Here is a 52,114-nt window from a genome sequence, read left to right as displayed (position 1 = left end):
ATTGTTTGTCTTTACCAAAGCAGGTGATTGATGAATGTGCCCAGCATGATAACAAATCCACATTTCTGATGCTGCTTGACCCAAGGAATGCGAATGAGGTGAGTGCCGATTTGCTACCCGCCCATGACAAGCCCGCTGCACACGGCAAACAGCATATAACTTCCCTTGGACATGACTCGCTTCCCATCAGAGCAGAGCTTGTTGATCCAGAATATATACCTGATACAGTCAACACTGATAGCGGGATTCCAACCCAGAATGCATGGAAAAACCTCTTTCCATCAATCACCTTGCTTGCTTGTTTTCTCCATATGTTTATTGGTATTCATAATCGGTCCAAAAAAAATTTACAGATATCTTTCAAGATGTTGCTACTAAATTTTGTGATTATTATGAGGGTGCATTTCGGGCTATTTTTTTCACAAAGAGTTCATGAATGGTGCATCAATACCAAAGCGCCCCCAATTATTTTAGAAAAAATCAAAAAAATTAGAGGAAATTTAGCGCAATTCACAGTAGCTTATAATTTTCCAGGGTCTCATCATACCAGCAATATGATTGACTGTCTGATGCAACGAATGGATCGACATCTTTTCAGTACTCAGTATTTTCATGGTACTTTTGATTCTGCAACCCTTAGTATACGAACTTGGGCTTTGATACAAAATTTTGCTCCTTTCAACCCTCAAACGATAAAAAAACCTGTGTTGCTGGGGGGAAGATTAAAAGCATAGAAACAACTTGAATCATGCACAGAAAAATTTAAGGAGGCAAGCATGGAGACTGGATTAAAAACTGCCCAGCGCCAAGAGCGGATCAATTTAATAGAAATCTTGACCAGAATTCATCGAACGTTGACGGCGTTATCTTCCATTGTCAATAAATCCACCGGGGTATTCCACGAAAATATTCGCCCGAAGTTTGAGGAATTAATGGATGCCGTGGAAGAGCAGTTCTAAGCGCTTAAAACCTATGCAAAAACAGGGGAAATCTTAACAACCAGGCAGAAAATTTAACACCACCTTCAATACCTTTATGGTTTTTCTCGGGAAAATGCGTTCCCAGGGGGAATTTGAAAATTTTATTTTGGTTCTTCCGAAAATCCCGTACTTTTGATCCTAAGGCGAATTTGGAGTTCTTTGAAAATTAAATTTTTTCTTGAAATATAGGTGTGGACATGCTCATCTTCCATATTTTTTGTATTGGCCATACAATTAGGGGAGAATTGAAGCATGTCCACAAGCTTTGTTTATCACGCGTTAGGGGTTTCTGACCAGCAATATAAAAGTACTGGCTATAAAAATGGGGAAATTATATTTGAGATCACGCCAAAGCCCAAGGCTCTAAGATGCTCGCTATGTAATGCAAAGTCCGTTATCAAAAGAGGGGTGGTTATCCGAGATATAAGAACCGTCCCAATTGGTTCCAAAACAATTGGGCTTCGTTCACATATTCAGCGAGTCTGGTGTCCTTTCTGTCAGGTTACCCGACAAATAAAGCTTTCCTTTGCAGACAGGGGAAAAAGATATACCCGTGCATTTGAAAAATATGTTCTTTCTCTTTCACCGATGATGACAATTAAAAATATTGCCAATCATCTGAAAATAAGCTGGGATACTGTAAAAGAGATACAGAAAAATCATTTAACAAGGCGTTATAAAAAACTTAATTACAAAAAGCTGAAAAAAATTGCCATTGATGAGATATCCATTGGAAAAGGCCATCAATATATAACCATTGTCATGGATTTAGATTCAGGTAGAATTTTTCATGTCGGCAAAGGCAAGGGGGCTGACGCATTAACAGACTTTTGGGTTAAATTGAAACGAGCAAGAGCTAAGATCAAGGCGGTAGGTATTGATATGTCTCCTGCTTACATCAGCACTGTAGTAAATAATTTGCCCGGGGCAGACATAGTTTTTGATCGATTTCATGTGGTGAAATTGTTTAATGAAAAGCTCTCAGATTTCAGGCGAAGCCTGTTTAATCATCTTGCAGGTAAGCCAGAAGAGCAAGAATTAATCAAAGGAACCAGGTGGTTATTGCTAAAAAACCCTGAAAACCTTCAAAAAGGCAGAGATGAAGACAAACGGTTAAAAGAGGCCCTTGAGCTCAATCAACCATTAGCTACTGCATATTATTTAAAGGAGGAGTTGAGACAAATTTGGAATCAGCAGGATAAAGAGACTGGAAATAAAATAATACAAAATTGGATAGAGCTTGCCAATGCATCCAAAATTCCAATGCTCATGAAATTTACAAAAACCCTTGGTTCACATAAAAGTGGAATCCTTTCATATTATGATCATCGAATTTCATCTGGGCCGCTGGAAGGGACCAACAACAAAATCAAAACAATGAAACGTCAAGCTTATGGGTACCGCGACCAGGAATTCTTTAAACTCAAGCTTTTCGATCTTCACACTAAAAAGTACGCGTTAATCGGATGAACCAAAATTTACCCTGGACAGCCGTAATAACACATCCGCTTTTATCCCCCATATCAATCGACTTGCGGTTGAATTGACACGGGCCGGAGAAGGCGTTAAAGCGCTAAAGAAAGCAGATTAAAAACAGTATTGTTTTTTATCCTCCCCGCAGAGATGGAAAGGGCACATGGCCAGGCCCCGTTGCTCCACCACTTGTAACAGTTCACCACTCTTGCGATCAAGCCCTTAATTTTTAAATCAATTTACTTCTGATTATTTCATGGTATAATCCTCCTTTTTTTATGCCTGCCCTGCATGGGCAAAAAGAACAGGAGTATGATACCATTTTCTTCCAATCAAGCCCCGCGATCCCCTTGTCTAAACACCCAATAACACCCCATCCCATGAAAAGAAAGATGGAACTGCTGGCACCCGGAGGAGACTTGGATTCAATCAAGGCAGCCATAACCGCAGGGGCGGATGCCGTATACTGTGGGCTGAATAAATTCAATGCCCGGGATCGTGCCACCAATATTGATTTTGAAGATTTGAACGGGATATTAAATTTTGCCCATCGAAATACCTGCAAGGTGTTTCTCACCCTTAATATTATGGTGGTGGGAAGTGAAATCCCCCTTCTCATCAGTTTACTGAACAAACTTGTAAACACCTCAATAGATGGGATCATTGTCCAGGATCTGGGATTATTTTATCTTTTATCTACATATTTTAAAACCCTTGAAATCCATGCCTCCACCCAGTTGACAACCCACAATGAAGGTCAGATCCTTTTTTTAAGCAGGCTGGCTGCAACCCGGGTAAATCTGTCCAGGGAATTAAGTTTGGAGGAAATCAAGGCACTTACCACCAAGGCCCATGCGCACAATATCCAGACCGAAGTCTTTGTCCATGGTTCCCAGTGCATCTCCTTTTCCGGCATCTGTTATATGAGCTCTGTGATGGGTGGCAACTCGGGGAATCGCGGCAGGTGCAGTCAACCTTGCAGAGATCGATATATAACCACCCCCCAGGGTAAAAATTTCCCCCTTAATCTCAAAGACAATTGTGCATACCAGGATTTAAGGCAGATATACGATGCAGGGGTTACCTCATTAAAAATTGAGGGACGGATAAAAAAGTCTGACTATGTATACACGGTGGTCAACACCTGGAGAAAACAGCTTCGGGAATTTTACACCAAAGATACCTTAAGCCATGACACACGCGATCTTTATAATGTGTTTAACCGTGATTTCTCAGACGGGTATTTGAAAGGAGATATCACCCCGTCCATGTTCATTGATAATCCCCGGGACAACTCCATCAAGCATCTTATTGAAATCAACGCGCTTTCCAGGGACAGAAAACGGGTAAAAGGCCAGAAAGATATTTTTGAAGAAAAAGCAGAAATAAAAACCGTTGTGAACAATAAAATTGCATCGGTAACCATCTCAAAACAACCTTTAACCCTGACGGTTTCAGGAAGGCGGGGCACCCCTTTAAACATATCTGTCAGAACACCAGAAACTGCCTTTGAGATAATTTCAAAAACCCCTCTGGTCAATGCAGTCAATACCGCCCCAGGCACTCCCCACTGCCACCCGGCCCATGAAACTGCTGTTCCGACCAGACACCACAAAAAAAAGAAAAGCGCCTTTAACACCCTGGATCACGATGATTTATTTGTCCGGCTGAGCGCCATAAACGATACGGAATATTACATTGAAGCGCTGAACACCGCCGAGCTGGAAAGGGATCTGTTCATATCTTTTAATGAGTTCTCCGCAATAAAGAAAAAAATTCTATTTCGCCTGAATGGATCAAGGCAGACAATTGAGCCCATTGAGGTGCCCTTCTTAAAGAAACAACCAAAGGGGAAAGACAAGCCTGGCCTTTCTGTACTGATTTCGTCCCGGGAAGATGCGTATCTTGCCGATGAGACCTCGGCCGACATCTACTTTCAACTGCCCAATGGTTTCAAAAGACAGCAGGCAACATGCACGGCGCTTTTCCTGAAAAACAGAAAATTAATTCCCTGGTTTCCTTCCATTTTAATCGGAGAGGACTACAGGGCTGCGGTGTCGTTTCTTGAAGAGCTGCACCCCCGGACGATTGTAACGAACAACACCGGCATCGCCCATGAGGCCTGGAAAAAGGCAATTCCCTGGATAGCAGGACCCCATCTTAATATTGCAAATTCTTTCAGCCTTTTGTGTTTAAAAGAGGCGTTCAACTGCCATGGGTCTTTTATCTCCAATGAGCTGAGCAAATTTCAGATAAAACGCATGATTCAACCTGAAAATTTCACGCTTTACTATAGTATCTATCACCCGATTTTGCTTATGACCAGCAGACAATGCCTGACGCACCAGGTCACCGGATGTGAAAAAGCGTGTATAGATGAAGACTGCATTCAAAATTGTAATAGATCTTCAACCCTGACAAATTTAAAGAACGATCTCCTTTTTATTAAAAAGACAAAGGGAAATTATCATTCCATCTATCACCGGAACAATTTCCTGAACACAGATATCCTCACGGATGTACCTGGAATTTTTTCTAGTTTTTTCATAGACTTAAGAGATATAAAGACAGAAACGAAAATTGAGATAGACAAAGCCGGACTGATTGATCTTTTTGAAAATTTTATAGGGGGTTTTCCGGATGCAGAAGAGCGGCTGAAACAGACCCTTCATCCAACGACTTGCACCCAATATAAAAAAGGGGTCTGAGGCGATTTATATGAAAAAATATATCGGATGGATCATAGTTGGCACCCTTGTCTTGTATCTCTTAAGCGTTCCTTTTCCCTTTATGCGGGCAGTGCCCACACTGTTTGCATGGCTTGTGCCCATGATCATGTGGGACACCCTTGGCAAGAGCGCACGCAACCAGACCTTATCACTCATGGCCATCGGCGTCATGCTCCTGATTTTTTCGGCCTGGCGGGGTGTCTTCCCCGGTTGGCAGCAGATTTTGGCACCCAATCTGCCAGTACTTGGCATGTTCGTTGCCGTTTCTTTTCTTGGCCTGACAAACACAGGTATGGAGGACAATACCCTGCCCAGGGGGAAAAGATCTGTTATCATAACAGCCTTTGGCACCCATCTGCTGGCAGCCGTGATAAATTTATCTGTGCTGTTTGTGTTTGGCGATCGACTCCAGAAGAGCCGCACCCTGACCCGAAGCCAACTGATTATTCTTGCCCGCTCGTTCTGCGCCGCTGCATGGTGGTCACCCTTTTTTGTGGCCACCGGTGTTGCTCTTACCTATGCGCCGGGCATGCTGTGGCAAGAGACATTGATCCCGGGCATTTTAATGAGTATGATTGCCATTGGCTACTCCATTGTTGATGTAATTTTTTTCAGAAAAGAAGAATTTTCAGGTTATCCCATCAAGGTGGAAAGCCTGACCATTCCGGCATTTTTTGCCTTTGCCGTTATTGTTGCCCATTACTTCCGGCCAGATATCAGTATTTTGAATCTCATCTGCCTGCTTTCTCCCCTGGGCGCAATTGTCTTTATGAAATCAAAACCACGCCTGCCAGCCCTGCGCAGTTTTATAAATAGCCGTCTGACATCGGTGACCAGTCAGTTTGCCCTGTTTCTTGCCGCTGGGGTTTTTTCCACCGGTATCAAGGCCATCACCCATGTGTATCCCGCCATTTTCAGCCTGGAAGGCACTGCCTTTACCGGCACCCTGTTTTCTGTGATTCTGGGCGTGATGATTTTCATTGGCATCATGGGGGTCCACCCCATTGTCAGCATATCCGTGGTCAGTCCCTTGCTTTTGCCCCTTCATCCGGGCAATTCACAGTTGGGGTTTTTATTTCTCAGCACCTGGGCCATATCAACGGGCAGCAGTCCGTTATCCGGGGTCGGACTGGCTCTGGTGAGCCGATACCAGGCGTCGGCCCGGGGAATAATCCAGAACAACTGGCATTATGCCCTTGTGATGTGGGCCATTACCTGTGTGGCGAACCTTATCTTTTTTTAACAACCGGCCCTAACCCTGGATTACCCCCAGCCGGGTATTCCAGGCACCGACGTTGAATAAGCCAGCAGATATATGTTTCAAGACTTGATTGTGCACTAAAAAGGCTTTAGGATATCAAAAATCTACAGCCAGAAAAAATTCTGGCTATCAACAATGATATTAGGGTTAGTCACAACAATTATAAGGAGGAGTCATGAAACCACGAAATGTTATCAACTGTTTTATTCTTGGTCTATTTTTGTTTGCCTTTTTTGGCGGTTGCGCCGGAACTCATCATCTGGAAAGCACAGGCGAATATGTTGATGATGCTGTTATAACCACCAAGGTAAAGACAAAAATTTTTGATGATCCTACACTCAAGGTACTCCAGATCAATGTAGAAACCTTCAAAGGAACCGTGCAGTTAAGCGGTTTTGTGAATTCTGCCAAGGCTTCTGCCAGAGCGGAGAAGGTTGCGGGATCGGTTAAGGGAGTCAAATCCGTTAAAAACAGTCTTATCATCAAAAATTAGCTAAATGAAAAACAGTCCATAGAAATCAGTTCCTGAACCGGGATATATCCATATTCAGGCGTTTGATAATTTTTTGGAGGAGGCCCGTTCGAGCCCAGCTAACCGTGAGCTTTCAAAAATATTGCTATGAATTTTCATTAAAAGCTGGGCCAGGGCTGACGGGAAAGAAATCCCCGGGCAGTCGCACACAATTTTTTAAATATTTTATTTCAGGAGAAACGATGACACCTGACAAAATAATGGATGGCATTTCAAAGCAGATAATGACATCTCTAAACGAGATGGAAAAGGCAAGCACAACCGACGAAAAACTAAAGCACAGCAAAATCATCAAAAATCTATGCAACTCCCTTGATGTCTTTTTTGATTTAATGAACGACATGGCACCATATGAAGAGAATGGAGATGACGATATACCATTTTAACAAAATACCTGAATTGGCCATCACGCCGGCCATCACGGCATGGGCTCAGGCGGCCTTTCCAACAGAGGCCCCCCCGTCATCCACAGGAATAATGATGGGAAAGCCGTTGTGATTTATAATATCCACCTGAACGCCATACACATCTGCCACCATTTCCGGGGTGATATCCCGTATATTTCCGGCGGAATAGATGGTGGCATCCTTTAAAAAAATATAGTTGTCCGCATATCTCATGGCCGCATTGAGATCATGCATGGTCATCACCGCCGCCATGTGATGATCTTTGATGATGTGCCGGATCAGCCCCAATATATGGGTCTGGTTTTTCAAATCCAGGCTGGCCGTGGGCTCGTCCAGAAGCAACAGATCTGTCTGCTGCACCAGTGCCCTTGCAATGCAGACCTTCTGCAACTCACCACCGCTCATCTCATTGAGGTATTTAAGCCTTAAATCAGAAAGATTCAAATGTCGAATCACGGCATCCACCTTCTTTAAGTCATCCTTTGACACCCGATAATGAATATGGGGCCTTCGGCCCATCAAGATGGCATCAAATACGGTTATCCGGGCGGATTCACTCTGCTGGGCCACGTAGGAAATCTGTCTGGCAATCTCCTTGATGTGCATACCTCTGATGTTTTCACCCTTGACAAGGATCTCACCTTTCTGGGGAGACAAGATGCCGTTGAGGCATTTTAACAGGGTGGTTTTACCCACCCCGTTGGGCCCCAGAATCACGGTGAGTTCCCCCTGTTTTATAGAAAATTGGATATGTTTCAGGGTATTTTTGCTTTTATAGGTAAAGGACACATCGTTTACATTAAGAATCATTTTCGCCTTCCTTTGTGAATATGATGAGGCTTTGTTCTGTAAATGTTTAACCAGTGCTCCATATTCGCCTGTTTGGGACTGCGTAGCATACTAATGCTATGTGAGCAGGCCCAAACAGGCGAATATGGGGTACTGGTCGAATATTTACTTTCCTTTTATGATGAGATAAATAAATACAGGGGCTCCCAGAAAGGAGGTAAATATGGACACGGGCAACACATGGGGCAGCAAGACCAGCCGGGCCGCAATATCGGCTGCCAGAAGAATCAAGGCCCCGGCAAGGATGGATGCCGGCATGAGAAACCGGTGATCATCCCCGATGACCCGCCGGACAATGTGGGGGGCCACAAGGCCGATAAAACCAATTATCCCGGCAAAGGAGATAATGACAGACGTCACCAGGGAGGCCGCCATCATGCCGGACAACCTCACCCGTTCCACCCGCACCCCAAGCCCCCGGGCGGTTTCATCACCGATGTCCATGGCATTGTAATTCCAGGAATTGAACAAAAAATAACAAAGCGCCAGGATCGTTATGACGGATAGAAAGGCAAGATCCTGCCAGTCGGTGCGGGCCACATCCCCAAAGGTCCAGAACACCATGGCAGCCAACTGTACATCATCGGCAAAGAACTGCAGCATCATGGTCCCCGCCGTGAACAACGCCCCCAATGCCACCCCGGTGAGCACCATGACCTCGGGGGATGATCCCCTTATCTTTGCAATGTAGGTGATGATACAGGCCGTTCCCATGGAAAAGATAAACGCGGACATCAGGGTCATCATGGGATGGGAGATGGTGATGGCATCCCCCAGGCTGCTGGCCATGACACCTGATCCCAGGATCATGACGGAAAAGGCGGCCCCGAATGCAGCGGCATGTGCAATACCCAGGGTAAATGGCGAGGCCAGGGGATTTCTTAACACCGACTGCATCACCGTTCCTGCACCGGCAAGGCCAGCGCCTGCCACCACCGCCGTCAGGGTCTGGGGCAGACGGATGTTCCAGATAATAAGATCCAGCTGGCGGATCACATCTGTTTTCAACAGGGTTTTAAATACATCCATGAACCGGATGTGGACTGCCCCCGATGAAATACTTGCCACAATGGTGAAAACAAGCGAAACCACAATAAGCCCGATAAACAAAGACTTTCCCAGGGTATAACGCGCATAATCCTTTGGCACCACCCCGTCTTCAAAATGCATACGACCTCCCCGATTGATGCACCACTTAATTGTAAATATTCGAGCGGTACCCCATCTTCACCTATTTTGGCCTGCTCACATAGCATTCGTACAATACCGAATATGAGGCACTGGTCAAAAAGCTACTGTAGCAACCCGAATATGTATTACCCTTAGTTCACGTTTATGCGCTTAAACGTCATGTGTTTAAACGCCTCGTCCATCAGCTGAAACAGGGGTTTTGACAAAAGGAACCCATAGATTTCATCTGCTTTTTCTTCAGGCACCATGTCTGCAAACTGCTCGGGATAGAGAATTTTTCCCATAAACCAGGCATCGGCAAGGATGGATCCGAAATTCTGAGTGTACCAGTTGTAGGGTAACACACCAAAGACTTCCCCATTTTTAACGGCGGAGAGGTTCTGGTACACCGGGTCATGTTTAAGTTCATACAGACCGCCCTGATCCTCGCCCATCTGAAGGGTGGAAAGATCCAGAAAAAGGGCCTGGGGGTCCATGGTGAGGATTTTCTCCTTGGAAAAATTGCTTTGCCGGACTTTTGTTTCATTGCTGCCGGGCCGGGCGATGTTTTTTGCATTGATGAATTCAAAGGGCGGGTACCCGGGTTCCGTGGAGCTGAACCCATGGGGCCCCTTGAAGGCGATGCCCCCCACAAAACAACTTTTCTTCCGGTCATCGGGGATATCTCTTGTTCTGCGTTGCAACTCGCTAATCTCCTGCTCAAAAAACGAAATCAATTCCCCGGCCCTTTTCTGGCGATCCAGCACCTGCCCCATGAGGGTAAGGGCATTGTAAAAGTCCTGGCGGTTATGAAGGAGATCTCCATATTCCAGGCTGATGACGGGAATTCCGGTTTTTTGGGAAAGTTTTACGGGATCATAGCCTGTAGAGCCATTGGTTTTAAATATCACCTGGGGAAGCGTGGGCAGACTGATTATTTTTTCAGGAATATCCCGGCCCCGGAACCCACCAAAAATCGGAAGTTGCTTAAACTGCGGATTTGCAAAGGCATAGGGTCGGGCATCAAATTGATTGTTTCGTTTCTCAATGTCATCCACCCCCACCACAAGATCCTGGGCACCGAGATAGGTGGCAAGCCGGAGACATCCGGAGCCGGAGCAGATGATATGTTTCACCTTGTCCGGTATATCAATGGTTCTGCCTGCGGCATCTGTTATCTGTCTCATATCCTGGGCAAATGCAGCGCTGCTAAAAATAAGGAACAGCAGACAAAGCCATATCCCTGATGTAAATCGATTCATTTTCCCTCCATACAAAAAAGCCACAAAGGTACTTGTTTCCCCAGAAACAAGGAAATACAAGGCCTTCGTGGCTCTATAATTAATTAAATAAATATCTGTGTTGTCATCTTTTTCTGCCTTCAGGCAGAGGTTGTTTATACCTAATCCATTATCCTTATGCTGTCAAGAGAATTAGAGGGATTTGTGACAAAGTAAAACAGTGGTGCAGCATATCTAAAAATAGTGTGCCAGTCCCGGAGTAAAGCGTTCAAAGGCACCCACGTCACCCGGCAAATCACAGGAAAGAGACTCCTTGCTTTCCAGGGAGAAACCCGGCTCAACCAGGATAAATCTATTGCCGAATTCATGGATTTGATCCCCCTCAAGAAACACCCCGGGTTGTTTCACATATCTTTCCATGACCACGTTTTTCTTCCTGCCAAGAGACAGTTCTTTAAAGGCATGACGATAGGAAACTTTGGATTTCAGAGTTGTTGTGCTGTAGGCCACATTAAGTTTGACATTGGAGAAATCAAGATACGACCACAGTTTTCCACTAAAGAAAAGCACATTACCGGCCTTTGAAATTTTCCACAAGCAGGGCTCCAGCTGAGATGAAAGAAGATGTTCATGAATGGCATTGATCTCTTTGTGCCCACCGCACAGGCTCATGGTCCGGATATGTCCGGTGGCCGTGACATCTTCATGGGAGGCTTTCATCAGAGGCGCAGTTCTTTTCCTTGCACCGGCTGCCTGGAACTGGTTACGGTATGTGAACGAACAATAGTTGATGGGCAGACGAATATCTTCCTCCAGTGCAAACAAAATCAGCTTTAATGCAGTCAGTTCGGTTTCAAGGATCGTCACCCCGGGGCCATGGACAAAGGTGTACCCCCTTTCCATAAAGGCTTTTTTGTTAAACGGCGTACACCGCAGCTGATGAAGATTTAAATAATTGATGCCCAGCCCATGGAGTCTCCGGATCACCTGTTTTGTGGTTTCCAGATCTTCGGGGATGGCAGGAATCTCCACGGTGACATGGGGAATAATACCCACGGTTTTTGTTACAGCATCCAACTGATATCGGTTGGCACTGAGGTCAAACCGGATTTCATCAAGCCCACCGTCCCTTAACCGCATCAGCTTTTCTTCGGTGACCAGCAATCCGTTGGTATACATCCATATATAGAGCGGATGCGTCACCTTTTCCCGCAGGGTCTTCAAAAAGACAAGCACCCTGTCAAAGGTCATGAAAGGCTCTCCTCCGCTGAAACTGACGGCCTTGATATTAAAGGCATTGATATAGTTGGCATATTCATTGGGATTGGGAAATTCCACCGAACTTGTCATGGGCTGCCCCTTCTCCTTTTGTGAAGCGGGGCAGTAAAAGCACTTTGCATTGCAGATGCCGTTAATGAAAAGACAGGACCAGTCGCCTTTACCACACATGTCGCATCCGGGAGAGATATCATGGGTAAACAGTTTTGTTTCGGAAAACCGCCATCCCGGACCGGTACCTTTATGGGTAAAAATAGCGTTAATAAGTGCTTCACGCGTATGGGCCGCCGCCGTTGCCTTGTCCGGGGTAAGCCAGTTCATGGCCTCATAGGAGTCTGAATATGTCTGCTGATTCTGACGGATAAACCCAATGGTGTCATCTGTTGACATGAATGTGTCCTGTTTTTAAAATGGATAAATTTTTAAGTGCAAAAGGGCACCGACGGTCCGAGGCCGGATCGGGTGCCCATTGGGGGGCGGCATATTGCCGTTTACCAAAAAATAGGGTCAGGAAATTCGATGCCATATATGAGAATGGTCAGAAACACAATGGAAAAATGAAAAGGGCTGTGGAGGGCATGTCTGCCCGGCTTATACAGACAAGACTTTTTTAAGATCTATGCCATATTTCTTCATGCGATTCCAAACTGTTACCCTATTGATACCAAGGAGTTGAGCCGCCTTAGTCTGATTGCCCCCTGTCTGCTGAAGAGCCTTGATCAACTGGTCTCTTTCACTGGAAAAAGGTATCTCTTCCATGATTTTCTCCTGCGTCGTTCCCACCCCGGTGCGGGGAGAATTTATTTTTCTGGGCAAATCTTCCAAATGAATGACAGTCCCGTCGGTTGTGACAAAGGCATATTCCATGGCATTTTTCAACTCCCGGACATTGCCTGGCCAGTTGCAATCCATGATGGTTTCCATGGCATCATGGCTCAAACCGGTTATGGATTTGCCGGTTGACCTGTTCAGTCTGCGAATAAAGGTGCTGATCAAAAGGGGGATATCCTGTTTTCTCCCCCGCAATGGGGGCAAATGTATGGGAATGACGTTGATCCTGAAAAACAGATCCTGGCGAAATTCTTTTTTTCGATCAAGTCTTCAAGATCCCGGTTTGTGGCGGTGATGATGCGTACGTCTACCTTCAACGGGGAGTTCGGGTTATATGAAGCGGGTACTCATCGGCGATAAGGTGGACATGACGGCGGATGTCATCAACCTGACCGAGCCCGTGGGCTCCATCCATGACCCCGGCTCCAAGATCACCCCCTTTAAGATCATGAAAGGTATCCAGCCCGTTGATGCAGAGCACCATCACATTATTGTGCCCCATCTGTTCCCCCGGGATAAAGAAGACAAAACTGCCTACTGGAAAAACCTTGATTGGGAAAAGGCCATCACAGACGGCATGGATGCGGTGGGTCTTGACTACAGCGGAGCCTTTAAATGGAAGGAAACCTGGATGTACTGGCGACTGGAACACGAAGTCATGCCATCCAACATGGCCCTTTCCTGTGTGCAGTGCCATGACAGTCTTAAACAGGAAGACAAGACCTGTAATCGCTGTCACCAGGACCATCGCGAAGTTGATTTTAAAAAAATTGCCCATAAAGGAACCGATTTTTCCTTTATGAAATCCCAGGGAAGGGATGTTGAGCATTTGATCAATAAAAGCGATTACATTAATTTTAAAGCCCTGGAATATGAGGGAGACCCCATTATTTATGGCGGACGGTTTAAGAAACTGCCCATGGGATACAAATAATTTAACGCTCCCATTCCAAGAATTGAGCAGGGGGACAGGCCTGTTCCATGGATGTCTGACATTGTTATCAGATGCCCATAACACGGGGCTGTCCCTGCTGCCTCAACAATTGAAAACAATTCATCTTTCCTTTGCATCATTCAAAAGATATGATATGTTCATTCTCATTATTTTTTCACATTGCCGTTGGGATATTAATGCAGCCTCCTGAGCCTGATTACATCCGTCAACACGGAAGCTTGCCTTAAAAAACGGGATCATCACGTGTTTAACTCTCCAGGACCTGGTCACAACATCGACCGCTCCCGGAAAAGGACCCATCAACAGACCGGGGTGACCAGGATCGGAACAACACCCTCAAAAAATGCAAAGGGACTTATTGAACATGGAAATCAGACATTACGAATTTGAGTATGGACAGTACGGAGATACCATTGGCGTCACCATTAATTTGAGGGGATATCATGTCCTGCGTTATAATTATATAAGTAAAGGCACTGCCTTTACCCTTGGAGAACGCGCCAAACTGAAGTTGAACGGGTATCTGCCGCCACGGGTAAAAACCCTGGCAGAACAAGTCCAGTCAAGCCTTAATATCATTGACAAAAAAGATTCCGATATTGAGAAATTCATTTACATCAGAAGTCTTTATGACAGAAACGTGGTGCTGGCACATGCCGTCATCGCAAGTGATGTGATCCGCTTTTTACCCATCATCTACACCCCCACCGTGGGTCTTGCCTGTCAGCTATATTCCACCATGTTCCGAAAAGCCAATGGGATACATCTCTATCCCGGCAATATTGATCAGGCAGAAGAGATCCTTCGCAATTACACGGCACAGGATATCCGTGTGGCTGTTATCACCGACAACCAGGGAATTCTGGGTATCGGCGATCAGGGTGCCGGCGGCATGCCCATCTGTCTTGGCAAACTCATGCTGTACACCCAGGGTGCTGGCATTGCACCCTGGCATTGTCTGCCCATCTCCCTTGATGTGGGAACAGACAACAAAGAACTGCTCGATGATCCTGATTATCTGGGATACCGAGAAAAAAGGCTCACCGGCGAGGCCTATGACCTCTTTATTGAAAAATTCGTCAAGGCGTTTAAACGCATCTTCCCCACGGCCCTGTGTCAGTGGGAGGATTTTTCAAAACAGACCGCCTTTGATGTCCGGGACAGATACATTAACAGCGTTATTTCTTTTAACGACGATATCCAGGGAACCGGCTCCGTTGCACTGGCCGGCATCCTTGCCGCCATGAGAGTTAAAAAAGAGAAAATGACCGATCAGGTCTATCTGGTCCACGGGGCTGGAGCCGGCGGCATCGGTATTGCGGAACAGATTCTCACGGAATTAACAGAACAGGGCATGGATGATGCCGCAGCCCGGGCACGGATTTTTACCCTGGATTCCAGGGGGGTTGTCACCTCCGACAGAGATCTTGAACCCTACAAGCTTAAATTTGCCCATGATCCCAAAACCCTTGGCTGGTTAAAGACCCCGACAGACAACACCCTTTTTAACGTGATTAAAAATGAAAAGGTCACCGTTCTCATCGGCACCTCAGGCCAGCCAGGATGCTTTACCAGAGAAGTTGTTGACGCGATGGGACAAAACACAGAAACCCCTGTCATTTTACCCCTGAGCAATCCCACCACAAAGGCTGAAGCACTTCCCGCAGACATCTATAAGTGGACCGACGGCAAAGCCCTTGTTGCCACAGGCTCTCCCTTTGATCCAGTGACCCACAACGGCAAAACCCGCCGCATCGGACAGATGAACAATGCCTTTGTGTTCCCCGGCGTGGGGCTTGGCATTCTGGCCTCCGGAGCCACCACCGTGCTGCCGGTATTCTTCTCTGCCGCGGCCCATGCCGTGGCAGAGTACATCACCGAAGAGGATATCAAGGACGGCATTCTGTGTCCGCCCCTGGATCAACTTAAAAAAGTGTCCCTTGAAGTGGCCCGGCGGGTGGGTGCTGAAGCCATTAAAGCCGGGGTCACAGATAAGGATTGCCCCTTTTCCAGTTTTAAACATAACAATGACCCGGAGCGACTTAATCTGCTCATTGACAAGATGCGCTGGAATCCTGAATATCTATAAACAAAATGTCGGGGCTGGTCATAGTCATAACATGGGCCCGACCCCGTTGACCCGCAAACTGTGACCGCTGCCCCATGTTGTGACCAATCCCAAAATCTCACATGGAACAAAAAGGACTGGTATGAGACCTTTAACGCTCTTCACAATTATGTTGCTGGCAGTAACCATTTTTTCTGGGTGTGGAATTCCTGACCTTCCCGGCCCCATCGGCATTCCAGGGCTTTAAACAGGGGGACGCAAAAAAAGACTTGACCCGCCGGAAAGAATCATTTATACAGGAGTTCAGCTGAACGGGCGATTAACTCAGCGGGAGAGTGCTACCTTCACACGGTAGAAGTCACTGGTTCAATCCCAGTATCGCCCACCATATAAAATCAAGCACTTACGGGATTCTCTGTAAGTGCTTTTTTTATTTTTTGTACCAATTTTGTACCAAACAATACCAGATAGAGTAAAACCCTGTGATATTCAGTAAGCCTTTAAATAATGGTTCTGTAAGCGTTTTTGTTGATTTGCCATATGCTCCATTGTCAAATGAGTATACCGATCAGTCATGCGAATATCACTGTGACCAACCATATCTTTCACATCTTTTAATCCGGCACCAGCCATTATAAGATTTGAACAAAACGTGTGGCGAAGATCATGGAAGTGGAAATTCTCAATTCCTGCTTCCTTTAATGCTGCCACCCATGCCCGACTAAAATTTTTGAGTTGTTCACCAGTGTTGATCCTACAAAAGACATGATCAAATTTGACACCAACTATCCGTTTACGTTTTCGCATGTAAATAATATGGTCTCTCCACTCAAGTAATCGGGCCTTGCCATCCATAACAAAGGCCACTTCCGAATTTGTTGTTCCACAATCATATTTTCCATGTCCAGACATATTGTTTCAAACATTTTCTGGAACGCCTTCGGCTCTAATCTCTTAATGTCTTTTGACATCTCTGAAAAAAGTTTTTTCACAAGGGGATCTTTAAACTCTTTGCTATCTGGAATAATATCCTCAAACAGAGCAAATGGGTTTATCCCCTCATCAAAATCAAAGTCATCCTCATAATCTTCGTAGTCGTCCAAGTCATCATCACCTAACATGTTGCCCATGAAAAGATCTTCCAGAAATTCAAAATCAAGTGTCTGAAGTGCATGGCGATAGGGTCCATCAACACGAAGGGAAAGGCGTTTACCGGCATCCCTTTTTTTTTCTTCGATTTCAGGATCTAAATCCTCTAATAAATCCATGAATTCATCTATGTCCCAGTCATTGTCCTGAATGCCGTTGATGACAAGCGAATAAAATCGGGCAAATCACTTTCCTTGTGGATTTAAAAAGACCTTACATCATTGCGGCTTTGATTCCATCAGCACGGCAGTTGTGACCAAGCCCTGAATTTTTTGTTTTCATACAACCCCACTCATTAATGACACGGCATCAAATGCGCTAAAGATCAAGTCTGCATATTCAATTTCAATTATTTTTCAAATGTGTTAAAAACTTGGGGTAAAGATTTCTGGCAGACGTGGGGTCTGTCAGGGAGAGCCAGGAGAAAAAGGGCGTGATCAGAACATCTATCACATACGGGAAGCGCATTCCCATATTCCCCATCGAAGGTTTCCTTAGCGATGGAGTGGTGATCGAATTTTTACCCAGGCCCAGATAAAAAAACATGGATCATCCAGTGGAAGGAATTAATTATTGCTGTGGAACCCACCCAGGCTGTTGAAATACAAAACATGTCCTTTGCCTACCAGAAAAGGAATGTGTTAAAAGATGTCAATCTCACCGTTCCCCGGGGGGATTTTGCCACCATTGTCGGTCCCAACGGCGGGGGTAAAACCACCCTTTTAAAATTACTGTTAGGATTGTTAAAACCCAGTACCGGTAACATACAGATTTTTGGCACCACGCCTACCAAAAGCCGGATTAAAATCGGATATATGCCCCAGTATTCCCATCTGGACATGCAGTTCCCCGTCACGGTGATGGATGTGGCTCTCATGGGACGGCTGGGAAAAGGCGGGTGGGACCGTTATTCGGCAAAGGACACCGCATGTGCCGCAACGGCCCTTGAAGAAGTAAAAATGGATGCCTTTAAAGACAGCCACTTCAATGCCCTGTCCGGGGGCCAGAAGCAGCGGGTATTGATTGCCCGGGCTCTTTGCAGTGAGCCTGAACTTCTCCTGCTGGATGAGCCCACCTCCAACATCGACCAGGAATCAGAACAGGATCTGTTTAAAATACTGAGCCGCCTGAACCAGCGCATGACCATCCTTCTGGTATCCCATGATCTGGGATTCACTTCCCAGGTGGTTAAAAGCGTTATCTGCGTCAACCGTCAGGTGGTCATCCATCCCACCACCACCATGGACGGCACCATGATCAAAGATATTTACGGCGGAGATTTCAAGATGATACGCCACGACCACCGCTGCTGTGAAATGGGACATATACATGATTGATTTTATTCATATTCTGACCCAACCAGACTTTCAATTCCTGAGAAATGCCCTCATGGTAGGACTCTTGGCCAGTATTTCCTTTGGCATCATCGGTACCTACGTGGTAACCCGACGCATCAGCTACCTTGCCGGTGCCATATCCCATTCTGCCTTCGGTGGTATCGGTGCGGCGCTTTACCTCAACCGCACCTTTGGTTTATCCTGGCTTTCCCCCATGATGGGTGCTGTGGCATCTGCCCTGGCCGCCGCCATCATCACAGGCCTTGTATCCCTTTATGCCAAAGAAAGGGAAGACACCGTCATCGGTGCCATCTGGTCCGTGGGAATGGCAGCAGGACTTATTTTCATTGATCTCACCCCCGGTTATTTTGAGATTTCAAGTTTTCTGTTCGGTGATATCCTGCTCATTTCCACCAGTGACATCACCCTGGTGATGGCACTGGATGTCTTTATTATAATGGCCGTACTTCTTTTTTATAACCGGCTGCTTGCCGTGTGTTTTGATGATGAATTTGCTACCCTAAGGGGGGTCAATGCCCATGGATACTATATTTTTCTATTATGCCTCACTGCTCTGACCATTGTCTTACTGGTGAGAATTGTGGGTATTGTCATGGTGATTGCGCTTTTGACCCTGCCGGCAGCTGTGGCCGGAAAATTCACCACCCGCATGGGGCAGATGATGCTCTTATCTATTTTTTTCTGCATGGCTTTTAACACCGCAGGTCTTGCCTTCAGTTTTTATAAGGGATTATCCTCCGGCCCTTCCATTATTCTCATTGCCGGGCTGACCTATCTCATGGTCCTCTCCCTGCAAAAGATAAAAGCCATCATTAAAAACCAACGGAGGTGATCTGGAGGGGCTTGGTCTGGATTATGGGTTCTTTGTTGAAATTTACTTTAATGCACAGGCTTTTGTAAAAAAACGGAGACTTTTAAAAAATTCACAATCCAATGAAACAAGCCTGGGCCCATTGCACCGGTATTTATAACGGAGGGCCAAAGCTGTGACCCAGCTCAAACAAGGTCTAGAAACTTAATCATCGAGTTAAAGGAGACAGGTATGGGCGGCCAATGTATTGCCGGTTTAGTTTTATTTGTGGTTCTGTCCTGGGCGGTAAGCGAAAACCGCGCTACAGTAAAGGCAAAAACCATCTTCACCGGACTTCTTGCCCAGATACTGCTGGCAGTTATCCTGCTTAAACTACCCTTTTTCAGACATATATTCATGGCCCTGAACGGTGCGGTGATGGGTCTGGTCCAGGCATGCCGGGCCGGCACCTCCATGGTATTCGGGTATCTTGGGGGCGCCCCCCTGCCCTTTCCCGAATCCTTCCCGGGTGCTTCCTATATTCTGGCATTCCAGGCCCTGCCCCTTCTGATCCTCATGAGTGCCATCTCTTCTCTGCTCTTTTACTGGAAAATCCTGCCAGCCCTGGTCAAAGTATTTTCATGGGCATTAAAGAAAAGCTTTGGCCTAGGGGGCGCAGAAGGGGTGGGGGTAAGTGCCAATATTTTTGTGGGCATGGTGGAATCGCCCCTGTTTATCCGTCCTTATTTTCCGGACCTGACCAGAAGTGAACTCTTTTCGCTCATGACCACGGGCATGGCCACCATTGCCGGAACGGTGATGGTACTCTATGCCACTCTTTTAAAAGACACCATCCCCGATGTACTGGGTCATCTTCTGGTGGCCTCCATCATCAGCGCACCAGCAGCCATCACTGTTGCAAAAATCATGACCCCGGAAACCCGACCCGTCACCTCCGGGGATGCCACTCCGCCGGAAACCGCATCCAGTTCCATGGACGCCATCACCCAGGGCACCATGCAGGGAGTCACGCTTTTCATCAACATTGTTGCCATGCTGGTGGTACTGGTGGCCCTTGTTCACATTGTGGATCTGTTTCTGGGTCTGCTGCCCCATTTCCAGGGAGATGCCCTTACCCTGAAACGGTTGCTGGGATGGATCATGGCCCCGGTGGCCTGGCTCATGGGAATTCCCTGGCAGGAGGCCCACACCGCAGGTGCATTGATGGGGACCAAAACCATTTTAAATGAATTTTTGGCCTATATGGAGCTTGGCAACCTTCCCAAAGAGGCCTTGAGTCAAAACAGCCGCCTGATTCTCACCTATGCCATGTGCGGATTTGCCAACCCAGGCAGCCTTGGTATCATGATCGGGGGCATGGGTACCATGGCCCCTGACCGCAGAAGCGAAATTGCATCACTGGGATTGCGCGCCATCCTGGCTGGCACCATTGCCACCTGCATGACCGGTGCGGTGGTGGGCTTGATAACCGCCTTAACCCATTAACCCATTAACCCAAAGGAGATAAAAAAAATGGGATGCACTATAGACAAAGAAACCATAGAAAAAACCATTGCCTTCCACGGGCATACCTGCCCGGGACTGGCCATTGGCATCCGCCTTTCCGAACTTGCCATCCAGAGGCTTGAAATCCATAAAGCAAAAAAACCGGTGTGCGTGGCAGAAACAGATATGTGCGCCCTGGATGCCGTGCAATTTCTGACGGGATGCAGCTTTGGCAAGGGTAACCTCGTACACAAAGATTATGGAAAATCGGGATTTACTTTTTTTGACAGGGATGCAGCAAAAGGCTTCCGGGCACTTTTCCAGGAAAACTTCAGAAACAATGATCCCGACAGGGCAACCCTTGGCAAACTCATGGGAAAGATAACGGCGGGAACTGCCACTCCGGCGGAGCAGGAGCAGTGTAAAGCACTGCGGGAATCGGCCATAACCCGCATCATGGATGCCGATCTGGAGGAACTGTTCAGCGTACAAGAGGTCTCCACCCCGCCGGTGCGACCGGCCCAGATCCTTGAAAGCATTAAATGTGATGTCTGCGGTGAGGCCACCATGGAATCCAGGATAAGACGATATGGGGGACAGTATATGTGTATCCCCTGCTTCATGCAGCACGAACAGAAAATATAAACGACCTAGGCAATGGTTCTGTTCCGGCAAACACCTGCGGAACAGACCAGAGTGGAACTGCTGCCGTTTGCAGAATTTAATCATGGGGCCGCACCAAGCACCAAGCACCAAGCACCAAGCACCAAGCACCAAGCACCAAGCACCAAGCACCAAGCACCAAGCACCAAGCACCAAGCACCAAGCACCGAAAAAACCACAAAAAAAAGGGAATACCAACGCTTTTACGTTGAAATTCCCTTTTTTTTGACCTTTTTAATGGCGGGAGCGACCGGACTCGAACCGGCGACCTCCTGCGTGACAGGCAGGCGTTCTAACCAAACTGAACTACGCCCCCGCAAAGACCATTTTTTGAGGTGGTGGGCGAAACAGGGCTCGAACCTGTGACTTCAACCTTGTAAGGGTTGCACTCTACCAACTGAGTTATTCGCCCCCTCAAAAACGAGACAATATATATAGTTAATCACTCCCGGTGTCAAGCAAAAAAAAACAGCCTCTTTATTTTTTATTCACCAGGGCCAGAGCCAGCACCTCGTCCATCTCCTCCACCAGCACAATGTCCAGCTGCTTTCGGATGGAAGCGGGCAGTTCTGTAATGTCCTTCTCATTTTCCCGGGAAATAATCACCCGTTTGATGCCGCTGGCATGGGCAGCCAGCAGTTTTTCTTTAAGGCCTCCAATGGGCAGCACCCGTCCCCTCAGGGTAATCTCTCCGGTCATGGCTGTTTTCCTATCCACAGCCTTTCCAGACAGTACGGACACCACCGCCGTGCATATGGCAATACCAGCAGACGGGCCGTCTTTTGGGATGGCACCTTCGGGCACATGGATATGGATATCCAGTTCTTTATAAAAGTTTTCGGGGATATCCAGGGACTGGCTTCTGGATCTGACATAACTCACCGCCGCAGATGCAGACTCCTGCATCACTTCTCCGAGCTTTCCTGTGACCTTTACATTGCCCTTGCCCGGCATGGTAACAGTTTCTATGGTTAAAAGCTGCCCCCCGGCCTGGGTCCAGGCAAGTCCGGTGACAATACCGATGCCATCCTTTTTTTCAAGGACCCCGTTTCTGAAACGGGGCTGTCCCAGATGCTTTGCAACTGTTCTGGCAGTTATCTTTTTCAGTTTATCATCACCTGTTTGGACAATGTGCCGGGCAAGCTTTCTAAGCACCGATGATATTTCCCGCTCAAGGTTTCGCACCCCGGCTTCCCGTGTGTATTCCTTGATTATGGACAAAACGGCCTTGGAAGAAAAAACCGCACGCTTCTCATCCAGGCCGTTGAGTTCCAGCTGCTTGGGAATGAGAAAGCCATGGGCAATCTTTTCTTTTTCGTACTCGGTGTATCCGGAGATACGGATCACCTCCATGCGATCCTGCAAAGGTGCAGGGATGTCATGGAGGGTATTGGCCGTTGTGATAAACAAAATATCAGACAGATCATAGTCCACATCCAGATAATGATCATTAAAGGTCTGATTCTGTTCCGGGTCCAGCACCTCCAGAAGGGCAGAAGACGGATCTCCCCTGAAATCGGTGCTCATCTTGTCCACTTCATCCAGGCAGAACACCGGATTACTGTAACCGGTTTTCTTCAAGGTCTGGATGATCTTGCCGGGCATGGCACCGATATAGGTACGCCGGTGCCCCCGGATCTCCGCTTCATCCCGCACCCCGCCAAGGGAAATCCGGGCAAAGGAACGTCCCATGGCCCGGGCCACGGAGCGGGCAAGGGATGTTTTTCCCACCCCCGGGGGGCCCACCAGGCACAGAATGGGGCCCCGAATTTTTTTTACCAGCACCTGGACGGCCAGAAACTCAAGAATCCGTTCCTTGGGTTTTTCAAGGCCATAGTGATCTTGATCCAGGATGGTTTCCGCCAGGGCAATATCGGTTTTTACCCGACTTTTCCGATACCAGGGCAAAGACAGAATCCACTCAATATAATTTCTCACCACGGTCGCCTCGGAGGACATGGGAGACATCATCTTGAGTTTTTCAAACTCCCGTCTCACCACGGCTGCAGCCTCTTTGGGCAAGCGCTTTTTCTTGATATCCCGCTCAAGATCCTGGTATTCCTGCTGGGCAGATCCCTCATCCCCCATTTCTTTCTGGATGGCCCGCATCTGCTCATTGAGATAGTGTTTTTTCTGGAGCGCTTCCATCTGCTCCTTGACCCGGCCCTTGATTTTCTCGGACATGGCCACCACTTCACTTTCCTCTTCAATGAGTTTCAGGAGCAGAACAAACCGGTCCTCAAGCCTGGAGGTTTCCAGAAGCATCTGTTTATCCGCAACCTTCAGGGGAATCTGGGTGGCCATGGTGTCCACCAATGTCCCGGGGTCCTTGGAGATCTCGGTGAGGCTCTGGAGAAAGCTTTTACCGATGGTTCCTGAAAGCCGGGCATATTTTTCAAATGCCTCCACCAGGGTACGCACCGATGCCTTGGTAAGGGACGCAGGCATGGGCTCATCTGCCAGAGGTAGAAACTCAGCAGATACATACCCGTCCATATTCCGCAACCGAGTAATTTTTCCCCGGCTCTGCCCTTCCACAAGCACCTTCACCGTACCATCGGGAAGGCGAAGCAATTGATTGATCTTTGCCTGGGTTCCCACAGAATAAATATCATTCATTTTGGGCTTCAGGGTTTCAGGGGCCTGCTGGGTAACCAGGAATATCATTTTATCCCTGGCCATGGCTTCGGACAGCGCCTTGATGGAGGATTCCCTTCCCACAAATATAGGGGAAATCATATGGGGAAACACAACCATATCCCGCAAAGGCACCATGGGTAATTCAGTGGGAGCGGCCTCGGACCCGTCGGGATTAAACAATTTGGTGATATTGATCATTGTTATTTCTATTCCCTGTGGTGTTATTAGGCTTTTTTCTGATTCTGCTCAAACAGGAGGATGGGTTTTTCTTTTTTCAACACCACTTCTTCCCCCACAATACACTCTTTTACGTCCTTCATGGAGGGCAGTTCATACATGATATCAAGCATGGTTTCTTCCATGATGGCTCTAAGCCCACGGGCACCGGCCTTGCGACCCACGGCTTCTTTTGCCATGGCCACAAGGGCCTCATCGGTGAATTTAAGATCAACCCCTTCAAATTCCATCAATCTCTTGTATTGTTTTACCAGGGCATTTTTGGGTTCTTGTAAAATCTTGATCAGGGAAGACTCATTGAGCTCACCAAGGGAGGTAACAATGGGAAGTCGCCCCAGAAATTCCGGAATCAACCCGAATTTAATGAGATCTTCGGGTTTGAGCTGCTCCAGAAGTTCTCCAATGGGCCGCTCCTTCTTGTAGGTCATTTCAGCACCAAAACCCATGGATTTTGTGCTGATGCGTCGCTGTACCACCTTTTCAAGACCAGTGAAAGTTCCCCCGCATATGAACAGAATATTGGAGGTATCCACCTTTACAAAATCCTGCTGGGGATGTTTTCTTCCTCCCTTGGGAGGAATGCTTGCCGTGGTCCCTTCAATGATCTTCAACAGGGCCTGCTGCACGCCTTCACCGGACACATCCCGGGTGATGGATGGATTATCTCCCCGCTGGGAAATCTTGTCCACTTCATCAATGTAAATGATGCCCCTCTGGGCCTTTTCAATGTCATAATCGGCGTTCTGCACCAGGGCAAGAACGATGTTTTCCACATCCTCCCCCACATAACCTGCCTCGGTGAGGGCTGTGGCATCGGCCAGGGCAAAGGGAACATCCAGAAAACGGGCCAGGGTCTGGGCCAACAAAGTTTTACCGCAACCTGTGGGTCCGATGAGCAGAATATTGCTTTTCTGAATCTCCACATCATCACGCTGGTTATCTGCATCAAGGCGCTTGTAATGGTTATAAACCGCCACGGAAAGCACCTTTTTGGCCTGGTCCTGCTCAATCACATAAGTGTCAAGCAGGTCCTTGATTTCCCGGGGAGGCAGCCGTTTTGATGCGGCTTTCTGCTTCCCGGTGGTATCTTCTTCCCTGCCGTCATCCTCAATGATCTCACCGCAGAGCCCCACGCACTCATCGCAGATGTAAACACCTGGACCTGCAATAAGCTTTTTCACATCTTTTTGATGTTTTCCACAGAATGAACAATGCAGCTTATCATTTTTATCTTCTTTTTTGGCCATATTACTTCTCCTTTGGCGCGTCTTCCTTTTCCACATCCGAGCGGTTTACCACCACATGGTCCACAAGGCCATAGGCCTTTGCTTCCTCACCGGACATGAAAAAATCGCGATCCGTATCCACAGCAACTTTTTCAATGGACTGGCCGGTGTGTCTGGCCAAAATATTATTGAGTGAATCCTTCATGCGAAGGATCTCGTTGGCCTGGATTTGAATATCAGACGCCTGCCCCTGGGCGCCGCCCAGGGGCTGATGGATCATAATTCTTGAATTGGGAAGAGAATATCGTTTACCATCGGCTCCGGCAGCAAGGAGAAGTGCTCCCATGCTGGCAGCCTGACCAATACATACGGTTACCACATCGGGCTTAATATACTGCATGGTATCATATACGGCCATACCGGCAGTGACAACGCCACCCGGGGAATTGACATAGAAGTTGATATCCTTTTCAGGATCTTCTGATTCCAGAAACAGAAGCTGGGCCACAATAAGATTGGCAATCTCATCATTAATGGCGGACCCAAGAAAAATAATCCGGTCTTTCAGAAGCCTTGAGTAGATATCATAGGCACGCTCTCCCCTGTTACTCTGTTCAACTACCATTGGAACTAAAGGCACTTTTCTCTCCTTGTATCTTTACTGATTGGCATCATGGAAACATCAAACACAAACATTATGCCGTGGTATCAGGTGCCGGGGTTTCCGCCACGGGTTCTGTTGTTTCAACGGGGGCATCGACCGGGGTGTCGGCATTGGCGTTGGCTGCTTCGGCAGCTTTTGCCACTTCTGCATCCTTAGCCGCCTGGGCTTCTTCCGGTGTCACCTCTGTGATGTTTCCACTTTGTATAATAATGTCAGCTGCCTTTTTTTCAAGCTGGTTATGTTTAAAATACGTCAGTTGACGATCATCCATCTTGAAGAAATTTTTCACAGCATCCACGGAAGCGTTCATGCCAAGGGCCATTTCTTCAAAGCCCTTTTCCAGCTCTTCATCTGTCAGTTCCAGACTTTCCTGCTCAATGATTTTAGCAAGCAAAACATGTCTTCTAGCCTGTTTTTCCGCAACATGACGATACTGACTCTTCAAAAAATCCTTGCCAAGCCCAACGGCATCCAGATCCACATTGTTCTGGGCATAGGCCTGCTCGGCTTCAGCCACAATGCCGTCAAGTTCAGCATCCACCATGACATCGGGGACCTCAAAATGATTTTTTTCAAGAAGCGCGGAAAACACCTGTTCGGAAAGCTCATGCTTGATGCGCTGGGCATAGCCTTTTTCCAGATTATCACGAATGGCTGCCTTGACGGCATCCAGATCTTTGTAATCTCCAAGCTTTGCTGCCAGAGAATCATCTTCGGGGGGCAGTTCTTCCTTCTGAATCTCCTTGAGTTCAACCTTGTAAGTGATGGTTTTACCGGCAAGCTCTTTATCCTTGGCATCTTCACCATAAACGGCTTCAATCTCAAGCTTCTGTCCGGGGAAGGCACCTGTGAGTTTTTCAGAAAAGGCTTCGTGAATCACGTTTCCACCGATGGCCATGACATAATTTTCTACCAGAGGCGTTTTGTCAAAGGGCTGTCCATCCACAAATCCCTGGTAATCAATGAGCACAAAGTCATCTGCGGCCACTGCGCGTTCTTCTGTAACGGTCTCTTTTGTGGCCATGGTTTTACGGATCATCTGAATCTGGGCATCAATCTCATCCTCGGAGACTTCATACATGGTCTTTTTGAGCTCAAGACCCTTGAAATCAACATCGGCAAGTTCAGGGTTTACTTCCACAGTCATATCAAAAACATAGGGCTTACCCGGTACCAGTTCCGGGGGATCCAGCTGGGGACCACCGGCCAGATTAAGGTTGTGCTCTTCCACAATTTCGGCAAAGGCATTCTGAATCAAGCGGGGGGTGACATCGGCATGAACATCTTTGGAAAATTTAGCCTCCAGAACCTTGCGGGGCGCTTTTCCCTTTCTAAATCCCTTGATATCCGCCGTTTTTTTTAATTCTTTGTAGGCATCATTGAGTTCCTTTGATACCTGCTCCTCAGAAATTTCAACGTGAATCACTTTCTTGACTGTACTTTTATCTTCAATACTTACTTGCATTTGTTTCCTTCCTGTAACCCAAAAGATTTGAAGCCCGGATTGCTTTAAATCCGCACGCTTATCAATCTTCATGAATAAATTTTCACTGTTTTTTCAAGGCATTTCCATGGGAGGACCTACCCGTTGGAGCTGGAAATGCAAAGAATCTTCATACGCCAAATAAAATGTAATAAGTTAATCTTTAAATGTGGTGGTGTCAAGATAATTGCGCCAAGGTTTTTTTTCCAGAAATTTAATTTTAGCCTTGCATAAACTTAAAGACAGTGGTAGTTTACCGTTCTGTATTTGGCGGGGCGTAGCGCAGCCTGGTAGCGCGCCTGCTTTGGGAGCAGGATGTCGGAGGTTCGAATCCTCTCGCCCCGACCATATTCAGTTACCTAGAATGTTAAAAGGGTTACGACAGATGTCGTAACCCTTTTTTGTTTGAGTCGTGTTGGATTCCAGAAAAAATGGCAAAACATGGGAAGGCAAGGTCAAAGAAATATAAAAAACAAGGACTGTCCCCCTATTTTTCACTATTTTCAGAAATCCTCCATGAGACGTCGAAGTCTAAAATAGCTGCCAAACACTTCGGTGTGAGCCGTCACCAGGTTAAATCTTGCCCGTGACAGATTAAAAATGGCATCCAGCACATCCGATGAGGTGCCGATGCCCTGACCGAATGCAAGATCGGTGATTCTCATGTTTTCCCGGGCCTCCGCTGTTCCCGTTTTTGCCACAGCCAAATTATCAAAGGCCACATCAAGATCAAGCAGGGTGTTTTTAAGATCTGTTTTCAGTGTCTCTTCAAGCTCTCTGATATCAAAGCGGATTTTCTGCTGCTCAAGGCGTGCCTGTCTGGTGACCGCATACTTTTTCATACCATCAAACAGATTCATGGAGATCACCGCCTGGCAACGCACCTCGTCATCGGAATTCTCAAAGGAGTCAGGGAAGAAATCGTCCCGGGTATGTGAACTGTAACCAAGGGAAATATCAGCCCGGGGGTACAAAGATGCCCGGGAGGCGGCAACGGTCATCTCCGCAGCATCAAAGGACATCTTCAGTGCCTTGAGATCGCTTCTGTTTGCCAACAGAAGCGCTTCACATTCTCCGGGAGATTTAATTTCGGGCAACTGATCAAAAAGTAAAAAATCAAGTTGGGTGCTTTCAATGGGTTTCCCAATGTCAAAACTCAGACGATTAAGCCCTGAAGTCACAGCCGCCTTCACCCGTCGCCGGGTCTGCACCGCATTATCAAGCTCCACCTTCACCTTGAGAAAATCGGTCTGCTTCAACACCCCCACCTTTACCTTGAGTGAAATCTGCCGCAGACGGTCTCCATAGAGCTTAACAGCGGCCTCGGAGACTTTAAGATTCTCCAGGGAGCGATAAATGCCAAGAAAATCCATGGCAACAGCAAGACGAATGTCCTGCTCAATGAGATCCAGCCGGGATTGACCCGCCCGGGTCATAATCCGGGCCGCCTTCAGGCTGTAATAATCTTTAAAGCCGGCAAAGAGGTTCCAGGAAATCGCCCCGGAAAAGGTATCGTTTTCACTGCCTTCACCAACGGCGGTGTCATGGTTCAATTGATTTAAGGTGTATCCCAGATCCAGTGAAGGCAAAAATTCACCCCGAACCTTTTTTTCCTGCTCCAGAAGAATATCCAGGTCGGCCTGGTAACGTCTTACCAAATCCCGGTTTTCACAGGCCTGCTTCTGCAAGGTTTCAAGACTTTCAAGAGATTGTGATGCAAAAGCCATGGATACCCAGGACATCACCACTGTCAGAATCAATGTGCAACTCAGGATACGAAATGTTTCTTTCATAGGTTTTCAGCTCCCATATCACTTAGGGGTTCAGCCGTTTTCAATCCACCGTTTAACCAAGGCAACATGTGAAAATTAAGTGCATGGACTAAACTCTTTTCCTGTTAGAATTTTGAATAATACCCATCATCAAAGCAACTGTTTTATGCGTCAGGAAAAAAGTTATGTTCTGCGACTTATCAGTCGTCAGAAACCTGCAAACGGTAAAGCAATCAAGGCTGAATCCTTATAAACTCACATGTCCTGGTGGACAAAACGAATATTGAAAATGCTACCATGCCGCCCCCCCGACGGGCATGTCCTGTCGGACACAACAAATATAGGGTCGTAGACGTGGAGGCAAATGGTATTATTATACCGCCCCCCCCGACGGGCAATGGGCCCGGACCGGAACTGTAGACAGCTCAATTGTCCGGTTCCTATTGCCCATCGGGGGGGACGGCTCTGCTGAGGTTGCCCTGGAGGCTGCCTTTTCATATAAACATGCATGGCAGGCACCACCTGCCACAACGAACAATGAAAAAGCAGTTGCGGTTAACACCCAGCACCTTCTTTTTCATATAAAAAAAATAATGACCACATTTAATGGGCTTGATCACAGCATCACCACACTGGGAAAGACCACCAATCTCCTCAGAAGGCTGCCCGAAAAAAAGATCACAGAAGGGTCAGCTCCGCTGGACCACCTGCTTTTCCATCCCGATGAAAAAAGCAAGCAAAGCCGGTATCACAAAAAGGGTGAACACTGTTGACACGGCAAGCCCCCCGAGAATCACACTGCCGATGCCCCGGTACAGCTCACTGCCGGAACCCGTGGCAACCACCAGGGGCATCAAAGCAAAAATACTGGTACAGGCACTCATAAATATCGGCCGGATACGGGTTCTCACCGCTTCTGAAATGGCTCCCAAGCCCATCATGCCGTTGTACCTGACATTGTTCAGGGACTGGTGGACTATGAGGATGGCATTATTGACCACCGTTCCCACCAGAATAATAAATCCCAACATGGTCAGCACATCCAGGGGCTGGGACGCAATGAACACATTCACCAGACGAAGCCCCATAAGGCCACCCGCTGCAGCCAGGGGCACACTGAACATAATAATCAACGGATAAAGAAAATTTTCAAACAGGGCTGCCATGAGAAGATAAGTGATCATCAGCGCCAGCAGCAGATTCCACTTCAGGGCGTCAAAGGTCTCTTCCAGTTTGTCGGCATTGCCCCCCAGATCCAGGGAGACATCCTTTATTGTACCCGATGCAAGCAGCCCGTCACAGGTGGCCTTAATGGTTTCAATGGCCGTCTGCAGGGGAACTTCCATGGGGGGCGTGATCTCCAGGCGGATGTTTCGCTTTTTTTCCAGACGGTCGATCTGGGTCATCCCTGAGTCATAGGAAATACTGGCCACATCCCCCACCCGGACCTGTCGGCCGATGTTGCTCACAATGGGGGCATTTAAAATATCCTCCGGGGTTTTAAACCGCTCCTTGCCCCCCCGGACCACCAGATCTATGCGATCCTTGCCTTCGGGGCCGAATTCATCCACCTTTCTGCCGTTCATCAAGACATCCACATAAATCCCGAGTTCCCGCTCGGTAAGCCCGTTGGCGGCAAGTTTCATCTTATCTGCCACCACCCTGCCCTCGGGGTAAGAGATCTCCATGGAAGGCACCGGGCGGATCTGGGAACCAGGAATGGCTTTGCCCACAGCCCCGAACAGCACCCGGGCGGAGTTAACTATGGTATTCATGTCCTCCCCGGAAATATTCAAATCCACGGTGCGGCCTTTTCCGATGCCACTCTCAAAGATACCTGGCTGGATACTGATGCCAAACATCCCGGGCAGTGAATTGATCAATCGGGTAAGGGTGGGAATAAAGCGGCCGGCCTGGGTCTCATATTCATCCGTGGCGGACAGACCAAACCCCGAAAGGAAATCCGAAGAAAAATAGAACATGTTTTTAATCAGGGGCAGATTATGGTCACCGGGTTGTCTGTATTTATCTGTATGAGCAAAGAGATATTCCCCCACCTCCCGGCGTTTTTCAGCGGAATATCCCGGGGGTGGCACCAGAATATTCATGATGAAATTCCGATTCCCCTGGGGCAGGTATTCGGCCTTGGGCATAAGGCTTACAGCCCCGGCAACGGCAAGGCTGGTAAATACCACAATGCACAGCAGCCGGGTCACCGCATTTTTCTGAAAGAAACCAGATACGCCCATGATGACATTCACAAAAAAGCCCCCAACGTATGCGGACAGCCCTTTTTTAGTAGTCCCCATCCTCACAACGGGGCGATTACGATAAATAAAATGCATGAAGGATGGAATTACGGTTACCGACACCAGAAGACTTAGGGCAATGGAGGCGGTGATGGCAATGGCGATGTCTTTAAACAACTGTCCGGCTTCCTGGCGGATGAAAATAACCGGCAAAAAAACCGCCACCGTGGTAAGGGTGGAGGCCACCACGGCCCCAAACACCTCGCTTGCCCCCTGGTAGACGGCATCAAAGATCTGTTTGCCCATCTGGCGATGACGATCAATGTTTTCCAGCACCACAATGGCATTGTCCACAAGCATGCCTACGGCAAAGGAAATACCTGCAAGACTCACCACATTAAGGTTTCTGTCCAGGAGCCACAGAAAAATAAAGGTCCCGATGGCTGAGATGGGAATGGCAAGACTGATGGTGATGGTGGAACGAAGGCTGCCAAGGAAAATCATCAGGACAATAACGGCAAGCACTGCCCCGATGATCACATTGGTTTTCATGTTGTCAATGGAGGTCAAAATATACGGGGCTTCATCATGGGCCCAGCTGATATAAAGATTTTTTGGGGCCAGGATTTCTTTGTTAAGGCGGTCCACCTCAGCCTTCACCCGCTGCACAATATCAATGACATTGCCACCCTTTTCCTTTTTCACCCCCACCACAATGCCTTCCCGGCCGTTCTCCATGACCGAAACAAACTGAGGCTCATACCCGATGGCTGTGGTGGCCACATCCCGTAAAAAGACCCGGTTAATGCCATCATCATAGATAACCACATCCAAAGGGTCTGACACTGTTTGAAACTTTGCCACGGTGCGGATGCGGTAATTTTTACGATCAATGCCCAGAACACCGGCGGAAATATCGGCGTTGGCCGCCACCAGCCGGGAAATAACCTGGTTGATGGTAATACCTCGGCGGGTCATTTTTTCAGGGTCAATGATAATTTCCAGCTGGTCTTCGGTGCCACCGAAAACCAGCAGAGACGCCACGCCTTCAATACGCTCGAGATACTGACGAACTTCATTTTCAAAAAAACTTTTGTACTTCAGAATCTCCGTATCCGGGCCATCCTTGGTTTTTAAAAGCATCCAAATAATGGGCTGGGAAGAACCACCGGAGCTCGATAAAATCGGCTGCATGACGTTATCCGGGTATTCAGAGACCTCGTTGAGTTTGTTTGATACCCGGAAAAGGGCGGTATCAATGTCGATGTCAAGATCAAAGGTCAATGTAATGGTGGCATAATCATTGTAAGAAGAGCTCTCCATTTTCTGGAGGTTCTGAAGACTTTTAAGCTTATCCTCCTGACGCTCCACCACTTCACTTTCCATCTCCGTGGGGCTGGCACCTGACCACACGGTTCGCACTTCAATTTCGGGCAGATCCGTGTCCGGGGCCAGTTGAACCGGCAACCGAGTAAGACCGATGGTTCCAAACAATACAATGAGTATCACCATGACCGCCATGGTAACCGGCCTGGCAATGGCAGTTTTAATGACATTCATATCACATCATCCTTTAACGATATTATTTTTTTAAATTCCATTTTTTACCTTTCCAAGGAGTTATATTAAACATCCGGGGATGATGGAGGTTATGGGTCTTGGGCTGTGGATGCAGGCACAGGATACCGATCCATTATTCGTTGGGGTCAAATCCGTACGCCATGGATGTTATTTCACAGCCTTGATGACCTCAACGGCCTGGCCGGGCTGGAGGCGATCATTACCATCCACCACCACTGGCATCCCCTTTTTGATCCCTCCAGGTCCAATGGCAACCGCATCCCCCACATAGGATAAAATGGTCACAGGAACGGGGACAGCCTTGGCCTGATCCAACGTATACACCATGTACTGGCCGTTGTAGTTAACCAAGGCATCCCGTGGAATCAGCAGCATATTTTTTTTCTGCCCCACGGGCATAGATACGGTGGAGGACATGTTCAACACCGGGTGCTCCATTTCCGGCAGCTTGACCTTGACAAACACACTACGGGTCTGGGGATCAGCCACCGGAATAATGCCGTCAATGGTTCCCATTACTTTTACGCCCAGGGCTTCAATGGACACCGGCACCCGTTTTCCGGACCGGGCAAAGGCAAGAAGACTCTCCGACAGCGGCACCTTGACAAAAAGATCGGAAATGGACCCAACAACGCAGAGTCGTGAACCAGGAGAGACCCAGTTGCCCACATCGGCATTTTTTTCAATGACCACCCCGTCAAAGGGAGCCCGGATAAGGCTTTTATGTTGTTTCAGCTGGGCCAGAGCGAGCTGTTTTTCAAGGATCACGATTTGCCGGACAAGGTCCTCCCGGGACAGAACAATGTCATCATATTCGGATTCACTGACCGCATTTTGATTAAAAAGGGTTTCATATCGTTTAAACCCCTTCTCGGCCCTTGCAAGACGCACCTTCACCTGTTCCATGGTCGCCTGGACCGAGGCAATTTCATTGTCAATGAAATCGGTGCTCAACCCGAACATAAGGTCCCCTTTTTTCACCCGGTCTCCCTCCCGGACATGGACCGCATTGACAAGCCCCCCCACTTCAGAGGAAAGATTGCTCATGCGATCAAAAAAAAGCGTCCCCAGCACCTGCGTGGTTTCCGCAACATTATCCTCCACCACCAGAGCCGTAACCACCCGGGTTGGCGGTGGCCCTTCTGCTGTGGCCATCAAAGGCCCCGACATCATCAGGGTAAATCCCAGCCATAAAACCAGCCTTATTTTCATTGTTCTCATATTGCCGCCTCAACGGTAAATCGCCGATTCAGGCGCATGGTGCTGAAAAGGCCAAAAACATGGTGGGAGACATTGATCACTTTAAGATCTCTTGCTGCCCGAGCCAATTTATTGTGAATGGAAATAATGACACCGATACCAATGGAATCAACCATTTCCACTCCCTTGAGATCAAGGACAAGATCTCCAGGATTGCCATCAATGGTTAACATCAATTCAGTTTTAAAATCCTCTGCCATGGAAGCCACAATATCCATATTAGGCTTCACAACCGTCCGGTTTTCTTCGATGATAATCTCGCTCATCACTGCCTCCTGGAAATTTTTTTTAAGGCTTGGTCACAACATGGCCCACTTTTGGCTGGGGTTAGCAATTGTAACGGGTGGCTCAGGTTGTGACCAAGCCCTTTTTTGAAGTTTTTTCACCGTCTCTGGGAACAACATCTTGGTACTTTTTTTCACACAGGCCAAAGCAGGGCAGCCGCATTTTCCCCACTGACCATGGCCCGCTGTTCCGGGGACATACCCGAGGTTTCAAAATCCTTATAATACCTTGCGGGTTTGAGCAAGGGAAAATCAGTACCAAACAGCACCTTATCAATAACCCCGAGCTCCCCGGCCACCCGGTAGATATCAGGATCATAGAGATAGGGCGAAGCTGCGGTATCATACCATATATTTTTGAGGACCTTTTTGGCATCTTTTTTCAAGAGATGATAAAACAGCACCCCGCCTCCCCAATGGGCCAGGACAATCCTGTTTTCAGGAAATCGCTGGGCCAAGCCATAAATCTGCTCTATGGTCACCGGGGTTTTCCCGGGATAAACATGCCCCACGGGCTCATTGGTATGAATCATCACCGGCAGGTTACCCGCAGCACGACAGATCTCCATCACCGGATCAAGCCTGTCCAGGGCATCTTCATCAATACCCGAAAGGTAAAAGGCAAGTTCCCCCACCCCGGAAAGCCCGGCATCTATGCAACGTTTTGCCTCACCGGCGGCCCCGTCCCAGGCCATGTCAAAACAGGCAAATCCCTTTAACCGTTCTGGATAACGATTCACCGCCTCCAGGATATAATCATTATTCAACCGGGCAGTATCCCCGTTGATCCAGGGAAATCCAAAAACCGCTGCAAAATCCACTCCCTGTTCATCCATGGTTTCAACGAGGGTATCAACTCCAACCAGGCTGGATGTGGGCATGTCATAAAGAAGTTTGAAGGCCGGTTCATTGTCAAAAAAATTCTCCCGGGCCGTGCGAATCTCTCCGGGAAAGATATGGGTATGAAAGTCAATGATCATAACAGAAAAATCTCCACTTCAAGTTTTGAAAATATGGGTTTGGTCATAGAATGGGCCACTTTGGGGTGGAATCAGGCTTGTATTGCTGGCGCTTTTGTTTAAATTTACCTTGAAACACAGGTGGTTGTAAAAAAACGCAATAACACAAGCCTGACTTCGTTGAACCACTAAATGTGACGGGTGCCCCATGGTGTGACCAAGCCCGAAAATATTTTCGTATTGAGTTAAACATTGAAAATTCAAAACAGTTTACATATAATGACCCTCTTTTGCAAACAAGGAGCATTTTCATTGAGTGATATTCCATACTACCCTGTTCATCTCAACGTCAAGGGAAAAACCTGTCTCGTGGTGGGGGGGGGCAGGGTTGGCATACGAAAGACCCGGTCTCTTTTAAAAAGCGGTGCCCGGGTGACCATGATCACCCCCCGGATCAGTGCCGACCATGCCGGAGAACTCACGGACAAGATCAACTGGATATCGGCTCCCTATGCCCCCCATCACCTAAAAGGGGTATGCCTTGTGTTTGCAGCCACAGACCAGAGGGAGCTGAACCATCAGATTGCACAAGATGCAAAGAAAGCGGGCATCCCCTGCAACATTGCAGATGATCCCCCGGCATCGGATTTTATTGTGCCCGCCGTTGTCCAGCGGGGAGATCTGATCCTCACCGTGTCAACATCAGGGACCAGTCCTGCCTTTGCAAAAAAACTGCGCCGGGACCTGGAATCCCAATTCGGTGAAGGGTATGCTGAGTTTCTGTTCCTCATGGGCCGGATTCGCAATCAGCTGCTGGCCCAGGGGCACGCCCCGGAAAAACACAAAATACTTTTTTCCACCCTAATCAAGGAAGATCTGCCCGGCATGGTCATGGAAAAAGACATTGAACGTATCAACCATCTGCTGGGCGTCACCCTTGGCCGTTCATATACCTATCAGAAACTGATTGCCGGAGACCCGTCATGACCCTAGAAACCATAAGCACCGGACTGTTCTTCATTGCCACAGTCCTGTACACCGCAAGTACCGTGGGCTATGCCCTCTATCTTTTCATGCAGAAAGACAAAATGCAGCATCTGGCATTTTCCCTTGTTTTTGCCGGATGTATTTTTCATTTTTTTGCCACGCTGATGGTCACCATTAATCTGGGTACCCTGCCCGTGCATAATTTAAAGGAAACCCTTTCCATTGCGGCCCTGGCCCTGGCCGTGATGTTTCTGGTACTCAAGGGAAAGTTCAACTTGAAAATACTGGGCATTTTTGCAGCCCCCCTGCTCACGGTGATGATGGTGGCCATGATGGCGCTTCCCCAGAGCCTGGCCCCGGGCAACTCGTTTTTAAAAGGATTCTGGCTGATCTCCCACATTGTGTTGATCTTTTCAGGAGAAGCAGCCCTGGCCCTGGCATGCGGTTCAGGAATTCTCTATATTCTGCAGGAAAATGCCATTAAAGACAAAAAAAGAGGGTTTTTCTTTAAACGACTGCCCTCCCTGGACCTCCTGGACAGTACCAGTTACACCTGTGTGGTCACAGGCTTTGCCATGCTCACCGCAGGCCTTATCACCGGTCTTGTCTACGCAAAAGCCATCTGGGGCAGCTTCTGGAACTGGGACCCCAAAGAAATCTGGTCGGCGGTGACCTGGCTGGTCTATGCCGCCCTCTTACACGGCCGCCTCACCGCCGGATGGCAGGGCAGAAAATCGGCCATCATGACCATCATCGGTTTTGCCGTCCTTGTATTCACCTTTCTGGGTGTTAATTTTCTCATTGGAGGTCACCACCGGGGATTTACCATGTGATGCGGTGGCATACCTTTTTGATTTGAACGACATTTTAAGCCGGCCTGCCGGACGGGGCAGCCACATAAATAACCGAGCGGCCCATGATTACAACCCTCTGATCGGAGTTTCATACAACCTTTGGCAGCAGATGTCTGGCACAATAAAGGTTGAAACTTCAGTTATTGCAGTTTTTTAGACGGAGTTTCATATAAAAAAATGAATACAGAATCATCCCATGCGTTTTCCTGTGAACCAGGGCCTGCCCCCCAGGACACACCATTTATAAATAAAGGCAAAATGTCAAACATAACACTTATTGGCATCAATCACAAAACAGCCCCCGTGGCCCTGAGGGAAATTCTCTCCCTCACCGGAGACGAGGCGGACATTGCCTTAAGAGACATGTTTCAACTGCCTGACATTGGTGAACTGGTACTTCTTTCCACCTGTAACAGGATGGAAATACTTTTTATTCCGGCCCGGGGTGATGGCATAGATTGCGTTAAAACTTTTATTTCCCGGTTTAAATCCGTTCCCGTGGAACGCTTCCAGGATTCCCTCTATATTTATACCGGAGATGAGGCCATCCGCCACCTTTTCCGGGTGGCATGCAGCCTGGACTCCATGATGGTGGGGGAACCCCAGATTCTGGGCCAGGTTAAAAAAGCCTATCGCAGCAGTGTAACGGCAAATACCTCCGGTGTAATTTTAAACCGACTCATGCACAAGGCCTTCAACATTGCCAAAAAAGTTCGAAGAGAAACCGGCATCGGGGACAATGCCGTGTCCATAAGTTATGCCGCAACGGAGCTTGCCAACAAGATATTCAGTGATATCAGTACCCGAAGCGTCATGCTGCTGGGGGCAGGAGAAATGGCGGAACTGGCCGTGGAACACCTCATATCAAGCGGGGTAACAAAAATCGTGGTGGCCAACCGTACCTTCTCCAATGCCGTTACCCTTTCTGAAAAATTCAATGGTCAAGCCGTTAAATTTGAAGAAATGGAAGACTTTCTGAAAGAGGTGGACATAATTATCAGTTCCACCGGGGCCACACAATTTATCCTCACCGCCTCCCAGATCAAAAAAATCATGCGCTCACGGAAAAATCGCCCCCTGTTTTTCATCGATATTGCCGTGCCCCGGGATCTGGACCCGGACATCAACAAAATCAGCAATTGTTTTCTTTATGATATTGATGATCTCCAGGACATTGTCAATGACAACATTGATGAACGAAACAAGGAAGCTGTTAAGGGAGAACGGCTGGTGGATGAGGCCGTAATCAAATTTCTTAACTGGATGGAATGCCTTGATATGGTTCCCACCATTGTGGCCATTCGAAAAAAAATCGATGACATTGCCGATGCTGAACTCAAAAAAACTCTGGGTTCCATGCATCATCTTTCCAGTGAAGACCATAAGGCCATAAAACGCATGACCAGATCCATTGCCGACAAGCTCATGCATGATCCCATCCGCTTTCTAAAACACATGGGAAACCACAGAGATGATGCTCGGTATTTAAATGCCGCCAGACATCTTTTTAACCTTGATGACCTTGACGGGCAATGATAAAGTTGACTATTGGTCACAGGGGTTGGGGCACACCACAAACCCTTTCAGGCCAAGTGCCTCAAACACATCATAAATGGATGGCCATGCTTGGGCACACTATACACCCTTTCAGGGTCTGACTGAATCTCCAATTTTACACTTTACTTTGTAATTTAAAAACATTACAATGCTGAATTCAACTTTAAGAGTTGATTGTAGAAGCAGTACAACACATGCTTTATCAGGGCATAAGTCCAGATTTGGCCAATTAATTGGCGGAAAAGAATATAGCGGGCTGTCTTATGACTAAACCCGGAACTTGATGTTTTTATTTTTAATCTGATCGGAAGCAACCCCAAAGTTGAAGGATAGAACCATGGAAGAAAAAGAGATACAGTTTTTTAAAACCCTTTTGACCGAAAGACTCAACGATCTGCTTTCCCATGCCGACAGCACTGTAAACGGAATGACTCTTCCCAAAGACAATTTTGCAGATCCCACGGACCGTGCCTCCCACGAAGCTGAACGCAACTTTGAACTCAGAATCAGAGATAGAGAGCACAAGCTGATCAAAAAGGTAAAAAAGGCCTTGATTCGCATTGAAAACAACACCTTTGGTATCTGTGAAACCTGCGGAGATGATATATCATCGGCACGCTTGAAGGCCCGTCCGGTGACCACCCAGTGTATTGAGTGTAAAACCAGAGAAGAAATGATGGAAAAAGCCCTTGGTATTTAAGGCCCCCACCCCTGTGATTGATCTTCATATCCATTCCTCTGCTTCGGACGGAACCTGTGCGCCAGGAGAAATTGTCCAGCAGGCCCGGGACTTAGGCCTTACGGCCATTGCCATTGCCGACCATGACACCATTGACGGGGTGCGCCAAGCCATGGACGCCGGTATCCCCCACTGTCTGGAATTCATAACCGGCATTGAAATCAGTGCCCAGCCCCTTCCCTGCATGAACGGAGGGGGCAGCTTTCACATTCTTGGATATGGATTCAGTATTTATGATAATTTTCTGCACAAAACATTAAAAACCCTCCAGCAGGCCCGGGAAGAAAGAAATCCTAAAATCATTGAAAAACTTCGGCAAGCCGGCATTGACATTTCCATGGAAGATGTCCGGAGGCACAGTGGTAACGGGCAGCCAGGCCGCCCCCACATTGCCCTGGCGCTCATGGAAAAAAAAGTAGTGGATACCTTTGACCAGGCCTTTGATCGCTACCTGGCAACGGGCCGCCCGGCCCATGTGGATAAAGCCCGACTGTCCTGTCAGGAGGCCATCGAGCTCATCAACCGGGCCGGTGGTATTGCCGTCCTGGCACATCCCGGTCTCATTGAAACCACCGAAGACTACCCCATGGGAGAGATTATTGATACCCTTGCAGCCATGGGACTCAACGGCATTGAAGCCTATCATACCGATCATTCACCGGAACAGACCAGATACTTTGAGAAAATGGCCCAAAACCGGGGCCTGCTTGTCACCGGTGGATCTGATTTCCATGGAGACATGAAACCCGAAGTACAGATGGGAAAAGGTGCCGGAGATCTCCATGTTCCCTGCCATCTGTTTGAAGCTCTTTCCAATGCGGTGACAGATCTTCATAGATCCCCTGCCCCCATTGATATCCTTGAAGACAATCTGGGCCATGTGTTCCAGGACAAAGAACTGATCACAACGGCCCTGCGGCACAGCTCCTATGTCAATGAGGCCCAGAGCCCGGATTTCACGGACAACCAGCGGCTGGAATTTCTGGGAGATGCTGTTCTGGGGCTGGTCATAGGGGAATTTCTAATGGAACAGTCGCCGGACATGAAAGAAGGCGAGCTTTCCAAAATGCGTGCCGGACTTGTCAGCGAACCCGGACTTGCAGCCATGGCCCGTAAGATTGATCTGGGACGGTTCATTTACCTTGGCAAGGGAGAATACCTGTCAGGTGGAGCAGAAAAGAACTCCATTCTTTCCGATACATTTGAGGCAGTGATGGCCGCCATCTATCTGGATATGGGATTCAACCGGGCAGCGGATCTGATTAAAGGACTTTTCCAGGAGCAAATGGACTACATCACCAGCAGCACCACCCAGGTGGATGATTATAAGAGCCTTTTGCAGGAGTACGTCCAGGAAATGGGCCACAGGGCTCCCCTTTACACCGTGTGCGGTGAAAGGGGACCGGATCATGCCAAAGTATTTGAAATAAAGCTAAAGGTCTGCAACATCCAGACCACCGGGGCAGGGAGAAGCAAAAAGGCTGCTGAACAAGATGCGGCGGAAATTGCCCTGAAACGCCTGGAAAAAGAAAAAAACCAGGATCACCATGACAGTCAGGACCCGCAGGGATGATCTCTGAAAAACCTTTGGTCATTCCCATTTTCATTCCCCAGTCCGGCTGTCCCCACCAGTGTGCTTTCTGTAATCAATCCATCATCACCAGTGAAACCCAGCCCTTGCCCGATGAAAAAGCTATCCGGGCGGTGGTGGACCAGTTTCTGGAATACAAGGGAAGCCGGCGTAAGGTCCAGCTGGCCTTTTTCGGCGGTAATTTTCTGGGGCTTGATGAAAAAATCATTGTAAAAATGCTGCGGATAGCCCGACAGCTGGTACTGGAAAACAAAATTGATGATATCCGGTGTTCCACCCGGCCGGACACTATTTCTGAATCCATCTTTAAAGCCATTAAAAAATATCCGTTGACCACCATTGAGCTTGGGGTGCAGTCCATGGATGACGCCGTACTTCAACAGGCCAGAAGGGGGCATACCAGAGAAGATACAATAAAAGCTGCCCATCTTCTGAAAACCAACGGTATGGAGTTGGGCATGCAGATGATGGTGGGACTTCCCGGGGATAGCCCGGACACGGCCCTTGACACGGCGGCGGCCATGTGCCGATTAAAACCCGATTTTATCCGCATTTATCCCCTGATTGTCCTTGCGGGAAGCCCCCTTGCCAAGTGGTATGACCAAGGCAGATATACCCCCATGAAACTGTCTGAAAGCGTCACCTTGGTCAAGGAACTTTACAAAATATTTAACGAAAGGGATATTCCAGTGATTCGCATGGGACTGCAGGCATCGGATCTTCTCCAGGACCCATCATCCATGGTGGCCGGCCCCTGGCACCCGGCCTTCGGGCATCTGGTTTTTTCAGAGCTGTTTCTAGATAAAACCCTGGATGAAATTAAAAAAAAATACCCCATGCGTATGCCCGAGATGAATATACCAAATCAGATCACCCTCACCGTGCATCCGGCGGCCCAGGCCCGCCTTAGGGGAGATAAAAACCATAACATGACAGTGCTTCAGGCACGATATCCCCACACCACCTTCAAGGTGAAAATCGATGGGGTAATGCCCAGGGATGAAGTCCTGATCCATAACAACAGATAAATTGCCAGCTTTGATAGCATGGGAATGCGCCCTAAACCCGACCCTTTACGCTTAAACTTTCATCCGATTGCCATCACTTCCGATGTCGAATCCCAAGCCCTTTTAAAAAATTACGCAAAAACTGATCCTGACAAGGGCGGTAATTTTTATGCCCCTCCTTTCGAAACAGAGCTGTCAACTCACCCTTGGAAACTTTCACCCCGGCCAGGGAAAAAATGTCCATGAGATCTTCCTGTTGTAACTCCAGGGCAATTTTTAGTTTTTTTAATATGAGATTATTATTTAAAAGCTGGGCCTTGGGCGACAAAGAGGGGGCAGCCCCGTCACGGGGTCCCCGGTTATAGATGATAAGCCCCTCCAGAAATAAGGTCAAAACATCATCTTTACAAATTCTGTAACCCGGTTCATCTTCCTTTTTCAGCAGGGCATTTATGCCTGCAAGATCCACATTGCAGTTCCCCAGTTCAAAAATTTTCACCATGGTGCCGTCTTTCACATCCAGGGCGTAGCGAAATCTGCGAAGCACATCATTATTATCCATTTAATCTCCAATACTTCCATAAACCATAAATCCAACACTGACAACATCAAACCTTTTGTTGGGGTTTGATCAAATCATCTCCCAGTTTTCTTCAACTCCATGGCAGGCAACAAAGGTCCCGGCCCTCAGAGACAAAAGCTTGGGCACTTCCTGGACACACTGCTCCCGGGCATAGACACACCGACCATGAAAAACGCAGCCAGTGGGCAAATTCACTGGGGTGGGTACCTCCCCCTTTAATTTAATATGCTTGGCCTTTTTTTCACCCACCCGGGGAATGGCACTGAGCAATGCCCGGGTATAGGGATGCCGGGCCGTGGCAAACAGCGCATCTGCCTTTGCCACCTCGCAAAGGGTACCCAGATACATCACTGCCACACGACTGCTGATGTGTTGCACCACGGACAGATCATGGGTGATGAAAAGATAGGTCAGCCCCCGCTCCCTTCCCGCTTCCATGAGCAGGTTCAAAATCTGGGCCTGGATGGAGACATCCAGTGCAGACACCGGCTCATCGGCCACAATGAATTCCGGATCAAGAATCAGTGCCCTGGCAATACTGATGCGCTGACGCTGGCCCCCGGAAAATTCATGGGGATAGCGGCCCTGCCAGGCGGGATTCACTCCCACCTGATCCATTACCGAAGCAATTTTATCTTCCACCGCCGAAGTAGCCATGCCCGGATTATGGAACCGCAGGGGTTCAGCCAGGGTCTGCCATACGGTTTTTCTGGGATTTAATGAGGCATAAGGGTCCTGGAAAATCATCTGCAGCTTTTTACGAAAGGGAAGCATTTTTTCATGGGTCAAGTGATCAATGCGCTCTCCCTTATAAAACACCTGTCCGGAATTGGGGGGATAAAGCCCCATGACCACCCGGGCCAGGGTGGATTTGCCGCAGCCGCTTTCCCCCACTACGCTCAGGGTTTCGCCTTTATCAATGGCAAGGCTGACATCATTTACTGCCTTCACCGTGGTTTTCTTTCTGACAAGTTTTCCACTCTCAAAGCTCAACTGGTCCAGCAGGCCCCCGGAGATGTCAAAATGTTTAACAATATTTTTTATGGTAAGAATTGAATTTTTGGTGTCCATAATATCCTTAACTCAATTTTCAAACGTCCGCTTTCATCTAAGGTGTGTGGCCAGATTCACGGCATCTGCCAATTTCTGGATGGAGCAGGGTTTTGATTCCAGAGTTTTTTTATATAAAAAGTAACCTCCAAGTTTACCTCAGCAGAGCCCCCCCGATGGGCAATAGGAACCAGCCAATTGAGCCGTCTACGGTTCCGGGCCGGGCCCATTGCCCGTCGGGGGAACGGCATGATACCATTTGGCTCCACGTCTACGACCCAATATTCGTTGTCTTCGTCAGGACATGCCCATTTTACATAAAACTCCGTCTAAAGAACTGCAATTATTAGAGTTTTACTTTTCGTTGTGGCAGGTAGTTACTGCCATGTGGGTTTATATGAAATCGTGACCAACTGCTTATTTATTCACCATGTGGCATGCAGCCAGAACCCCTCGATCTCCAGGAATAAGCGGCGGTTCCTTTTCCAGGCAAACGGCTTCTTTAATGGGACACCGGGGATTAAAGGCGCACCCCGGCGGAATATCCGTAAGATTTGGCATCATGCCGGGAATCTGGTACAGATCTTCGCCTGGCTTGATCATGCCGGGCAATGATTTGATAAGCCCTTTGGTATAGGGGTGAGTGGGGTGCATCACCACATCATCTGTGGGACCTGACTCAATGATCTTTCCAGCATACATCACTGCCATTTTTTCCGTCACCTGGGACACCACCCCCAAATCATGGGTGATGAGGATCAACCCCATCTCATCGGTATCACAAAGCTCCTGCAAAAGGTCCATAATCTCGGCCTGGATGGTTACATCAAGGGCCGTGGTGGGCTCATCGGCAATGATCAGGGCCGGCTCGGTGAGCAGAGACATGGCAATGATAATACGCTGGCGCATGCCGCCTGAAAACTCATGAGGATACTGGGAAAGGCGTTTTTCCGGTGAGGGAATATAAACTTTTTTTAATTTTTCAAGGACAATCTTTTCGGCATCATGGCGAGAAATGTTTCGATGGGCCTTCAGGGTTTCCACCATCTGGGTTCCGATGGTGAACACCGGATTTAACGTCATCATGGGGTCCTGGAAAATCATACTGATGCGGTTGCCCCGGATCTTTCGCATTTTCTCATCGGAAAAAGAGCTAATCTCATCCCCGTTGAACAAAATCCGACCCCCGGAGATGAATCCAGGCTTGCTGATGAGATTGATAATGGCAAACCCGGTGACGGATTTACCGGCCCCACTTTCACCCACAATGCCCATTTTCTCTCCCCGGTCCAGGGTAAAGCTTGCCCCGTTGATGGCGGTGAGATCTCCGCCCCTCAGGGCAAATTTAACTTCCAGATCCTCTACTTCCAAAAGGTGAGACATACAATACTATCCTTTATACAGTTTCGGGTTAAGGACATCGCGCATCCAGTCCCCCAGAAGGTTGATCACCAGCACAAATAAAATAAGAAAAATCCCTGGAAAAATGGTAATCCACCAGACACCGGAGAAAATATATTCAAACCCGGATTTAATCAAAGACCCAAGAGACGGCATGGTAACGGGCATGCCAAGACCCAGAAACGAAAGGGCTGCCTCACTCATGACGGCATTGGCCACCTGGATGGTTGAAATAACCATCACAGAAGTCAGGGTATTGGGAAGCACATGGCGCACCATGATCACCGGGCGGGACAGCCCGATGACCCTTGCAGCTTCCACATACTCCTTATTTTTTTCACCCATCACCGAAGCCCTGATGGTTCTGGCATACACCGGCCATTCAGACAGCCCGATGATGACAATCAACAGGGGAATGGCAAGTTTCTCATAGCTGCCGATGCCAAACAAAATCTGAAACACGGCACTGATGAATATGGCCACCATGAGATATGGAAAAGAAAACTGAATATCTGCCACCCGCATGAGAAGTGCATCCACTTTACCTCCCATGTAGCCTGCCGTAAGACCCACCACAATGCCGATGAAGGCCTGGAGAAACACAGCCCCAAGCCCTATCATCACCGAAATACGCAACCCGTATATCATGGTGGACAACAGATCCCGGCCCATGTTGTCCGTGCCCAAAAGAAAATCCGATGTTCCCTCGTCGTACCAGGCCGGAGGCATTTCAGAATTCATGATATCAATGCTGGTGGAATCATAGGGATTATAGGGGGATACCAGGGGAGCCGTAAGGCTTAACAAAAGAAATACCACCAGAACGATAAAGCTGGCCATAGCAACCTTATCCCGCTTGAAACTGTAATAAAAATAGGATGATTTAAATCGTTTAAGGGATGTTTTCATTTGCGACCTGCTATTCTCACCGTGGGGTTAATAAAACCATACAGAATGTCCACCAGGGTATTTACCATCACAAACACCGATCCCACAACAATGAGATAGGCAATGAGCAGGGAAATATCCGATCGTTCCACCGCCTCCAGGAACATATACCCCATGCCCTGCCACTGGAAAACAGTTTCTGTCAAGATGGTAAAGGCAAACATGATGCCGATCTGTACGCCAAATACCGTAACCACGGGGAGCAGGGTATTTTTAAAGGCATGGACCAGCCAGATGCGCATGGGACTCAAGCCCTTGGCCCAGGCATACTTTATGTATTCGGTTTCCAGCACTTCCATCATCTCCGAACGGATAAGGCGAATGAACAGAGGCAGCATGATGGACGCAAGGGAAATACACGGTAATATCAGATGCATCAGGCCGTCTGTGGTTAAAAAACCGGTCTGCCACCAGCCGTTGCCGAACAGGTCCACGGTTTCTCCCCTGCCATAGGAGGGAAGCCAGTGAAGGTGCACCCCGAAGAGATAGATGAGCATTATGGCGGTGAGAAACACCGGCATGGAAACACCCAAAGTACTGAACCCCATTACAAACCGGGACATGAAGCTTCTGGGTTTCAGGGCAGTGTAAACCCCGAGGGGCATGGAAACCAACACAATAATAAGTGCAGCGCCAAATACCAGTTCCAGGGTGGCCGGGGCCTTGCCAACAATTACGTCAAGGGCGGGTTTTTTGTAAAAAAAGGACTGACCCAGATCTCCTTTGGCCACATTGCCCAGAAAACGGACATATTGGGCGGCAAAGGAATCGTTGAGGCCCAGACGATCCCGGATCTGGGCCCGCTCATCCGCCGTCACCCTTTCGCCCACCAGATCCCGCACCGGGTCACCGATCTTGTTTTTAATGGCAAATCCCACCATGCTGATAATCAACATGACAAAGATGGCCTGGGTAATTCTTCTGATAATAAATGCAAACATAGAGAGTCTTCTTCATGTCTGGATGCATCCCACCGGGCAGCAATATCAAAAGCGGTGCCCGGTGGGGTGATCATGGATTATTCAACAACAAGATCGCCAAAGTAGGGGAAGTTCATGGAGTTAATCACCGGCGCAATGCCAAGGGCTTTTTTCCCGGCATAGGAATGATTCTGCCAGTGAAAGGGAATAAATGCGGCTTCATCATAAAGGATCTGCTCGATCTCCTTTAAAAGATCCGCCCGTTTTACAAGATCAACTTCAGACTGGGCAGCAAGGGCAAGTTCATCCACCTTCTTATTGCAATAAAGTCCGCTGTTGTACTGGCCATACCCGGTGGCCTTGTCGGCACACATCATGAGAAATTCCGTAAAATTGCCGGAATCTTCGGTATCTGAATGCCATCCGATCAGCTGGATATCTGCGGCCTTGGCGTCAAACTCATCCCAGTACTGAGCCTTGGGCATGGTTTTCAGGTTCACTTTGATATTGATCTTTGCCAGCATCTGAACGGCGGCTTCGGCAATTTTTTCATCATTGACATAGCGGTTGTTGGGGGCAATCATGGTGCATTCAAAACCGTTTTCAAGGCCGGCTTCTTTCATCAAGGCCTTGGCTTTGGCAAGGTCATATCTCGGGGTGAGTTCGGGTTTGTAACCGGCATAGCCTTCGGGTCCTTGCTGGGCTGCCACAGTTGCCGTTCCCTTCATTATCTTGGAAACAATACCGGTGTTATTGATGGCATACACCATGGCCTGACGAACCCTCACATCCTTGAACTCGGGGCGTCTTTCCTGATTCATCTGCAAAGTGATGATGCGACCGCCGTTGCAGGTAACCAGTTTTACATTGGGATCGGATTCAATACGTTTGAAATCTTGGGGGGGTACCGGGGTAATAAAATCCACATCACCGGACAGGAGTGCTGCCACCCGGGTGGCATCTTCTTTAATGGGGGTGAGGACCATTTTGTCCACGTTGCCGGGGGATTTTGTATCCCAATAATCTTTAAACCGTTCGAACACAACTTTAACCCCATGTTCCCTTGAAGTCACAATAAAGGGACCGGTACCAGAGGCATTGTTCAGAGCAAAGGAGGGGCCGATCTTGACAATGGCATCCTTGGGCTGGCCGTTTTCATCCATGCCGGAGTAAAAAGCGCTGTCCATGGCAAAAAAATAGGTGGCCATGTTCAAAAGAAGCGCATAGGGTTTTGCCGTTACGATGTCAACGGTGTAATCGTCAACAATGGCAACCCCCACAAAGGGTTCAATGAGTCCCTTATAATCCACACTGTTTCGCATGCGATCAAAGGTCCATTTCACGTCCTTGGCAGTGAAGGTGTTGCCGCTGTGGAATTTCACGCCTTTACGCAGATGAAAGCGCATGCGGTACTCATTTATACGTTCCCAGCTGGTGGCAAGCCTGGGTTCAAAGGTCATCTCCTTTGTCCAACGGACCAGGGGATCAAAACACCAGTGGGACAGTTGAAGCATGCCACCGGACAGTTGAACATGGATATCCAGGGAAACCGGGTCAGCATCCAGCCCCACGGTAATGGTTTTAGCGTTGGCGGAAAAACCCACAGACATGACCATAAAAAGTCCCAGGACCAGCATCATCATTTTTTTCATTGTAACCTCCTTTTTTTAAATAACCCACATGGCAAAAAATCTGCCACAACAAGGAATAACAGGCTTTGCGCATTGAATGAATATCACAGGCGCTTTGCCGTGATCAAAACAATTCCGAACCACGCAAAACAACATATGTATAAAAAGAGAAATTTTAAAACAAATTAGCAAACCCCGGAAAATCGGTCAAGACATATCAATCGTCCCGAAAAGGAATCACCATACCCGGACTGATTTCTTTTGTACACCGCCCTGCCTGCTCAGGAAATTCCGCAACGGATGCATCTAAGTCAGATCCGTAACAGCTCTCATCCAAGGCGAAGGAGGGCTCTTTGTGTATGCCATCGCCTTTAATTAATGCCATGAGGTCACCCACAAGAATTTTCATCTGATCTGCCTGGTCATACATCTCCCGGGATGCATCGGCAGCGTCCTCCGCATTGGTGGCACTGCGCTGGGTAACATTATCCACTTGTGCAACAGCCTCATTGATTTGCGCCACTCCCTCGGCCTGATCATTGGAGGCTGCGGCAATCTCACTCACAAGCTCACTTAATTTACCCAGTGACGCGTCAACATCTCCAAACGCCTCATTGGTCGCCTCCACCAGATCCGCTCCCCGGTTGATTTTGCTTACGGTATCTTCAATGAGCATGGATGTATGTCTGGAGGCCTCCGCAGCCCTCATGGCCAGATTCCTCACCTCATGCGCAACCACAGCAAAACCTGCCCCCGCCTCTCCGGCCCGGGCAGCCTCCACCGCCGCATTCAGCGCCAGCAAATTGGTTTGAAATGCAATTTCATCAATGGTCTTTACAATCTTGGAGGTTTCGTCACTGGATGTTGCGATGTCATCCATGGAATGAATCAAGCCATTCATGGATTCATTTGCCGATCCGACAATCTGGATGGTATTTTTCATCAAGGTCTCTGCCTGATGGGCGTTTTCAGAATTCTGCCTTGTCATGGAAGAAATTTCCTCAAGGGAGGCGGAGGTTTCTTCAAGGGCGGCCGCCTGCTGCGATGCCCCAATGGAAAGCCCCTTTCCTGCCTCAGAAACGGTCTTGGAAGTGCCAGTGACACTTGCGGCACTGGCATCCAGCGAGTTCGCCACCCGATTCAGACGTTTATTGATATTTCTCAAAATAGCAATCCCCAGAACAGAGGCAAAAACAACCCCCAAAATACTTGCCAAAATAAGCGATTTTACGGCAAGGGAATATTGTCGGTCACTTTCGATCTTGTCATGCGCCATGTTCTCGGCGTTCATGGCAAGTATTTTTTGCACCAGCACTTCACACTGATCTATCAATGACTGGCCTTCTCCCGATGAAAGCTTCAGTGCTTTTGCGTTTCCGTTTTCACGAATCAAAGCCTTAACGGTATCTCCGATGGTTTTAAACCCCACCCACTCTTTTTCGAACGCTTTGATCAAGGCAAAGTTTTCTCCAGAGGCAAGCAGTTTCATCTTGGCCGTTTTTGTTTCCAGTGCCTGTCTACCATCCGAAATGAGTTGTTCATACATATCCATTCCCGCCTCGATGGTTTCTCCGATCAGGGTTTTTTCCGCACGATGTATGGACAGGAGATCATGGATCATTTTTTCAGACAAAAAGGCCAGCTGGATAGAACTGTCTGCTGCCTTCCTTGCCATTGCTGACGTATCGTTACTCAATGATTCAAGACGGGTAAGAAGATTGTCGGCACGATCATATGCCTCACGCCCCTCCCCTGCAGAAAGGGTACGTGCTTCCACAACAATTCCCATGGCCGCATAATCAGCCACCTCATTACTGATGTCTACAAACTGTTTATAGGCAATTTCAAATTCATCAAAAATAGCACGGCTCTCCCCGGACAACTCATCTTTAATCTGCAAAATGATGTCACCCGTTTCCTCAATGCAATCGGCATGAATCTTTTTGTACTCTTTAATTCTCTCACGATCATCTTCCAGAATCACATTTTTCTCTGCTCGATGAATTTGAAGCAATGCCTGTACTAATTTTGAAACCAGACGTCCCTGCATACCAACCCGATCTGCCATCATTAAATTTTTTTCCGCAAGGGCATGGTTATTTTCAGAAATGACTGCCAGAATCTTTGCGCAATTTTCATAGGCTTCCTGTCCCCGATTGGAGGATAATTGACCCGCTCGCACATTGGAATTCAAACGAGCCAGTTCCAAAACCCTTGCCTGAACGCCAAGATACTGATCCCATTTTTCAGAAAATTGACGCAGGACAGTTTTACCGGAAGTATCCAGAAGCGCGTTCAATGCCGATATTTTTTTCAGTAATTGAGACTGAATCTGAGTTATTACAGCTGCAAATGCCCCCATGTCATCGTCTGTTTTCGACAAAATTATATTTTTTTCAGCTCTATTAATTAACAACAAATCTTGATTGATACCCGCTCCCAACTTCTCTTTTTCTGTTGAAACATTAATCAAAAAATGAATTTGCTCGTTCATTGCCGACATTTTTCGGATACTCACCAATAGAATTGCAACACTTACAAAAATCAAAATCGCCATGACAGCATATATTTTTCTGTTTATGCTTAGCCCTTTCATCGGTATCGCTCCTGGTTGAATTATGGCCGGTACACGCCCATGGAAGGTTTTACATAACCGATTATCGACAGAACTGTGAGTGCAGCAAATTAAACAGGCGCACCCAGTGGTGCCCGGAATCGGAGAGAATGAGAAATCAAATCAAGCGAAAATCACGATGCACAAAACGGTGCCACCTGTGCCCGTTTAATATCCACCTTAACCCATACCTTGTCGGTAATATAAGCCTCATTATTCAGCCACTGGGATTCCAGATCTTCCCTGGATTCAAAATCACACACTATCATAGAGCCCACCATTTTGCCGTCGTCATCCAGAATGGCTGCGGCATAAAGCCAGCGTCCATCAGCATACAATTTCTGCGCCATGTCAAGGTGATTCTTCCGAGCCGCCATACGACGATCCAGGGCATTTTCATCGGTACCATCATATCCCATTACAATAAACTGCATTTTTTACTCCTCACATTGATAACTCGTTCATTGGTTGGTCTTACATATGGGGCTAAATATATTGAATTTTATGTATTTTATCCAGTTCTTTTTGGAAAATAGGGCGTTTCCTCACCACATTGTTGTATTATTCCCCACTTTGAATATAACCCACATGTCCTGTCGGGCACAACGAAGATAGGGTCGTAGACGCGGAGCCAAAT

General features: G+C 47.9%; 43 protein-coding genes, 4 tRNA genes and 1 pseudogene. 21 read left to right on the top strand and 27 right to left on the bottom strand.

All coding sequences use genetic code 11. The features are described from left to right. From ACYQ2M_RS19705 to ACYQ2M_RS19675, 7 genes are all read left to right on the top strand, one after another. The coding region (locus tag ACYQ2M_RS19705; protein ID WP_459918091.1) for a hypothetical protein at positions 1 to 734 on the top strand (734 nt) is incomplete at its 5' end. 42 nt (positions 735 to 776) lie between these two features. Further along, entirely contained in the window at positions 777 to 959 is a 183-nt protein-coding gene (locus tag ACYQ2M_RS19700; RefSeq protein WP_459918090.1) for a hypothetical protein, read from the top strand. 273 nt (positions 960 to 1,232) lie between these two features. After that, positions 1,233 to 2,450 (top strand): ISL3 family transposase, encoded by a 1,218-nt coding sequence (locus ACYQ2M_RS19695; RefSeq protein ID WP_459918089.1) that lies wholly within the window; start codon positions 1,233 to 1,235, stop codon positions 2,448 to 2,450. 395 nt (positions 2,451 to 2,845) lie between these two features. Continuing rightward, positions 2,846 to 5,161, top strand: a complete 2,316-nt coding sequence (locus ACYQ2M_RS19690; RefSeq protein ID WP_459918088.1) for a peptidase U32 family protein — start codon at positions 2,846 to 2,848, stop codon at positions 5,159 to 5,161. Between the two features lie 10 nt (positions 5,162 to 5,171). Beyond that, on the top strand, positions 5,172 to 6,425 hold the full coding sequence (locus ACYQ2M_RS19685; protein ID WP_459918087.1) for a hypothetical protein: 1,254 nt from the start codon (positions 5,172 to 5,174) through the stop codon (positions 6,423 to 6,425). A gap of 193 nt (positions 6,426 to 6,618) precedes the next feature. Then, positions 6,619 to 6,936 (top strand): BON domain-containing protein, encoded by a 318-nt coding sequence (locus tag ACYQ2M_RS19680; RefSeq protein WP_459918086.1) that lies wholly within the window; start codon positions 6,619 to 6,621, stop codon positions 6,934 to 6,936. 221 nt (positions 6,937 to 7,157) lie between these two features. Next, on the top strand, positions 7,158 to 7,361 hold the full coding sequence (locus ACYQ2M_RS19675) for a hypothetical protein (protein ID WP_459918085.1): 204 nt from the start codon (positions 7,158 to 7,160) through the stop codon (positions 7,359 to 7,361). Between the two features lie 45 nt (positions 7,362 to 7,406). On the opposite strand, the gene ACYQ2M_RS19670 is transcribed toward ACYQ2M_RS19675, so the two are convergent. The 6 genes from ACYQ2M_RS19670 to ACYQ2M_RS19645 all read right to left on the bottom strand — a co-directional run bounded on the left by ACYQ2M_RS19670 (position 7,407) and on the right by ACYQ2M_RS19645 (position 13,068). After that, positions 7,407 to 8,192 (bottom strand): ABC transporter ATP-binding protein, encoded by a 786-nt coding sequence (locus ACYQ2M_RS19670; protein WP_459918084.1) that lies wholly within the window; start codon positions 8,190 to 8,192, stop codon positions 7,407 to 7,409. 144 nt (positions 8,193 to 8,336) lie between these two features. After that, positions 8,337 to 9,401 (bottom strand): FecCD family ABC transporter permease, encoded by a 1,065-nt coding sequence (locus tag ACYQ2M_RS19665; RefSeq protein WP_459918083.1) that lies wholly within the window; start codon positions 9,399 to 9,401, stop codon positions 8,337 to 8,339. 152 nt (positions 9,402 to 9,553) lie between these two features. Then, positions 9,554 to 10,663, bottom strand: a complete 1,110-nt coding sequence (locus ACYQ2M_RS19660; protein ID WP_459918082.1) for an iron ABC transporter substrate-binding protein — start codon at positions 10,661 to 10,663, stop codon at positions 9,554 to 9,556. 213 nt (positions 10,664 to 10,876) lie between these two features. After that, complete coding sequence (locus tag ACYQ2M_RS19655; protein ID WP_459918081.1) at positions 10,877 to 12,310, bottom strand: radical SAM protein; 1,434 nt, start codon at positions 12,308 to 12,310, stop codon at positions 10,877 to 10,879. A 201-nt stretch (positions 12,311 to 12,511) separates the two neighbouring features. Beyond that, positions 12,512 to 12,916 (bottom strand): AAA-type ATPase lid domain-containing protein, encoded by a 405-nt coding sequence (locus ACYQ2M_RS19650; RefSeq protein ID WP_459918080.1) that lies wholly within the window; start codon positions 12,914 to 12,916, stop codon positions 12,512 to 12,514. Further along, positions 12,913 to 13,068, bottom strand: coding sequence for a sigma 54-interacting transcriptional regulator (locus ACYQ2M_RS19645; protein ID WP_459918079.1), 156 nt, complete (start codon positions 13,066 to 13,068; stop codon positions 12,913 to 12,915). Before ACYQ2M_RS19645 ends, ACYQ2M_RS19650 begins: the two co-directional genes overlap by 4 nt. 8 nt (positions 13,069 to 13,076) lie before the next feature. Here ACYQ2M_RS19645 and ACYQ2M_RS19640 point away from each other — a divergent pair. The 3 genes and pseudogenes from ACYQ2M_RS19640 to ACYQ2M_RS19630 form a co-directional block, all read left to right on the top strand. Further along, positions 13,077 to 13,685 (top strand): annotated as a pseudogene (locus tag ACYQ2M_RS19640) (tetrathionate reductase family octaheme c-type cytochrome); the annotation flags it as partial. A gap of 385 nt (positions 13,686 to 14,070) precedes the next feature. Beyond that, positions 14,071 to 15,795: an NAD-dependent malic enzyme gene (locus ACYQ2M_RS19635; RefSeq protein ID WP_459918078.1), complete on the top strand. Its 1,725-nt coding sequence runs from the start codon at positions 14,071 to 14,073 to the stop codon at positions 15,793 to 15,795. A gap of 292 nt (positions 15,796 to 16,087) precedes the next feature. Next, positions 16,088 to 16,162: transfer RNA gene (locus tag ACYQ2M_RS19630), tRNA-Val, on the top strand. Between the two features lie 101 nt (positions 16,163 to 16,263). Here ACYQ2M_RS19630 and ACYQ2M_RS19625 read toward each other — a convergent pair. Then, positions 16,264 to 16,581 (bottom strand): site-specific integrase, encoded by a 318-nt coding sequence (locus ACYQ2M_RS19625; protein ID WP_459918077.1) that lies wholly within the window; start codon positions 16,579 to 16,581, stop codon positions 16,264 to 16,266. Beyond that, positions 16,560 to 17,042 (bottom strand): hypothetical protein, encoded by a 483-nt coding sequence (locus tag ACYQ2M_RS19620; RefSeq protein WP_459918076.1) that lies wholly within the window; start codon positions 17,040 to 17,042, stop codon positions 16,560 to 16,562. Before ACYQ2M_RS19620 ends, ACYQ2M_RS19625 begins: the two co-directional genes overlap by 22 nt. A 459-nt stretch (positions 17,043 to 17,501) precedes the next feature. Between ACYQ2M_RS19620 and ACYQ2M_RS19615 the strand changes: the two genes are divergently transcribed. From ACYQ2M_RS19615 to ACYQ2M_RS19600, 4 genes are all read left to right on the top strand, one after another. Next, positions 17,502 to 18,260 carry a metal ABC transporter ATP-binding protein gene (locus ACYQ2M_RS19615; RefSeq protein WP_459918075.1) on the top strand — a complete coding sequence of 253 codons (759 nt, stop codon included), beginning with the start codon at positions 17,502 to 17,504 and terminating at the stop codon, positions 18,258 to 18,260. Next, the gene (locus tag ACYQ2M_RS19610) at positions 18,253 to 19,113 is read left to right on the top strand and encodes a metal ABC transporter permease (RefSeq protein WP_459918074.1); all 861 of its coding nucleotides are present in this window, start codon (positions 18,253 to 18,255) and stop codon (positions 19,111 to 19,113) included. Before ACYQ2M_RS19615 ends, ACYQ2M_RS19610 begins: the two co-directional genes overlap by 8 nt. A gap of 210 nt (positions 19,114 to 19,323) precedes the next feature. Next, positions 19,324 to 20,577, top strand: a complete 1,254-nt coding sequence (locus ACYQ2M_RS19605) for a NupC/NupG family nucleoside CNT transporter (RefSeq protein ID WP_459918073.1) — start codon at positions 19,324 to 19,326, stop codon at positions 20,575 to 20,577. Positions 20,578 to 20,604: 27 nt separating this feature from the next. Continuing rightward, positions 20,605 to 21,222 carry an FmdE family protein gene (locus ACYQ2M_RS19600; protein ID WP_459918072.1) on the top strand — a complete coding sequence of 206 codons (618 nt, stop codon included), beginning with the start codon at positions 20,605 to 20,607 and terminating at the stop codon, positions 21,220 to 21,222. A 256-nt stretch (positions 21,223 to 21,478) separates the two neighbouring features. Here the strand turns inward: ACYQ2M_RS19600 and ACYQ2M_RS19595 are convergent. The 6 genes from ACYQ2M_RS19595 to tig form a co-directional block, all read right to left on the bottom strand. After that, positions 21,479 to 21,556: transfer RNA gene (locus tag ACYQ2M_RS19595), tRNA-Asp, on the bottom strand. Between the two features lie 20 nt (positions 21,557 to 21,576). After that, a tRNA-Val gene (locus tag ACYQ2M_RS19590) sits at positions 21,577 to 21,652 on the bottom strand. Positions 21,653 to 21,717: 65 nt separating this feature from the next. Further along, positions 21,718 to 24,078 (bottom strand): endopeptidase La, encoded by a 2,361-nt coding sequence (gene lon, locus ACYQ2M_RS19585; protein WP_459918071.1) that lies wholly within the window; start codon positions 24,076 to 24,078, stop codon positions 21,718 to 21,720. A 26-nt stretch (positions 24,079 to 24,104) separates the two neighbouring features. Continuing rightward, positions 24,105 to 25,364, bottom strand: coding sequence for an ATP-dependent Clp protease ATP-binding subunit ClpX (clpX, locus tag ACYQ2M_RS19580; protein ID WP_459918070.1), 1,260 nt, complete (start codon positions 25,362 to 25,364; stop codon positions 24,105 to 24,107). Between the two features lies 1 nt (position 25,365). Beyond that, entirely contained in the window at positions 25,366 to 25,983 is a 618-nt protein-coding gene (gene clpP / locus ACYQ2M_RS19575; protein WP_459918069.1) for an ATP-dependent Clp endopeptidase proteolytic subunit ClpP, read from the bottom strand. Positions 25,984 to 26,038: 55 nt separating this feature from the next. Beyond that, positions 26,039 to 27,472: a trigger factor gene (gene tig / locus ACYQ2M_RS19570; protein WP_459918068.1), complete on the bottom strand. Its 1,434-nt coding sequence runs from the start codon at positions 27,470 to 27,472 to the stop codon at positions 26,039 to 26,041. A gap of 289 nt (positions 27,473 to 27,761) precedes the next feature. Here tig and ACYQ2M_RS19565 point away from each other — a divergent pair. Continuing rightward, positions 27,762 to 27,838 (top strand) — tRNA-Pro (locus ACYQ2M_RS19565). A gap of 155 nt (positions 27,839 to 27,993) precedes the next feature. On the opposite strand, the gene ACYQ2M_RS19560 is transcribed toward ACYQ2M_RS19565, so the two are convergent. The 5 genes from ACYQ2M_RS19560 to ACYQ2M_RS19540 all read right to left on the bottom strand — a co-directional run bounded on the left by ACYQ2M_RS19560 (position 27,994) and on the right by ACYQ2M_RS19540 (position 35,616). Then, positions 27,994 to 29,283: a TolC family protein gene (locus tag ACYQ2M_RS19560; protein ID WP_459918067.1), complete on the bottom strand. Its 1,290-nt coding sequence runs from the start codon at positions 29,281 to 29,283 to the stop codon at positions 27,994 to 27,996. Between the two features lie 668 nt (positions 29,284 to 29,951). Beyond that, positions 29,952 to 33,071 carry an efflux RND transporter permease subunit gene (locus ACYQ2M_RS19555; RefSeq protein WP_459918066.1) on the bottom strand — a complete coding sequence of 1,040 codons (3,120 nt, stop codon included), beginning with the start codon at positions 33,069 to 33,071 and terminating at the stop codon, positions 29,952 to 29,954. A 168-nt stretch (positions 33,072 to 33,239) separates the two neighbouring features. Then, a complete protein-coding gene (locus ACYQ2M_RS19550; protein ID WP_459918065.1) occupies positions 33,240 to 34,313 on the bottom strand; it encodes an efflux RND transporter periplasmic adaptor subunit in 1,074 nt (357 codons plus the stop codon). After that, the gene (locus ACYQ2M_RS19545) at positions 34,310 to 34,618 is read right to left on the bottom strand and encodes an STAS domain-containing protein (RefSeq protein WP_459918064.1); all 309 of its coding nucleotides are present in this window, start codon (positions 34,616 to 34,618) and stop codon (positions 34,310 to 34,312) included. Before ACYQ2M_RS19545 ends, ACYQ2M_RS19550 begins: the two co-directional genes overlap by 4 nt. 152 nt (positions 34,619 to 34,770) lie before the next feature. Next, positions 34,771 to 35,616, bottom strand: a complete 846-nt coding sequence (locus tag ACYQ2M_RS19540; RefSeq protein WP_459918063.1) for an amidohydrolase family protein — start codon at positions 35,614 to 35,616, stop codon at positions 34,771 to 34,773. A gap of 291 nt (positions 35,617 to 35,907) precedes the next feature. Between ACYQ2M_RS19540 and ACYQ2M_RS19535 the strand changes: the two genes are divergently transcribed. The 6 genes from ACYQ2M_RS19535 (at position 35,908) to ACYQ2M_RS19510 (ending at position 42,351) form a co-directional block, all read left to right on the top strand. Continuing rightward, the gene (locus ACYQ2M_RS19535; protein ID WP_459918062.1) at positions 35,908 to 36,582 is read left to right on the top strand and encodes a precorrin-2 dehydrogenase/sirohydrochlorin ferrochelatase family protein; all 675 of its coding nucleotides are present in this window, start codon (positions 35,908 to 35,910) and stop codon (positions 36,580 to 36,582) included. Further along, on the top strand, positions 36,579 to 37,415 hold the full coding sequence (ccsB, locus tag ACYQ2M_RS19530; protein ID WP_459918061.1) for a c-type cytochrome biogenesis protein CcsB: 837 nt from the start codon (positions 36,579 to 36,581) through the stop codon (positions 37,413 to 37,415). The genes ACYQ2M_RS19535 and ccsB overlap by 4 nt, the downstream gene beginning before the upstream one ends. Positions 37,416 to 37,613: 198 nt before the next feature. After that, on the top strand, positions 37,614 to 38,972 hold the full coding sequence (gene hemA, locus ACYQ2M_RS19525; RefSeq protein ID WP_459918060.1) for a glutamyl-tRNA reductase: 1,359 nt from the start codon (positions 37,614 to 37,616) through the stop codon (positions 38,970 to 38,972). A gap of 358 nt (positions 38,973 to 39,330) precedes the next feature. Next, positions 39,331 to 39,693 (top strand): RNA polymerase-binding protein DksA, encoded by a 363-nt coding sequence (dksA, locus tag ACYQ2M_RS19520; protein ID WP_459918059.1) that lies wholly within the window; start codon positions 39,331 to 39,333, stop codon positions 39,691 to 39,693. Further along, entirely contained in the window at positions 39,683 to 41,305 is a 1,623-nt protein-coding gene (rnc, locus tag ACYQ2M_RS19515; protein ID WP_459918058.1) for a ribonuclease III, read from the top strand. The genes dksA and rnc overlap by 11 nt, the downstream gene beginning before the upstream one ends. Then, on the top strand, positions 41,302 to 42,351 hold the full coding sequence (locus ACYQ2M_RS19510; protein WP_459918057.1) for an elongator complex protein 3: 1,050 nt from the start codon (positions 41,302 to 41,304) through the stop codon (positions 42,349 to 42,351). The genes rnc and ACYQ2M_RS19510 overlap by 4 nt, the downstream gene beginning before the upstream one ends. A 73-nt stretch (positions 42,352 to 42,424) precedes the next feature. On the opposite strand, the gene ACYQ2M_RS19505 is transcribed toward ACYQ2M_RS19510, so the two are convergent. The 8 genes from ACYQ2M_RS19505 to ACYQ2M_RS19470 form a co-directional block, all read right to left on the bottom strand. Beyond that, positions 42,425 to 42,892 carry a YehS family protein gene (locus ACYQ2M_RS19505; protein ID WP_459918056.1) on the bottom strand — a complete coding sequence of 156 codons (468 nt, stop codon included), beginning with the start codon at positions 42,890 to 42,892 and terminating at the stop codon, positions 42,425 to 42,427. Positions 42,893 to 42,961: 69 nt separating this feature from the next. Next, a complete protein-coding gene (locus ACYQ2M_RS19500) occupies positions 42,962 to 43,984 on the bottom strand; it encodes an ABC transporter ATP-binding protein (protein ID WP_459918055.1) in 1,023 nt (340 codons plus the stop codon). A 396-nt stretch (positions 43,985 to 44,380) separates the two neighbouring features. Beyond that, positions 44,381 to 45,346: an ABC transporter ATP-binding protein gene (locus tag ACYQ2M_RS19495; protein WP_459918054.1), complete on the bottom strand. Its 966-nt coding sequence runs from the start codon at positions 45,344 to 45,346 to the stop codon at positions 44,381 to 44,383. A 6-nt stretch (positions 45,347 to 45,352) separates the two neighbouring features. Then, complete coding sequence (locus ACYQ2M_RS19490) at positions 45,353 to 46,273, bottom strand: ABC transporter permease (RefSeq protein WP_459918053.1); 921 nt, start codon at positions 46,271 to 46,273, stop codon at positions 45,353 to 45,355. Continuing rightward, positions 46,270 to 47,253 (bottom strand): ABC transporter permease, encoded by a 984-nt coding sequence (locus ACYQ2M_RS19485; RefSeq protein WP_459918052.1) that lies wholly within the window; start codon positions 47,251 to 47,253, stop codon positions 46,270 to 46,272. The genes ACYQ2M_RS19490 and ACYQ2M_RS19485 overlap by 4 nt, the downstream gene beginning before the upstream one ends. A 77-nt stretch (positions 47,254 to 47,330) precedes the next feature. Continuing rightward, the gene (locus tag ACYQ2M_RS19480) at positions 47,331 to 48,884 is read right to left on the bottom strand and encodes an ABC transporter substrate-binding protein (RefSeq protein WP_459918051.1); all 1,554 of its coding nucleotides are present in this window, start codon (positions 48,882 to 48,884) and stop codon (positions 47,331 to 47,333) included. Between the two features lie 196 nt (positions 48,885 to 49,080). After that, the gene (locus tag ACYQ2M_RS19475) at positions 49,081 to 51,459 is read right to left on the bottom strand and encodes a methyl-accepting chemotaxis protein (RefSeq protein ID WP_459918050.1); all 2,379 of its coding nucleotides are present in this window, start codon (positions 51,457 to 51,459) and stop codon (positions 49,081 to 49,083) included. 152 nt (positions 51,460 to 51,611) lie between these two features. Next, positions 51,612 to 51,911, bottom strand: coding sequence for a YciI family protein (locus tag ACYQ2M_RS19470; RefSeq protein ID WP_459918049.1), 300 nt, complete (start codon positions 51,909 to 51,911; stop codon positions 51,612 to 51,614). Positions 51,912 to 52,114: the final 203 nt, after the last annotated feature.

The organism is Desulfocicer niacini (assembly GCF_054657595.1).
The sequence above is the reverse complement of the archived record's forward strand: the minus strand, read 5'-3'. Positions and strand labels throughout refer to the sequence as shown.

Coding starts and splice junctions, on each gene's coding strand:
- ACYQ2M_RS19690 (WP_459918088.1), top strand. CDS start 2,846: ATGGAACTGCTGGCACCCGGAGGAGACTTGGATTCAATCAAGGCAGCC.
- ACYQ2M_RS19680 (WP_459918086.1), top strand. CDS start 6,619: ATGAAACCACGAAATGTTATCAACTGTTTTATTCTTGGTCTATTTTTG.
- ACYQ2M_RS19475 (WP_459918050.1), bottom strand. CDS start 51,459: ATGAAAGGGCTAAGCATAAACAGAAAAATATATGCTGTCATGGCGATT.
- hemA (WP_459918060.1), top strand. CDS start 37,614: ATGAATACAGAATCATCCCATGCGTTTTCCTGTGAACCAGGGCCTGCC.
- ACYQ2M_RS19550 (WP_459918065.1), bottom strand. CDS start 34,313: ATGAGAACAATGAAAATAAGGCTGGTTTTATGGCTGGGATTTACCCTG.
- ACYQ2M_RS19675 (WP_459918085.1), top strand. CDS start 7,158: ATGACACCTGACAAAATAATGGATGGCATTTCAAAGCAGATAATGACA.
- ACYQ2M_RS19665 (WP_459918083.1), bottom strand. CDS start 9,401: ATGCATTTTGAAGACGGGGTGGTGCCAAAGGATTATGCGCGTTATACC.
- ACYQ2M_RS19625 (WP_459918077.1), bottom strand. CDS start 16,581: ATGCGAAAACGTAAACGGATAGTTGGTGTCAAATTTGATCATGTCTTT.
- ACYQ2M_RS19670 (WP_459918084.1), bottom strand. CDS start 8,192: ATGATTCTTAATGTAAACGATGTGTCCTTTACCTATAAAAGCAAAAAT.
- clpX (WP_459918070.1), bottom strand. CDS start 25,364: ATGGCCAAAAAAGAAGATAAAAATGATAAGCTGCATTGTTCATTCTGT.
- dksA (WP_459918059.1), top strand. CDS start 39,331: ATGGAAGAAAAAGAGATACAGTTTTTTAAAACCCTTTTGACCGAAAGA.
- tig (WP_459918068.1), bottom strand. CDS start 27,472: ATGCAAGTAAGTATTGAAGATAAAAGTACAGTCAAGAAAGTGATTCAC.
- ACYQ2M_RS19545 (WP_459918064.1), bottom strand. CDS start 34,618: ATGAGCGAGATTATCATCGAAGAAAACCGGACGGTTGTGAAGCCTAAT.
- ACYQ2M_RS19560 (WP_459918067.1), bottom strand. CDS start 29,283: ATGAAAGAAACATTTCGTATCCTGAGTTGCACATTGATTCTGACAGTG.
- ACYQ2M_RS19540 (WP_459918063.1), bottom strand. CDS start 35,616: ATGATCATTGACTTTCATACCCATATCTTTCCCGGAGAGATTCGCACG.
- ACYQ2M_RS19700 (WP_459918090.1), top strand. CDS start 777: ATGGAGACTGGATTAAAAACTGCCCAGCGCCAAGAGCGGATCAATTTA.
- ACYQ2M_RS19600 (WP_459918072.1), top strand. CDS start 20,605: ATGGGATGCACTATAGACAAAGAAACCATAGAAAAAACCATTGCCTTC.
- ACYQ2M_RS19505 (WP_459918056.1), bottom strand. CDS start 42,892: ATGGATAATAATGATGTGCTTCGCAGATTTCGCTACGCCCTGGATGTG.
- ACYQ2M_RS19695 (WP_459918089.1), top strand. CDS start 1,233: ATGTCCACAAGCTTTGTTTATCACGCGTTAGGGGTTTCTGACCAGCAA.
- ACYQ2M_RS19480 (WP_459918051.1), bottom strand. CDS start 48,884: ATGAAAAAAATGATGATGCTGGTCCTGGGACTTTTTATGGTCATGTCT.
- ACYQ2M_RS19610 (WP_459918074.1), top strand. CDS start 18,253: ATGATTGATTTTATTCATATTCTGACCCAACCAGACTTTCAATTCCTG.
- ACYQ2M_RS19490 (WP_459918053.1), bottom strand. CDS start 46,273: ATGAAAACATCCCTTAAACGATTTAAATCATCCTATTTTTATTACAGT.
- ACYQ2M_RS19605 (WP_459918073.1), top strand. CDS start 19,324: ATGGGCGGCCAATGTATTGCCGGTTTAGTTTTATTTGTGGTTCTGTCC.
- ACYQ2M_RS19470 (WP_459918049.1), bottom strand. CDS start 51,911: ATGCAGTTTATTGTAATGGGATATGATGGTACCGATGAAAATGCCCTG.
- ACYQ2M_RS19660 (WP_459918082.1), bottom strand. CDS start 10,663: ATGAATCGATTTACATCAGGGATATGGCTTTGTCTGCTGTTCCTTATT.
- ACYQ2M_RS19620 (WP_459918076.1), bottom strand. CDS start 17,042: ATGGATTTATTAGAGGATTTAGATCCTGAAATCGAAGAAAAAAAAAGG.
- ACYQ2M_RS19500 (WP_459918055.1), bottom strand. CDS start 43,984: ATGGACACCAAAAATTCAATTCTTACCATAAAAAATATTGTTAAACAT.
- lon (WP_459918071.1), bottom strand. CDS start 24,078: ATGATCAATATCACCAAATTGTTTAATCCCGACGGGTCCGAGGCCGCT.
- ACYQ2M_RS19685 (WP_459918087.1), top strand. CDS start 5,172: ATGAAAAAATATATCGGATGGATCATAGTTGGCACCCTTGTCTTGTAT.
- ACYQ2M_RS19655 (WP_459918081.1), bottom strand. CDS start 12,310: ATGTCAACAGATGACACCATTGGGTTTATCCGTCAGAATCAGCAGACA.
- ACYQ2M_RS19495 (WP_459918054.1), bottom strand. CDS start 45,346: ATGTCTCACCTTTTGGAAGTAGAGGATCTGGAAGTTAAATTTGCCCTG.
- ACYQ2M_RS19485 (WP_459918052.1), bottom strand. CDS start 47,253: ATGTTTGCATTTATTATCAGAAGAATTACCCAGGCCATCTTTGTCATG.
- ACYQ2M_RS19555 (WP_459918066.1), bottom strand. CDS start 33,071: ATGAATGTCATTAAAACTGCCATTGCCAGGCCGGTTACCATGGCGGTC.
- ACYQ2M_RS19510 (WP_459918057.1), top strand. CDS start 41,302: ATGATCTCTGAAAAACCTTTGGTCATTCCCATTTTCATTCCCCAGTCC.
- ccsB (WP_459918061.1), top strand. CDS start 36,579: ATGACCCTAGAAACCATAAGCACCGGACTGTTCTTCATTGCCACAGTC.
- ACYQ2M_RS19635 (WP_459918078.1), top strand. CDS start 14,071: ATGGAAATCAGACATTACGAATTTGAGTATGGACAGTACGGAGATACC.